General features: G+C 46.8%; 42 protein-coding genes, 1 tRNA gene and 2 pseudogenes (2 of these 45 only partly in view). 11 read left to right on the top strand and 34 right to left on the bottom strand.

From position 1 onward, the window contains the following. From C7R93_RS21670 to C7R93_RS21615, 12 genes are all read right to left on the bottom strand, one after another. On the bottom strand, nucleotides 1-250 hold the beginning of the coding sequence (locus tag C7R93_RS21670) for a KDGP aldolase (RefSeq protein WP_106840758.1). Its footprint begins 473 nt before the window's first position; 250 of the gene's 723 nt are visible here — the first part of the coding sequence; its start codon is at nucleotides 248-250; its stop codon lies beyond the left edge, outside the window. A 5-nt stretch (nucleotides 251-255) separates the two neighbouring features. Then, complete coding sequence (locus C7R93_RS21665) at nucleotides 256-1371, bottom strand: DgaE family pyridoxal phosphate-dependent ammonia lyase (protein ID WP_106840757.1); 1116 nt, start codon at nucleotides 1369-1371, stop codon at nucleotides 256-258. Between the two features lie 40 nt (nucleotides 1372-1411). Beyond that, complete coding sequence (locus C7R93_RS21660) at nucleotides 1412-2062, bottom strand: DUF4310 family protein (RefSeq protein ID WP_106840756.1); 651 nt, start codon at nucleotides 2060-2062, stop codon at nucleotides 1412-1414. Continuing rightward, on the bottom strand, nucleotides 2062-2850 hold the full coding sequence (locus C7R93_RS21655) for a DUF4311 domain-containing protein (protein ID WP_106840755.1): 789 nt from the start codon (nucleotides 2848-2850) through the stop codon (nucleotides 2062-2064). The genes C7R93_RS21660 and C7R93_RS21655 overlap by 1 nt, the downstream gene beginning before the upstream one ends. Nucleotides 2851-2871: 21 nt before the next feature. Further along, nucleotides 2872-3210 carry a DUF4312 family protein gene (locus tag C7R93_RS21650; RefSeq protein WP_106840754.1) on the bottom strand — a complete coding sequence of 113 codons (339 nt, stop codon included), beginning with the start codon at nucleotides 3208-3210 and terminating at the stop codon, nucleotides 2872-2874. A 3-nt stretch (nucleotides 3211-3213) separates the two neighbouring features. After that, complete coding sequence (locus tag C7R93_RS21645; protein WP_069844824.1) at nucleotides 3214-3576, bottom strand: SFCGS family glycine-rich protein; 363 nt, start codon at nucleotides 3574-3576, stop codon at nucleotides 3214-3216. A gap of 32 nt (nucleotides 3577-3608) precedes the next feature. Further along, complete coding sequence (locus tag C7R93_RS21640; protein WP_106840753.1) at nucleotides 3609-3980, bottom strand: hypothetical protein; 372 nt, start codon at nucleotides 3978-3980, stop codon at nucleotides 3609-3611. Further along, nucleotides 3971-5116 carry an amidohydrolase/deacetylase family metallohydrolase gene (locus C7R93_RS21635; protein WP_106840752.1) on the bottom strand — a complete coding sequence of 382 codons (1146 nt, stop codon included), beginning with the start codon at nucleotides 5114-5116 and terminating at the stop codon, nucleotides 3971-3973. The genes C7R93_RS21640 and C7R93_RS21635 overlap by 10 nt, the downstream gene beginning before the upstream one ends. Beyond that, nucleotides 5046-7046, bottom strand: coding sequence for a BglG family transcription antiterminator (locus C7R93_RS21630; protein WP_106840751.1), 2001 nt, complete (start codon nucleotides 7044-7046; stop codon nucleotides 5046-5048). The genes C7R93_RS21635 and C7R93_RS21630 overlap by 71 nt, the downstream gene beginning before the upstream one ends. Nucleotides 7047-7307: 261 nt before the next feature. Beyond that, complete coding sequence (locus tag C7R93_RS21625; RefSeq protein WP_106840750.1) at nucleotides 7308-9137, bottom strand: UbiD family decarboxylase; 1830 nt, start codon at nucleotides 9135-9137, stop codon at nucleotides 7308-7310. Nucleotides 9138-9210: 73 nt separating this feature from the next. Continuing rightward, nucleotides 9211-9912, bottom strand: a complete 702-nt coding sequence (locus C7R93_RS21620) for a YjjG family noncanonical pyrimidine nucleotidase (RefSeq protein WP_106840749.1) — start codon at nucleotides 9910-9912, stop codon at nucleotides 9211-9213. A 181-nt stretch (nucleotides 9913-10093) separates the two neighbouring features. Next, nucleotides 10094-10738: a hypothetical protein gene (locus tag C7R93_RS21615; RefSeq protein WP_106840748.1), complete on the bottom strand. Its 645-nt coding sequence runs from the start codon at nucleotides 10736-10738 to the stop codon at nucleotides 10094-10096. A 116-nt stretch (nucleotides 10739-10854) separates the two neighbouring features. Here C7R93_RS21615 and C7R93_RS21610 point away from each other — a divergent pair, with 116 nt between their 5' ends. The 3 genes from C7R93_RS21610 (at nucleotide 10855) to C7R93_RS21600 (ending at nucleotide 12288) form a co-directional block, all read left to right on the top strand. Beyond that, nucleotides 10855-11382: an isochorismatase family protein gene (locus tag C7R93_RS21610; RefSeq protein WP_106840747.1), complete on the top strand. Its 528-nt coding sequence runs from the start codon at nucleotides 10855-10857 to the stop codon at nucleotides 11380-11382. A gap of 183 nt (nucleotides 11383-11565) precedes the next feature. Beyond that, nucleotides 11566-11811, top strand: a complete 246-nt coding sequence (locus C7R93_RS30095; RefSeq protein ID WP_158264045.1) for a VOC family protein — start codon at nucleotides 11566-11568, stop codon at nucleotides 11809-11811. 102 nt (nucleotides 11812-11913) lie between these two features. After that, complete coding sequence (locus tag C7R93_RS21600; protein ID WP_106840746.1) at nucleotides 11914-12288, top strand: DoxX family protein; 375 nt, start codon at nucleotides 11914-11916, stop codon at nucleotides 12286-12288. An 89-nt stretch (nucleotides 12289-12377) separates the two neighbouring features. Here C7R93_RS21600 and C7R93_RS21595 read toward each other — a convergent pair whose 3' ends face one another. Next, nucleotides 12378-12491 (bottom strand): hypothetical protein, encoded by a 114-nt coding sequence (locus C7R93_RS21595; protein WP_106840745.1) that lies wholly within the window; start codon nucleotides 12489-12491, stop codon nucleotides 12378-12380. Nucleotides 12492-12599: 108 nt separating this feature from the next. Then, nucleotides 12600-13076, bottom strand: coding sequence for a hypothetical protein (locus tag C7R93_RS21590; protein ID WP_106840744.1), 477 nt, complete (start codon nucleotides 13074-13076; stop codon nucleotides 12600-12602). Between the two features lie 277 nt (nucleotides 13077-13353). On the opposite strand from C7R93_RS21590, the gene C7R93_RS21585 reads away from it, so the two are divergent. Next, on the top strand, nucleotides 13354-14604 hold the full coding sequence (locus tag C7R93_RS21585) for a M48 family metallopeptidase (RefSeq protein WP_158264044.1): 1251 nt from the start codon (nucleotides 13354-13356) through the stop codon (nucleotides 14602-14604). Nucleotides 14605-15266: 662 nt separating this feature from the next. Here C7R93_RS21585 and C7R93_RS21575 read toward each other — a convergent pair. From C7R93_RS21575 to C7R93_RS21560, 3 genes are all read right to left on the bottom strand, one after another. Next, nucleotides 15267-16142, bottom strand: coding sequence for a hypothetical protein (locus C7R93_RS21575; RefSeq protein ID WP_106840741.1), 876 nt, complete (start codon nucleotides 16140-16142; stop codon nucleotides 15267-15269). 64 nt (nucleotides 16143-16206) lie between these two features. Further along, complete coding sequence (locus tag C7R93_RS21570; protein WP_106840740.1) at nucleotides 16207-16602, bottom strand: VOC family protein; 396 nt, start codon at nucleotides 16600-16602, stop codon at nucleotides 16207-16209. A 474-nt stretch (nucleotides 16603-17076) separates the two neighbouring features. Then, a complete protein-coding gene (locus tag C7R93_RS21560; protein ID WP_106840739.1) occupies nucleotides 17077-17751 on the bottom strand; it encodes a hypothetical protein in 675 nt (224 codons plus the stop codon). Between the two features lie 150 nt (nucleotides 17752-17901). Between C7R93_RS21560 and C7R93_RS31180 the strand changes: the two genes are divergently transcribed. From C7R93_RS31180 to C7R93_RS30965, 3 genes and pseudogenes are all read left to right on the top strand, one after another. Further along, complete coding sequence (locus C7R93_RS31180; protein ID WP_425266741.1) at nucleotides 17902-18120, top strand: Tn3 family transposase; 219 nt, start codon at nucleotides 17902-17904, stop codon at nucleotides 18118-18120. Then, nucleotides 18098-18475 (top strand): annotated as a pseudogene (locus tag C7R93_RS30970) (Tn3 family transposase). The gene C7R93_RS31180 and the pseudogene C7R93_RS30970 overlap by 23 nt, the downstream one beginning before the upstream one ends. Further along, nucleotides 18469-18576, top strand: coding sequence for a Tn3 family transposase (locus C7R93_RS30965; RefSeq protein WP_279629458.1), 108 nt, complete (start codon nucleotides 18469-18471; stop codon nucleotides 18574-18576). Before C7R93_RS30970 ends, C7R93_RS30965 begins: the two are co-directional and overlap by 7 nt. 113 nt (nucleotides 18577-18689) lie before the next feature. Here the strand turns inward: C7R93_RS30965 and C7R93_RS30750 are convergent, their stop codons facing one another. Next, entirely contained in the window at nucleotides 18690-19292 is a 603-nt protein-coding gene (locus C7R93_RS30750) for a hypothetical protein (protein WP_244191609.1), read from the bottom strand. Between the two features lie 698 nt (nucleotides 19293-19990). Between C7R93_RS30750 and C7R93_RS21545 the strand changes: the two genes are divergently transcribed. The 4 genes and pseudogenes from C7R93_RS21545 to C7R93_RS31060 form a co-directional block, all read left to right on the top strand. Further along, complete coding sequence (locus C7R93_RS21545; protein ID WP_106840738.1) at nucleotides 19991-20200, top strand: CDGSH iron-sulfur domain-containing protein; 210 nt, start codon at nucleotides 19991-19993, stop codon at nucleotides 20198-20200. Nucleotides 20201-20575: 375 nt separating this feature from the next. Beyond that, nucleotides 20576-21559: a zinc-dependent alcohol dehydrogenase family protein gene (locus C7R93_RS21540; RefSeq protein WP_106840737.1), complete on the top strand. Its 984-nt coding sequence runs from the start codon at nucleotides 20576-20578 to the stop codon at nucleotides 21557-21559. Between the two features lie 278 nt (nucleotides 21560-21837). Continuing rightward, on the top strand, nucleotides 21838-22230 hold the full coding sequence (locus C7R93_RS21530; protein WP_106840736.1) for a YkvA family protein: 393 nt from the start codon (nucleotides 21838-21840) through the stop codon (nucleotides 22228-22230). A gap of 206 nt (nucleotides 22231-22436) precedes the next feature. Continuing rightward, nucleotides 22437-22664 (top strand): annotated as a pseudogene (locus tag C7R93_RS31060) (DUF3885 domain-containing protein); the annotation flags it as partial. 55 nt (nucleotides 22665-22719) lie between these two features. Here the strand turns inward: C7R93_RS31060 and C7R93_RS21520 are convergent. The 16 genes from C7R93_RS21520 to edeN form a co-directional block, all read right to left on the bottom strand. After that, nucleotides 22720-23637, bottom strand: coding sequence for an aldo/keto reductase (locus C7R93_RS21520; RefSeq protein WP_106840735.1), 918 nt, complete (start codon nucleotides 23635-23637; stop codon nucleotides 22720-22722). A 527-nt stretch (nucleotides 23638-24164) separates the two neighbouring features. Then, nucleotides 24165-24238 (bottom strand) — tRNA-Gly (locus C7R93_RS21510). 161 nt (nucleotides 24239-24399) lie between these two features. Further along, nucleotides 24400-27459: a cyclic peptide edeine export ABC transporter EdeA gene (gene edeA, locus C7R93_RS21505; protein ID WP_208637841.1), complete on the bottom strand. Its 3060-nt coding sequence runs from the start codon at nucleotides 27457-27459 to the stop codon at nucleotides 24400-24402. A gap of 129 nt (nucleotides 27460-27588) precedes the next feature. Next, a complete protein-coding gene (locus C7R93_RS21500) occupies nucleotides 27589-28350 on the bottom strand; it encodes a ParB N-terminal domain-containing protein (protein ID WP_244191627.1) in 762 nt (253 codons plus the stop codon). A gap of 24 nt (nucleotides 28351-28374) precedes the next feature. Then, the gene (gene sbnB, locus C7R93_RS21495; RefSeq protein WP_106840732.1) at nucleotides 28375-29343 is read right to left on the bottom strand and encodes a 2,3-diaminopropionate biosynthesis protein SbnB; all 969 of its coding nucleotides are present in this window, start codon (nucleotides 29341-29343) and stop codon (nucleotides 28375-28377) included. A 46-nt stretch (nucleotides 29344-29389) separates the two neighbouring features. Then, entirely contained in the window at nucleotides 29390-30358 is a 969-nt protein-coding gene (gene sbnA / locus C7R93_RS21490; RefSeq protein ID WP_106840731.1) for a 2,3-diaminopropionate biosynthesis protein SbnA, read from the bottom strand. 66 nt (nucleotides 30359-30424) lie between these two features. Further along, nucleotides 30425-30661, bottom strand: coding sequence for a phosphopantetheine-binding protein (locus tag C7R93_RS21485; protein ID WP_106840730.1), 237 nt, complete (start codon nucleotides 30659-30661; stop codon nucleotides 30425-30427). A 29-nt stretch (nucleotides 30662-30690) separates the two neighbouring features. Further along, a complete protein-coding gene (locus C7R93_RS21480) occupies nucleotides 30691-31734 on the bottom strand; it encodes a BtrH N-terminal domain-containing protein (RefSeq protein WP_106840729.1) in 1044 nt (347 codons plus the stop codon). Between the two features lie 43 nt (nucleotides 31735-31777). Further along, the gene (locus C7R93_RS21475) at nucleotides 31778-35152 is read right to left on the bottom strand and encodes a beta-ketoacyl synthase N-terminal-like domain-containing protein (protein WP_106840728.1); all 3375 of its coding nucleotides are present in this window, start codon (nucleotides 35150-35152) and stop codon (nucleotides 31778-31780) included. 57 nt (nucleotides 35153-35209) lie between these two features. Then, nucleotides 35210-36478: an ACP S-malonyltransferase gene (gene fabD / locus C7R93_RS21470; RefSeq protein ID WP_106840727.1), complete on the bottom strand. Its 1269-nt coding sequence runs from the start codon at nucleotides 36476-36478 to the stop codon at nucleotides 35210-35212. 16 nt (nucleotides 36479-36494) lie between these two features. Beyond that, nucleotides 36495-45155, bottom strand: coding sequence for an edeine biosynthesis hybrid PKS-NRPS EdeI (gene edeI, locus C7R93_RS21465; protein ID WP_106840726.1), 8661 nt, complete (start codon nucleotides 45153-45155; stop codon nucleotides 36495-36497). A 1-nt stretch (nucleotide 45156) separates the two neighbouring features. After that, nucleotides 45157-47850 carry an edeine non-ribosomal peptide synthetase EdeJ gene (gene edeJ / locus C7R93_RS21460; protein ID WP_106840725.1) on the bottom strand — a complete coding sequence of 898 codons (2694 nt, stop codon included), beginning with the start codon at nucleotides 47848-47850 and terminating at the stop codon, nucleotides 45157-45159. A gap of 30 nt (nucleotides 47851-47880) precedes the next feature. Next, nucleotides 47881-51864 carry an edeine non-ribosomal peptide synthetase EdeK gene (edeK, locus tag C7R93_RS21455; RefSeq protein ID WP_106840724.1) on the bottom strand — a complete coding sequence of 1328 codons (3984 nt, stop codon included), beginning with the start codon at nucleotides 51862-51864 and terminating at the stop codon, nucleotides 47881-47883. Nucleotides 51865-51897: 33 nt separating this feature from the next. Then, entirely contained in the window at nucleotides 51898-55188 is a 3291-nt protein-coding gene (gene edeL / locus C7R93_RS21450; protein ID WP_106840723.1) for an edeine non-ribosomal peptide synthetase EdeL, read from the bottom strand. A gap of 17 nt (nucleotides 55189-55205) precedes the next feature. Then, entirely contained in the window at nucleotides 55206-56366 is a 1161-nt protein-coding gene (locus tag C7R93_RS21445) for a pyridoxal phosphate-dependent aminotransferase (RefSeq protein ID WP_106840722.1), read from the bottom strand. Nucleotides 56367-56381: 15 nt separating this feature from the next. Then, a protein-coding gene (gene edeN, locus C7R93_RS21440; RefSeq protein ID WP_106840839.1) for an edeine non-ribosomal peptide synthetase EdeN crosses the window boundary here: on the bottom strand, nucleotides 56382-57671 show its end. Its footprint extends 5229 nt past the window's final position; 1290 of the gene's 6519 nt are visible here — the last part of the coding sequence; its start codon lies beyond the right edge, outside the window; it ends in the stop codon at nucleotides 56382-56384.

Here is a 57671-nt window from a genome sequence, read left to right as displayed (position 1 = left end):
GATCCGGTTGTGTCTGCACCGCGACTTCTGCGACCTTCTTCCATTGAGTTGGATCACCTGCGCCCAGCCCTACTGACACTGGTACCCCTGCTTGCTGATATTGTCCAACTGTAGTTATTGCTGCTTCTACGGACGCAAATCCTTTGACCAAGATCCCGATCAAAGCACGGCCATCCGCTATGGAGCAGATTTGTTTCGCGTTCTCTACATCCCTTGCCAAAAGGTTCAAACGAATTTTCGGTGTGCCCACTTTTGTTATTCTCCTTCTCCCTGTTTTTGCAGCAGCTCCTTCATGCGCGCTGCAATGATGTGTTCCTGCCCTTCGTGAAATGGTCGTGGATCAAAGGCAATCACTCCCGTATTCACATAATGGTTGCGGGTAAAAATAGCTGGATTTCCTTGCTCCAGTTGGCGTGTAAGCTCACGCGCCGTCATTCCCGTCACTCGTTCGTCTAGCTGAACTTGCACCCGGTAGATCTCCCTGCCAGCCTCATCCTGTGCGATTGTTGCTCTCATACCGGGCAAGCTGTTCAGTTCTCCTGCCAGCCACTCCACTCGCCTGCGCTGCTCGGGAACATTTTGCTTTTCAGGGTCGTACTGTCCAAGCGCTGCAAGCAAACCGGCAATGGCTTCCTTTCCTACCTTCATGGCACGACCGACGCCTTTATACTGCGCGCGACATGCGGCAACCAGATCGGCACGACCTGTGATAAACCCAGACGTTGGTCCGCCGATTGCTTTTCCGCCACTGTAAATGACCAGATCGGCACCCATCGCCACGTAGCGCCGCAGATCCTCCTCCGCCGCTGCGTCTACTATGACCGGAAGTCCAAACTCCCGACCGAGTTGAATCATCGTGTCTAGCGACTGCATTCCTTTTTGAATCGCATGGTGAGATTTGACATAGAGCAGCGCTGCCGTCTGATCATCAATTGCTTCTCGCAAATGTTCTTCTTCTACGTGATTGGCATGCCCGATCTCTACGACTTTCCCACCACCCAGTGCAATCATCTGTTGAACAGACGCCCCGAAGTGCACCATGTGTCCTTTTTGTATGATGATCTTGTTATTCAACCCTTCGGAAAGAGGAAGCCGCTCGATCAAACTCAGATGGCAACCCGCTATGACTGCCGCTACACTAATGGCAATACCTGCAGCTGCTCCTGAGGTAGGGCAACCGTCTTCTGCTCCGGTCGCCTCTGCAATATGACGACCTGCTACGATCATCAGTTCACTGATTTCTACATAATCCATGGCGGCTTCTCCCATGGCCTGTGCGATAGAAGGATGGACGGCACTTGCACCCAGTGCCGTCATCTTACCGCTTGCATTAATAACTTGCTTCAACCCTAGCTGCTGATAGATTCCCATGGTTTGCCCATCCTTCCTGTGAAAACGCTTGGCGATTCCCTTATTGAGTCGGGATCGGGAAAATGGCGCCGAGGAGCATGGCCCCGATAATCGCACCGCCAGCAATCGGTTTGTTGTAATAGTAGAAAATCGCTGCTCCTGCTGTTGCGCCGAGTCCTACTGGAATCGAGGCCATAATCGCAGAAATGACAATCAATGGGCCTAAGTAACGACCTGCTGCGTTTCCGGCTCCCATCATGACATCCGCACCAAAGGTGGAATTCGATGCGTTGATCGTATACTTCCGAATCAAAATAATCACGGTACCAATGATGAGCCCCAAGAGCGCACCTGTCGTCAGCGCCAATGGAAAAGAAGTCAACGGAGCTGTAAAGCCTGCTCCCAACATCAATGCTGGAACACCAATCCCGATACCTGTTTGCAACGAGCCGCCAATATCGAGAATCCCAACCAGTGGTCCCTCCAATACGCGGGCGAACAAAAAGCTCGCTCCAAATGCAGCAGCCGCACCATATCCGCCACCCTTGATTCCCGCCTCGAGCATCGCAACGATAGCGATATCGTTAAATGCCCCGACATGATACACATAGTACAAATGAGTACCCGCAAAGATTCCTGAAGACAAGCACGCCACAAAGAGGGGAAATGCCCATTCTGAATACCAAAACCCTTTTGCCTGCAATTCACCCATTACTTTTTCACCACCGATCCGAATGTTTCGTGAAGCTCTATCAACCACTGTGGAATTTCTACAGACATGCTCTTCAAGAGCGCTACGTCAAAGCCACGGAAGAAACCACTGAATACAAACAAGAGAATGACTGCAATAAACATGGATTTCGTAATTTTGTTCCAACCACTGTCATCCAGGCCTTTTCCGATCAAAATACCCAAGACGATTCCAGGCACGGCATTCCCCATGACCAAGTGCGACATACCACCCAAGACCGTTCCCCACATCCCTGTCCGTTTGCCTGCATCCATTGCCGCCATCCAGAACACAATCGGCATGATCGGGTTGATCAACCAGTTCGCAGCCGGGACCAGTACCTTCGTCGCCACCAGCTGCATCGATTCAGGAATTGCTGTCGCGGTTGAGTTCAGTAGGGTGACCACAACAACACCGACAGCTGCTCCAGCAATGGCCATTTGCTTCGGATTGTGCAAGGTCTCTGCGACATTCTTGTTTCGCCAGAGCAACACGGCAGCAGCCCAGTTCGGGATGACGCGATGATCCACATCTTGTGTCAAAGCACCGGCACCGACAACAGACGCCCATGAGTTAAACAAAAAGCCTAGACCAAATGAAAAGTGGGAAATGGGATCGCCCGCACAAGCGTTCAGCTCTCCAAAAGTCCGAAATGCTCCCATCCCCTGGACATTGGGTGCGTGAAACATCCTCGCCGCCCCCGCACCAACACCGAAGCCGACCAATGCCCCGATGACGATCGACTTCAACACAATCATCAAAGTAACCATGAACCTACCCCCTGTTTGCTTCTATCGCTGACGAACCAACTGCCCCATACCCGCAGTCTGCTCGGTCTGCTGCTGAAACGAGATGTCTTCTACCTGCACCAACCCCAGTCTCACTTGAATATCTACCGTGATGTCATACCGCGTCCGTTTGCGTGGGAAGAACAATCCAAAAAATCGCTCATGCTTCACTGTTTCTGTCGCAGACACAATGGAAACTCCTACAGGTTCGATTCGCACGACCAAATCATTCGTCTGTCTCGCCACGACATGCTTGATTTGGGAAAAAATCTTGTTGAAGGCTCCCTCTTTCGTATCGGCACTGCCGGATAGTCTCAAGGTCTGCGTCGTCTCCGTGTACATGGATTACTTCCCTCCCAGCTTGATGTATTCTTCCACCATGCGTCTGCCCAGCTCTTCTATATCCATGAAGCCAAAACCAATCACTTTTTTGCCGCTACGCAAGGCGGTAATCCCAGCATCTACTGAGCGCAGCCCGTATTCGACGGGAAAACCATACTTGGTCTTAGCAGTCAGTGCCCCAGCCCCGCCACTTCCGCAAAAGGACAGCCCGAGATCTGCACTCTCACTGACCATGACATCTCCTACTTTCATATCAGCGCCAACACCTGGAATGACGATCGCAGTCCCGCCAGCAGCCTCGATTCCTTTTGCGATGTTCTGTCCTTTTCCAAGACGATCACCAATCACGATTTTTACCTTAGACATATACATTCCCTCCTTTTATTCGCAGCGATGTTTTAAGATGGCCCCATCTGCATGGCACGGATGGCTTCAAAATGGACAGCCAACAGAAACACTTCTGTATCATCTACCTGCCACGCACTCTTTTCTTCCGAGAGGACTTTGTGCGAGAGCGTAACCATATCCGGATGAATTTCGGCAAACAACTCCGCTTCAATCACGGGTAGCCTTTCACCGTTTGTCATCCGTCGTACAAATGCCAGCACATGAGCCCCAATGGCTAGCCAGCAATCTCGCGGTATGTGAATCTCCCTGAGGCGGAACTCCTCCTCAATTTTCCGGAGAATCTCCTTTGATTCAGAAATTTCAGATAAATATTCCGATTTTGTCTCAGCCAGTTCCTTGAGGATGTCATCAATCATTTGCATGTCAGTACCTTTCCCGAAGTAATCACTTGATAGGCGACTACTCTTTCCTTTGTTTCCAACGTTTCTTGTTCACTGTCCGTCAAGATCGTCGGCTCTTTTTTGATCTGCAAAATAGATACGTCCGCGCATGCCCCTACTTTCAACGTTCCGATCTCGTTTTCCAATCCGAGAATTCGTGCGGGTGCAAGCGTACTTGCCGCAATCACATCGTCGAGCGAGTAGCCCATGGCGAGAAACTTTGTAAGTGTGAGCGTCAAGCTATGCACGGGACCCTCGATGTTGCGTCGGTGAACATCCGTGCTAATGACATGTGGCGTAATGCCTTGGACCAGCGCATGTCGCAGTGTTTGAAAGCTGAAGCTCGCTTCGCCGTGTCCGATGTCGAGTAAGACACCCCGCTCCAATGCGTCTTGCGCCTCTGGAATCAACTCACCCCGTTCGTCGAACATCCCTCCTTTTTTTCCGTGAAACGCATGTGTCACGATGTCTCCCCGGTCTAAGAGAGGCAATATTTCCGTGAGTTTTGGTGGAGCGTTTCCGATGTGCACCATCATCGGTACGCCCGCTTCCCTCGCCGCTTCCTTGGCTACGAGCAAGGGATGGATCCCGTTTTGCTTGACGACAGAACTGCTCATGCGGGCTTTAATCCCTCGTACTATCGGCTGTTCTCTTATGAGCGCTGCCGCTTCTCTCGGGGTTAGCCGCGACATGTCTGCGAGCTCCCCGCCGCCCGTACACAAGCCGTCCCCTGAAATATTCAGAAATGCAAGAACACGAGTAGCAGAAGGATACACGGCTTCTTCGAGAAAAGCATCAAACGACCATAGCCCGACACTGCCAGCATCTACTACGGTTGTCACTCCTTGCTCGACGCCGACCCGATCCGCGGCTACGCCCAATAACGTCTTTGTCGGAAAAACGTGAGCGTGCAGATCGATCAGACCGGGCGTCACCAAATATCCCTCTGCATCGATCGTCTCCTTGCTTTCCAGATTCATCCTTTGATCATCGGTTGTCTTCCCTTTTTCATACAACCCAACGATTCGCCCTTCCCGAATGGCAAGATCATAGTGCCCGTTCAGGTTCTGGGAAGGATCGATGACCCGTCCGTTGCGTATGAGTAGATCCACTTTCACGCTCTACCGTCCCCTTTCCTGAAAAATAGCGCATAATGGCCGTCACTTCACTTGGCGGAACCAAGAGGTTTGCCTCAGCCATCAATTGGTTCAGCTGTTCACGCCATGTCTTCCATTCTTTCGATTCTGCCTCAGCAGATGATTCCCATTCCTCCTGATAAGGTGAGCCAAAAGCCAGTCGATTCACCATCAGCAGCAGATGCAGCGTAAGTCCGCTTGCCGTTTGTTCTGTTACGTACTCCCGAAAAGCAGTTACGATTTTTTGACTGATCTCATACCCTTTGCAGATGACATCCTGGGACAGTCTCTCCACCACTGGCAAATCTGACGGATTGAGATCAGTAGTCAACGTGGGGAACCAGGCTTGCTTACGTGAATTCACATCCTGCTGTCGATTTCCTCCCTCCACTTGCAAGGCTTCCAGACAGTTCTGAATCTGGTTGATATCCTGACGTGTTGGAAGAGGACTGACAATAACAACGGGCACCTCTGCTTTGATCGGCAGTACACTGATGATGACATCCACGCGACGACTCGCCAAATACTTCTCTACCTCTGTGCTGGAACACAGGCCTACGACCCTCAGTGAACGCAATTCACTTTCCAGGTACGTTTTCAAAAACCGAGAAGTTCCTCTGCCTGTTCCACAAACGACGAGCGCATCTGCCTTTTTCTGCTCCAGCCAGCGATCATAACCCGCTTGGAAATGGAGCACAAAGTAAGCAATGTCGGCATCGAGCCAATAGACCCCACGCTGCCAAAACACTTCTTCACAAGAGCGCTTGACTGCATCAAACATGCGTGCATAGGAACGGCGAATCTCCTCATTCAGTGGGTTTGCAAAAAGTACTCCCTGACGATAACGGTTCAAACTGTCATCCAAGTGAGCGAATAAAAGTCTGCCCAACTCCTGATCCTCGTACAATGGTGCCAGCATCCGCCTACTAACGGCTTCCGTCAGCTCCTTGGCTGCCTGGAAAACGTCCATAACAATCCTGCCTGCACGCGCCTCTCTTGGCACCTGTTCAGTCCCTAGCAGCGGAAGGCATGCATATGCAATCTCGTGTTCGGGGATATCGACGTTCAATCGCTGACATAATGCTCGAACTTCGGTTGAAAACAGCTCGTACCCACTCCAATGCCTCGCTTCTCCCATCTCGGCATCATCTGCAGTGACCAATTGCCCCCGCTGAACACGATGGACGACAATGCATAAGCGAATGAGTAAACTAATCAGCGCTCGGTCTGCCAGCGTCTCGGCAGCAGCATTCATCCATGCTTTGATGCTGTGAATGATCGCCCCTAGCTCTGTCCGGCTGATCAGCCATTTCTCTAATAACGGACCTGTTCTCGCTTCTTGTCCGTATTCTGGAATAATCCCCTGTACCATCCGATACATGTCGATTCCATCGAGCAGATCGTGAATCAAATTTTCGAGAGCATATCGCTTGTGTCGCTCACTCCCGTCTACACGCACACCGTACCTTTGCTTCGTGACGAGCTCAAGACGCCAGCCATCGAGCAGCTTTTCTGCGTCCTTGACATCGGCAACGACGGTATTGCGACTAACTCCCATGTGATCGGCCAAATCGTTCATCCGCTGATACCCTTCCGACAGCAGAAGAATGAACAAAAAATGCTTGACCCGATCCTTTTGCGGCAGGATGAGTGTTTTGCTGTCATCACTTTGCAAGTTTTCCTTCAAAGCATTTCGACGCTCTTGTACTTCCGTGATCCACAGCCCTTTATTCGGTTGAGAATGGAGGATGACATTTCGTTCCTTCAGCCATTGCCTGACGTTTTCCAGATCGTACTTGACGGTCCGTTCGCTTACCTGGAAATCACGCGCGACGTCCTTGATTTTCAGCGGATAGTAGCTGTCGAGTATCACCTTCAGTAATGCATGGGAACGTGTGGTTAAAAAGACCATTCCTTTCTCCTTTCCATAAAAAGCTGTGTCCTTGCTTGAGATTCATTATAGAAAACGCTTTCTCAGTGGTAAAGAACGATTCCTTTCCCCATCAATCGTGCAATTTTTGCAATTATCAGTTCGATTCGACAGAAATGAAAAAGATGATCCTGGATAAAACTAGGAGCCATCCTCTCTTCCTATCTCCATCCAAATAGTACCAACCATTCCATAAAAAAAGTCCGCAACGAAAGGTTACGGACCTCTACTTATTGGAGATGCTTACAGGATTCCACCCAGGCTTGCACCTTTGACAAACAGTCGTTCGATATTTTTCTCGACAGTTGGATCTGGTACCAATGGCGGTGCTTGATGTGGCTTGGTACGCGCATCAATGATCAGATTATCGCAACCCCAATGCTTGTTCTCGTAGTAGCTGTTCACGCCGTAAATGTCATGGGATGGATTGCTTCGAGTGAAGGTTGCCCACAGGAAGTTTTGTAGCGACGCACTCATGAATGTACTGTCATCGCATAGGATGATCATCGGGCAAGACGGGATCGGCCCTCTCGCTTGAATCGAGTCACACAGATTCTGTAATTGCTGCTGGGCGTTTGCATAATCGGTAAATGCAGGCCCTTGGATCGACACCACACCCGGCATGATCAAGCGTGCATTCTCAAACTCTCGCAAATCCTTCAGTTCATCCGGCACCTCTTTGCACAGCTCTCTTTTTTGATCGCCGTAAGCTGCGAGGACAACCTTGCTACCACTGTTTAAACCCGTTCCGGAATAATCCAGCGTATCAATGGTCGTGTTCGTATAAAAATGAACATCGCGATGCAGGTCGATTCTCTCCAAAATATAGGTGATAAAATCAACTTCATCATGCGTCGTCAACGGTCGATTTTCTTCTGCCGTAATGAACAAATACTTGGCCAAGCTCAATTGGCCCGTCCCTAAAATGCGGTTGGCAATGGTGAGCATCTCCGTCGGCTGTTTGACCTGCTGATAAGGCGTATATCGCTCGCTTCCAATAGCAAATAGCAACGGATGGACACCAGCAGCATCTACTGCATGGACTTCTTTTACACCCGGGATTTCTTGTTTGATCGCATCGCCCGTTAACTCGTGAATCAGCTGACCGAACGACGTATCTTCTTGTGGAGGACGGCCCACAACCGTGAATGGCCAGATGGCATTCGGCTTGGCATACACTTTCTTTACCTTCATCACAGGGAATGGATGGACCAGACTGTAATAGCCGAGATGGTCGCCGAATGGTCCTTCTGGTTTCGTATCTCCAGGGTAAATATCTCCTGTGATCACAAAATCCGCATCATTGCTTATGCAGTAGCCATCGATATAGCTGTAGTGAAAACGACGCCCTGAAAGCAAGCCAGCAAAAGTAATCTCGCTCAAGCCTTCTGGCAGCGGCATTACAGCTGATAAGGTATGTGCAGGCGGCCCACCTACAAAGCAGCTTACTTTCAGCGGCATTCCCTTTTTGGTCGCTTTGTCTTGATGGACACCGATTCCACGATGGATTTGATAGTGCAAGCCAATTTCTTTGTTTACTTCATACTCATTACCAGTCAACTGCACACGATACATACCCAAATTAGAATTCATAATTCCAGGCTTGTCCGGATCTTCCGAATAGATTTGGGGTAGCGTGACAAAAGCTCCGCCATCCATCGGCCAGCTTTGGATGAGTGGAAGGTCTGTTATGCTGATTTCCTGTGCAGTTACCGGCATGCTCGTCGATTTTTTTGCAGGCAATGCTTTTAGAGCTGCAAAGCCGTTCTCGATATTTTTAAATGGCTGCTTTAGCGCTTTCATCGGATCATTGCGCATGGCGATTATATTTTCTGCGGCTTGCCAGGTGCTTCTGAAAATAAACTTGCTTCGCTCGATCGTGCCAAAAAGATTGGATACCGCACGAAATTTTGAGCCTTTTACATTTTCAAACAGCAATGCTGGCCCGCCCGCTTCGTACACCTTCAAGTGAATCGCGGCCATTTCCAGATAGGGATCTACTTCTTCGCGAATACGGACCAAATGTCCGTGCCTTTCCAAGTCAAGAATGCACTCTTCTAAATTCTGATACATATCTATAGGGCTCCAATCACTAGATTCTAGATATTCCTGTAGATTAATACCTTCTAATCATACAGGAAAGATCCTATAAATTCACGTTACCCTTCCGCACAATTTCTTGAAGCTCGCTCAGGTCTCTGATTTCGTGCGTTGGCTGAATGCTCGTCTGATTTTCCTTGCCCAAAGGGTTGAACCAGCACGTATCGATCCCATAATGGGCTCCCCCTTGTATATCGGAGGTCAACGAATCTCCCACCATCAATACGTTTGCCTTTTCTGTTAGTTGCAGTTTGGAAAACGCGTATTCAAAAATTTCCCGATCTGGCTTCTTGTAGCCTACTTCTTCGGAAATAATCACGTGCTCAAAAGAGTTACAAAGCGGTGAAGCGGCAATTCTTGCCGTTTGGACAGAGGTGAATCCATTCGTAATGATCACCAAGCGGCAATCTTCCAGACTGTTGCACAATTCAACTGCTCCAGCTACCAGATGCACTTCTTTGCCCAAGGATTCGAGATAGGCGCTGCCGAACGCCTCTGCATCGACGTCTAGTTGAACGGCTTTGAAAAGTCTTCGAAATCTCTCTACGCCCAGTTCTGCTAGAGTGATCCTCCCCTTTTCTAAATCCTCCCACAATCCTTTACTGATCTCTTTGTAAGTCGCTCCATAATCAGGCGATCCCGTATCAAGTCCAAACTGGGAAAACGTCTTTTGTAGCGCATTTTCTTCCGTCGTTTTGAAGTCGAAAAGTGTATCATCTACATCGAATAATATGACCTGATAGCGCATGATAACCTCCAGAAATCTTTACTGATCAAGAATTCGTACAAACTAACACCTTTCTATCATATCAAAAACAGAAGGCCAACCTGCATACAAAAAGCCTCGAACTGTATCATTCGAGGCCGTGAAAGTTCCATTCCATCCTATTTCTATTCGACATTTTACTACCACTGTATTCAGGTAGACATTAATTCGCGCTTTTTCCTACATAACTCCCTGCAATGATGATCGAATTCGTGTATCCACCACTTACATTATCGAAACCTGAGAGCAAGGTTGGGACCCCAACAAATTCAACCGTATCATCTTCATAGACATCTAATGCACCTAGGTAAACAATTTGGTAGCTATCTTCCGCGTCATTGACGACATGCAAGACGGAAATCGTTCCGATTTCCGGTATTTCTTCCTCTTCGATGCTCAACACCGTTCCTTTATCTTGAATCATCGCGGCATGATACTTGGAAATATTTTTATTGATATGTTTCGGTTGCACATTTGGATCGACGAATTGCAGGGCTTCCTTCACTTTATCCCCAGTTGCCGGAAACAGATGAGCATGCTTTGTCAAAAACGCTTTGGATTCCGGTGGAAATTCTTCTCCCTCTTCAAATCCATTCACTTCATGTAAGGCGAGTGCAGCCATCGAAAGGTACGTAGCGACTTTGGTGTTTTCTGATTCCGCAGCTACCTCTGAACCTTCGCTCGTGGAAGAAGTGCCTTGCGTGGCTAAGTTGGAAAACACGGATGAGGTACTTGAATTCGTTGAACCACATCCCGTAACGAGAATAAAGGCAACAAGTATGAATGCGTAAGAAAATGAAGCTCTCATCTAACTCAACCTTCCTATTATTTCCTCCACTAGATTATCTCATGGTATTTACCTTGCAGGAAGTACACTCATTCCTTCCGAATTATTTACCTACATGGTAGAAGGAAGGTGAAGCAATGAACGCACTCTTAGTGATTGATGTGCAAAACGGAATTGTGAGTTGTGGGGATTACAAAGAGGAACTTTTTTTGATGGAGCAGGTGATCAAAGATTTCAAGGAGAGCAATCGTCCTGTCATTTTTATCAGACATATTGATGATGCAGAAGAAAGTCCACTGAATAGAAGCTCTATCGGTTCTGAAATACACCCTACATTAAAAGACTATTCCGACTACTTGATCGAGAAGCAAACCCCTAGTTCATTCTTCCAAACGGAACTCACACAAACCTTAGAAAAATTAGGGGTCGATCATCTTTTTTTGATTGGTTTTGAGACTGAATTTTGTTGTATGTTTACAGCGATCGCTGCCTATGATCGTGGATATAAAGTGACGTTTATTAAGGACGCGACTAGAACAACAAATACAGCCGATACATATGGCATGCAAGGATTAGATATTCAGCAATTCGTAGGAAAAGTGCTCGGTTGGTCAAGCGTGATTGAAGTAGTAGACTACGAGCAGTACGTTGAAAAATACAAGTGATGTGAGCAGGTCGTATTGCTCGCCATCGATTTCCCAGTGTGTGGATTGGGTGGCGAGTTTTTTATTCGTACCATTTTACTTTTGATTACGCACTGCTCCCCATTCGCACATCATACAAGATCGTCCGCAAGCTTTCCACTTTCCACCGATTACTTCTATTGTAGCTTCAACGGGTACGTTATATTGTTTCGTTTGAATATCGCATTCCTCCAAACCTTTTTCCTGATTGGATTGGTTACTTTTTGGGGCAGCTTCAAAATTACCCATCTATCGACTGTCTATAAAGTCGGGATTGAGATTTTGGAGTTTCCCAACCATCAGAAGCCCGAAAACAATTTTGCGTATTGGAAAACGGGCATCTTCCACCTTGCCGTCCAGGACCCAAATATTGAGGAACTCTCTCAAAAAGTTGCTACAGGGGCTTATTAAGAAGATCATTTGCAGAACGTTCAATCTATACTATATGACAAAAGATGTCATAATGGGCGGTTTATACTGAATCCATCAACGTAATGATTGGAGGATTTCAGTATGATAGGCCTGCGTAGCTTCGCAAAATGGGTAATGTTAATAGGGTTGTGCTTGATGTTCCTTTCAGCTGGTATGAGTAAGCTGATTGGAGATCCAGAGGCAACACTCGCTTTTCAAGCATTCGGGTTTCCCCATTGGTTCCAAGTGATAATCGGTTTAGGAGAAGTGCTCGGCGGACTGGGTCTACTTTTGAAAAAGTATGTGCGTTACGCCGCATATTCGCTCGCAGTCATTATGCTTGGTGCAACAATCACTCTTCTTTTACACGGTGATACGACTACTGTAGCGGTTCCGTTTGTCTTTCTCCTTGTTTTCTTGCTAATCGGTCGCCAGAGTGGTAGAAAAAAACAGCCGAATGATGCTACGTCGATTTAATCCTTCTACCCACTAAAAAGGCCGCCAGTTCACACCCGTAACCAGGTGAGGATCTGACGGCCTCCCTCTTTTTCTTCAAGCTCGTTCGTTTACAAATGCTTTTTTATAAAGTGTAGGAGGGTCTGACCTTGTGCGGTAAGAATCGCTCCCTTACCTTGGCATTCTAGGCAGGATTGCTCTAAGTCATCCATCGAAATCGTCATGAGACAAAACCCTTTCCCTGATAAAAATAATCGTACCTTGTCCTGATTTTAACTGTTCAAGGATAATAAAGTGTTAGACTGGCTTAGTTTATTGAAGGCTCGAACCCGTTAGTTTAACGGTTTGGTTGAACTTAGTAGTTGATTTCGTTGGTCTAATCGCTTTAATACGTCATTGACTACTTCTTTTGAAAAGTTTTTCACAATTACCTGATTCTCTATTAAGATAACATTATCGTCCATGTTCCGCTCAATGTAATCCAGCAATCCAGCCTTAGTGCAAAGGGAACACCATCTCTTGTCACCTTCACTAAAGGTGACTGTGACCTCAATATGTTCTAAAGATTCTTCACTTGAATCTTGAATCGTATCGTCAAATGTCCAGTTAAATAATACTGGTACACTACTCCCGTCAGGTACGAAATAATACTTTTTAAACCATCTTGCTCGGTTATCGTCACCAACAACCCTTATCTGTTCTTTTGCTTCGTCCTCAGCTAAAACTTCGTAATGCTTACCACGTGTCAGAGCGTCAAAATAAAGACCCACATCATTGCAAATTACTATCGTTCTTTTGTTGTCTGCCACCTTCGTTCACTCACCTGTTTCCCAATGACAATATATCAATATATAAAAATCATTATACATTAATCTTGTGCTAAACTGCCCGTTAGCGTAATGACTCAAGTTAGTCTAAAGCATTATTTTCTTAGTCTACAACTATATTTTCACAGTTTAATACTTTATTTTCAGTGAACACTAAATACCTTATTTCCAAACTGTCTTATCAGGAACAGTTACTCATGGTAGAATGCTGTCAGACAGCGCCTTGTGTACGAAACAGGCGCAGAGGGGGAATGATTCAGTGAAGCCTTGTCCTTCTTGTGGAGCACAAATAGAGGCAAACGAAGGATATCCGTTTTGGTGTGAACACTGTGACTGGAATCTAGCCGTCCCATCGAAAGAACGCCAAGGTAACGCTTGGAAGCGCCTTGAGAGGAAAATGCGTGATACATACGGCCAAGCCTTGTTCAAAGAGCTAAAGGGCCGCACCGAGCTCGTAACCAAACAGGGGGTGAGCGAGAGAGTGGCATCCGCGTACTCACTCGTCGTTATCGGATGTTCCGTTGCAGGCTTTCTCTTTTCTTTGTACGGACTTGTCGCCTGGTATCGCAGCCCCTTTATCCTCATAAGCTGTCTGCTAATCCTCCTGTTCGCATGGTTGTCGCGGCCTCGACCCCATCCGTTTCCGAAAATGGCCATTCTTTTGAATGCTGATGAACACCCAACCACCATGAAGATATTTGAAACTATGGCGCAAAAGATGGGGGTCGAAAAAAGTATACAGTTCGCGCTCTCTCCTTACTATGAAGCGTATACCACTGAATATGGATGGCGCAGAGGGAGGGTGGTTGTCATCGGTTATCCACTATTGTTTGCGTGCACACCGGGAGAGTTGACCGCACTGCTTGCCCATGAGCTGGCTCATTGCCGTAACAATGACATTAGGCGGAGCGCTCTGGTATCGCATGCACAGCGTATTCTCCTGAATTGGTGCGATTTGCTTGACCCAATCCAATACGAGGATGATGAATACCATTTTTCATTCATCGCCACGTTCAGCAGAGGGATCATGCGGCTTCTACTTTGGATTCCCTATCGTTTGCTGGCTGTTCTCATTCATCTTTATTGGAATCAGAGTCAACGTGCTGAATATGAGGCGGATCGTATGGCGGCTCAGCTTGCAGGCAGTCAGCATCTCATTTCCCTGTTGCAGATCATTCACATGAACGATGTGGTGGAGCCACTGATCGCGAGACATTCCTTGCAGAAGCAAAGTATGACACTGGGTCAGCACTTGCATGAGACTTTTTCTAAGCTGCCTGGAAAGGAAAAAATGCGCATAGTGCGCATCCTGGAAAGAAGTCAACAAAGCATGGACACGACACACCCTGCGACTCATATGCGGATCGCCATGCTGCTGCATAAAGATGCTCCTCCTGCTTATCAGATATCGGATTGGGAATACAACCGGATATGCCAGGAAATGACCGACCACCTACAGGAAAAAATGGAGCATCGAATCTTAGATGACTATCGCGCCAAGCTCGCTTAATTATCTTTCTTCACTCGTTGGGGCAGGACTCACTCGTGCAAACAGCCTTTTCATGCAAAACCGGCCCCGTCTAATGAGGTTCAAGGTGGTGGGCGAAGTGCTGAAGGAGGTCACCAGAAGAACGCCACTAAACGCCAATGTCTATGCGTTTAATTTGACGGACATAAGGCTCCTCTATTATTATTTCTGTCCAAATTGATTCTCCTTATGGTTGTAATGTGATTGTTGGTTGTTCGGGTGCAAAACGCTGAACGGACGAAAAGGCCTTGCCTGTGAGCTCTTCTCTCTCAGGTGGGGCCTTTCAAATTCTGTTTCAAAATTCAAGCCAATATTCGAGGGTGAAGGCACTTGTATGCCCATCCCCGTTAGATATACTTCCTTCATCCCCTGTAGTTCACCTGCTTCCGCTCGTGGTATTGATCCAATACATTTTGGTATCTATTGCCCTTGTTCGAAGATAATAAAGTTTTAGACCGGAACTGTTGATCTGGCGTAATCTTGAAGAAGAATTATTCGTTGCTCGTTAGAAATAAGTATTAGACTGACCCTACCAATCAAAACAGCGGTAGCCATGGACCAGAAAATAAAGTCCTAGACTCCCGCTATATTATTGAACTATCAAAACCCGTTAGTTGAATGGATACTTGACCCACTCTGTAACACTATGTTCCAGTATGCACCCCAACCTTGCTCGAAATTTTTACTATATCATTACGATCACGACCTGAAACAGCCCAAATTTCTTCTTGCTTTAAAAAATAAAGGGTCAACAAACCATTGCACTTAACCCATATTGCAGGACGGTTCTGATACTCGGTTATTTCGAAAGTGGGAGATTCTTCACCAGTTACGATATGGGCTATCTTAGGGGCATAAGGCAGAGAAAGCCAGCAGGTGATAAAATCGCCCATATTATCTATTACCCAGCGCCAGCCGTATGAATTTTCCAAGATAGTACGGTTTTCTTCATCAAAGCCGCAGTGAACACCTTCTAAATTCGGGCTATGGACAAGATGACGGTTAAGTCTAACCAGGTTAATCTGAAATCCTTCAACAGCTGCTGAAACAATATTTTCTTTTTCTATTGAAGCAAAGCCACGAAGACCATGAAACGCAAGTAAATCAGCGAGAGTTGCTATACCCCACTTTTTCCGCTCTTCATCTGTTGTGACTGGATCAACACATGGTAAACGATAAGTGCCACCAAAAGGAATTAACTGATTACCATATTTTGCTGGCCTACCTTGCCAGACAAGCCATCTATCCAGAGCTACAGCAGCGAGCCATCTTGCTTCGAAATATCCGAGCTCACTTGCTTTCTTAGCTAATTCATGCGCTTGAAACCAATCATTTAATGAGTCACCGTGCTGGAAGATTAACGCAGCGTGAAAATAATCAATCCCTTCGGTCACCCCTCCTTCGGAAAGAATTCCTCTTACCCGATTCCTCCTTAAAATATCTCTTTCTACACGATTAACTGGGGTATTCTTTAAGTCTCTTTGATCTTCTTCGAGCAAACGTCTCAACTCGATATTCATCAGAAAACTTCTCCTTATTTATTTAAACTAATGAACCCGTTAGTTCAATGCTTTAAATCTGTTCCTATGGCAATTGTTTCGCGATCTCCCAAGCATGTCCTGCCGGATCGATGAATGTAGCCGTTCGCACTCCCCACGGCCGGTCGATCGGACCGTTCAGTAGAGCAACCCCACGTTTTTTCAATTCTTCACATACCTCATCCACGTCATCGACCCAAATGGTGAGTAGGAAACGGAATCCGGAATCACGTGTTGCGACTGTTCCCGGTTTCATCAATTCGTGTGACTCGGAAATATCCAAAAGGTTCACGCTCATATTCCCGAAGTTAAACACCGACGAGACCTCGTCTTCATATACGGCTTGAAATCCGAATACTTCCTGATAGAACGCCTTCACCTTCTGAAAATCCTCAACAAACAGCGTAATGACATCCACATTCATAGATCCCAAACTCTTCATATGAACACCCTGCTTTCTGCTTATCATTAATTCAATCATAGCAAATATGAAAATTGATATTTCTTATGAATTGCTTCCTTTTCATTAAACTGCCCGTTAGCTTAATCTAAACTCCATTCTTCTACTTTGTGTTGTCATTCCAATTGACTTATAAAAATCGATTGCATTTTGATTCTTCTCCGCCCCCCAAAATTTATCAACACCACTAGGGACAAAAGAAGTAAGGTGGAGATCCCCCTCTACCTAACGAACTCATCAGCAAACTTTAGATAACCTAGATAGGATACTCGAACAACAAAAACTAATGGTTGTAACATAAAAAGTGACCAAATGAATGGTCACTTTTTACTTTTGGATGGTTTTATTTATTATCTCGTAGGCTAACGATGGATTAAAAGCCAATAGCTTTAAGTTAACTTCTTTATTAGTTGACGATGAAGAATAATGGAGTGCAAAGACATGAAGAACTTGAATTTAGTAGCGCTTTGTGATTAATATGCTGGATGTAATGTCGTTAAATCCGTGGGGAACCAAATCGCGAATCTGGGTGCCCTGTTGATAAGCATTACCACTAAAACTCAAACTTCTTCCAGTAAAGTCTGCATGTTCGAATATCGTTATATCATATGGTCCGACGATACGAATGGATGAAATCTTGTCATTAAGTGGGATAGTGCTCGCGCTTGAGTTTAACTTGATCCAATCGCCGCTCATTCCGTAGTTATCGTACAAGTAAACTCCATGCATACTTTCAGGTTTAAGAGGTCCAAGAATCGTTACAGAAGAAGTTTCATCGTTCCCAATATATTCATCACTCAAGTCAGGATCATCGAAGTAATAAGTAGTGCTACGCCCATTATAAGCTAAGTGTTCATAAACAGTTACTGCGTATATTTGATGGTCTCCAGCATTTACAAACTTGATCGAGGAAGCACTGTCATTGAAGTATTTTTCATCAAGTCTAAGGATAACACCTGGAGTTAGACCCAGACAATGACCTTGATAGTTTGCATCTTCGCATAAATAAGCAACTGTTGGACCTGAACCAGTGATTGGACCTTGCCCATCCGCGGATACTGCTGACCCTAATGCAATGAATGCCAACACGAACGTTGTTAAAGCACTTATTAACCTGACTACACCTTTCATTTTCAATCCCTCCTATTAGCTAATGTTTAATACAGATATATGCTATTATAATTACCAAAATATGGCAATGTAATATTTGTTAATTTTTTGTCTATTTATAAAACTGTCTATTTACTAGAAAAGTCCCCTTTTTCCCAAGCTATGTAGTCTATTCTTCCCCATACTGATCTTCCAGAACTCCTACTTGAAGTAAGCAGAGCGGGTAGTGGTGTCACATACTACAACTTTACCAGTGATCAGTTTACAAAGTTTCATAGAATCGTTATACCTGGCACACTCAAAGACTCTCTCTATCTTTTATCAGGAATTTTGGAACCAGCAAACTGTCTTGCAGCCAAGAGAAGTTATGACGGATACTGCTGGGTATAGTGATATTATTTTCGGGTTATTCGGGTTACTTGGCTATCAATTCAGCCCTCGCATTGCAGATATTGGAGGCTCTCGATTTTGGAGGATTGATCCAGATGCAGCTTACGGAGAATGAAACAAACTTGCAAAACATAGAATCCGAAAAGATATTAGTAATCGTTATTGGAATGATATGTTGAGAGTGGCAGGTTCTATAAAACTCGGTACAGTCAATCCGACGCAACTGATTCAAGCCAAACAACGCGGAGGAAAGCCGACCATGTTAGGTCGTACCATCGCGAATTTGGACGGATCTATAAGACACAGCACTTCCTTACTTATCTTGATGATGAAGGATATTGACGCAGAATTTTAACACAGTTAAACAAAGGAGAGTCACGTCATAGTCTTGCTAGAGCAATTTATTATGAAAAAAAGGAGAGCTTTATTAGAACGCCCATTGCTCCCCCTAGATGAAACTTCTTAATTGAGTTAATAAAATTGGTGAGGTTACTACAAACAAACCTCACCAATTTCTTTGCCTTTTTTTTTTCTATTACTACACAAACCCCAACAATGGCTATTTGTTCCTACAATTCATCTTCAGTGTCAGCGCCCTTCGCTATTTCACGGGATATAAACTGCATGAACTTCGTAAAGTAGCGTTCGGATGCTTCCCAGCGTATGGAGTTTAAATAAGAAATGTTCTCGCGCCCGTACTGGTTAGGAGGCTGATAATGCCGGGAAACAAATTTTTCATTACCTAACGTATAGAAATAGAATGATCCATCGGGAGTCTGAATTTCAATTCGGGCATCCAGATTGTCCCCATCCTCGTCCGTATGTGCCTGCCGAAAACGATAATACTTGGAGCCATCCCAGAACCCGTCGTTTTCCTCTCCTGCCGGATCCAATGCCTGAATCGTGGGGTGCTGCAAAATTCGCTCCATGTAGCGCCTGTCAACGCCCGGCAAATACAGCTCAGCTACATTGGCGCAGGTTAGCAGCATGATCCAGTAGTAGGTAATATCCGACAACTGCTCCTGTGGCTTATCGGTAATGTCTTCCCATACCGCTCCTTCATGCTCCGTTTTTCTTTGCAGACTAACGGCATGGTCTTCTTCAAGATAAATAAAATAGTGGTTATGGTCATCCTTAATGTAAATGCCAGGGTTCAGTTTGCCCTTCTCCACATCAACCTAACAATGGTTTCTCCGTGGTTGTAGGAGCCGCACAAAATTTCTTCGACTAACAGATTTCCCTCGATGTAGATTTCCTGACCGCCCACCGCCATGTTTTTAGCAGTCAGATCCCCCATCACCATAAGCCCTATGCGCCATCTGTATCTGCATTGTAGAGGTTGTCCACCGTAAGCTTCCTGTCAATGAAAATAAGCGTTGTCTCCTGCTACTGCGGAAACGGCTTCTCCCAATCTAGATCGAGGGAAGACAATGTTAGATTTCCGTTATAATAAGCCGCAATATGATTTTCGGTAAAATCTTGATGGAATCGTGACCACCAGGATTCCTCGGGAAACTTATCTTTTAGTTCACTAAAGATACGAACTGAAATGAGTTGCTCATCGTTTCACTCCTTCGGCTTCCAAGTTCTCTCTATATTGTAAAAATAAATAGATAATTTCTCCATCTTAGATTCATTGCAAATATAATGAAATGGATTTAGATATGCAATAACACTGTTTTAACATTAAAAAACAAGATTAATTCCGTTGCCGTCACTTATGATTAGCTAACACGAATTCGTCATGTTCTACCAGCTCGTTCACTTTCGCGACGGTGGGCTCTTCCCATTTAGACAAGTAATTATTGACCACATACCCTTCTGCTCGAAAGCATAGTAGGTAAAGATAGTAAAAAAGGAGGGATGACATGTGGATCAAGAAAAAGTAACCATCAAGATTAACGACAATGGATCAATTCGTGTTACCGGTGCGGTTGACTTGCTGGACGGAGCAGGTGACAAGTATGAAGTCGGTGCATCTTTTTCACTCTGTCGATGCGGGCAATCCGAGAAGAAACCGTTCTGTGATGGCACGCATAAAAAAGTAGGATTTGAAAGTGCACCACGAGCAAAATCATGATTCGAAAGAGCGCAGATGCGCTCTTTTTCACTTATCAATCGCATTTTATGTAAATTTGTTTCCTCATTAAAATGTTGGTATAATTTTGAAGAATGTAACATTTAGAAGCGGTCTTATTTTTCTGGATTATCCAGAATATCTAAAACTCTGCAAGCGAAAGTGGGTGGGTTATCGTTCTAGCGATAGGTACTTTTGAGAGGAAGAAAAAGCATAAGATCGCGTATCTGTTCTTTTTTGTAGCTGCGTTCCAAGTTCTCGTTTTGATTGACGGGGTTTATTTTTTATACGTAAGATAAAGACATTCCGATTCCATATACACAGTCGTAGAACCATCCTTCTTTCGGTTATGGCTGACAAAGCAAGGAGTGCACAACCATGTATGCACAAGTTGTACGTTATGAACAATTTGGCGAACCCCATGAAGTATTGAAGATTGAACAGCGGCTGATTGAACCTCTGAAGCAAGATGAAATATTGGTGAAAATGAATGCACGTCCGATTAATCCTTCTGATCTTATCCCGATTCGCGGTGCGTACAAGCATCGCATCAACCTTCCCGCAATTCCTGGGTATGAGGGCGTTGGTACCGTTATTGATACAGGTCATTTTGCTCCCTCCTCTCTTATCGGGAAACGTGTTCTGCCTTTACGCGGTGAGGGCACCTGGCAAGAATATGTAAAAACGCCAGCCGAGCTAGCCATTGAGGTTCCCGATTCGATCCAAGATGATACCGCCAGTCGGTTGTACATCAACCCTATAACTGCGTGGGTCATCTGCAATGAGACACTTCAACTGTCTCCCCATCAGGTTTTGTTAGTCAATGCAGCCAACTCAGCGATTGGCCGCTTGTTTATTCAGTTATCCGCTCTTTTTGGTTTTAGGGTGATTGCCATCGTCCGAAATGCAAGATATACCGAGAAGCTGATGCAGCTTGGAGCATGGCATGTCATCGACAGTTCACGTGTGTCTATCTATGATGCCATCATGAGTGTAACGAACGGACACGGTGCTCATGCGTCTATTGATTCAATTGGCGGTCCAGACGGTTTAGAGCTGGCTAAGTCTACACGTGCCGGCGGGATTTTCTTGTCTTTAGGCCTTTTATCGGGAGTTCAAGTAGATTGGTCGATCATCTCGAAAGAGCTTGGTGTTCTCCCTCAATTGTTTTTATTGCGCCACTGGAATCAACGCGTATCTGTGTCTACCTGGCACAAAACGTTTGAGAAAGTCATCGAGCTCGTTCAGAATGGGAAGCTCATTTTAGCAGAGCCTGGAGAGAAATTTGCTTTGCATGATGTTATAGAGGCAGTGCAATTTGCGGAAAGCCGCCATCGTACGGGGAAAATCATCTTGGTGTAATCGCTTGGGAGCTTTTCTACGAGCAAAATAAATCATAAGCTCACCATGCAGCACCTCATGGACTATTTAGATCAAAACGCTCCCAAGAGTGGCTATGTTAGCCTAATCGCAGATGTTCCTGCGGATAAACTATACGAACAATTCGGGTTTGCGTATACCGCTCCTCGTTCTGTAGGAATGTATAAGTGGTTTAAATGATCGTATCTACATAAAGAAACCGAAGCCAAAAATGAGCGTTTTCTCACCCTTTTTGGCTTCGGCGAAACATAGGAGGTCCTATGGCCAAACATGAAAAGAGGTTTCTCAAAAATTATGAATCAAAAGCATCTGAATATCTGAACGATAAAGAAAAAGCATCTAATCTCTTAAAGAAAGCAATGAAAAAAGCAGATAAAAAAACACTCGGAGATGCTTGGGAGAATTTACAGTTACTTTTTGGTATTTTCGGTGATTGGACGAGCGGAAAATACCGAGCAATCCCTGTTAAATCCATATTAATGATTATTGGCGGGATATTGTACTTTGTTGCGCCCATAGACGCAATCACAGATTTTATTCCTGTTGCTGGTTTACTAGATGACGCAGCAATTATTGGATTGGTGTTTCGACAAGTGAGCAGCGACCTTACTCTATACAAAGAGTGGAAGCAAAAAGGATTTTTACAGGAATAGAAAAAAACATTCAAAAGATGGTAGGAGAGCTTTTGTTCTCTCCTATTTTATTTTCTCCGAATCATTTTAGTAGAGCGAGGTGCTTTGATGGCGGTACACGAGTATTTACAGCATACATTTTCCAATGCTAATGCTTAGACCACCTTTATTTTATAGCTGGGATATTTGAATCCGTTTTGAGCTGGATGTGAACTCTGATCACCGTAACGCATCGATTCGCTTTGAAGTGTAAAACATCCGACCTTGCATTTGTTCCGATGATACAAGCAATCTGCCGTCAGGATATGGGATTAAAGCCGCGTATTTTTCATCGGATCTACTTTATCAATACCAGCAAGCATACAATATTTCACATCTATGACGATCGAGGCTGTGATTTATTAGCCACTACTCCAGAAGCAATCAGAGGTATTTATGACAGCTATGATCAGTGAATATTAGACTATGACCGAGCAAAGATCTATCAGGTATTTGCGTAAGTGGAATCAGTTACGGCAACACATTTCCGGCAGCGCGATAGATGTCATACCACTCTTCTCGCGTCAAGCGAATATGTGCTGCTTTCACGCAGTCTTTCATACGGTCGATATTCGTCGTGCCAATGACAGGTTGCATGTTCGCCGGGTGCCGTAATATCCAAGCGATGGCGATTGTCGTGTTAGTTACTTCATATTTAGCTGCAATTTCATCGATTTTCTTGTTCAACTCGGGAAACTTCTCGTTCCCAAGGAAAGATCCTTCGAAAAATCCATGCTGGAAGGGCGACCAAGGCTGAATCGTAATATCATGCAGCCTACAGAAGTCGAGTACGCTGCCATCGCGGTTCACAGCAGATGTGTTCTCCATATTGACATTGAAGCCTTGTGAGATCATCGTCGCGTTCATAATGCTGAGCTGCAACTGGTTAGCAACGATTGGTTGCTTCAGATATTTGTTTAACAGCTGGATCTGCATCGGATTTTGATTGGAGACGCCAAAGTGACGCACTTTACCCGCGCTTTTCAGGAGATCAAATGCTTCCGCTACTTCTTCCGGCTCGACAAGAGTGTCTGGGCGATGCAAAAGCAATACGTCCAAATATTCAGTTTTTAATCGTTTTAGAATGCCATCCACTGCATTCACAATATGCTCTTTGGAAAAGTCGAACATGCCGGGCCGGATGCCACATTTCGATTGCAAAAGGATACCCTCGCGAACGCTAGGGCTCATCTGAATCGCTTCTGTAAATACTTCCTCACATCTGCCTTTTCCATAAATATCAGCATGGTCGAAGAAGTTCGCCCCTTGTTCAAGCGCCGTCTGTACGAAGCGCTCCGCTTGCTGCTTGTCTAGTGACCCAATCCTCATGCAGCCGATCGCGATGACTGGTACTTCTAACTTGCTCGTGCCGAGTAGTATGGTTCTCATTTCGATCCCCCAATTCTATTACTGGATTGTACGATGACACCTGAATGTCATTTTTTTCATTTTGTCATGGATGAAGAAGCGTTTCAATACCGTGGCTCTTCCCTGTACACCAATGATTCTTCTATTTTCGGTAGTAATATTTTGCCCATTCGTTGATGATTTGTTTTTTCGTCTTCGCCTTCACTCTAGGAAAATCGCTTGTCTCCCAATCTCGAATCGCATCTCGATATGACTTGTAAAACCAGAAATCATTGATATTCCATGAGCAAAAAATTTTCCGATACATGCATCCAGTATGAATTCCAGACCTGTATCTTCTTACAGCCTTACTTGATAACCGTTTTGCGAACTTTTTGGGAAGTTAATGACCGTAGTTCATCTCCTTCATTGCATACCCTCCTTCGGGTTTATCACATGAAAATACTCACGAACGACTTAAAAGTTTCGTTTCCAAGTGCGTTTTTGTGCAATTATTGCCGCAAAAAAAGAAAAGCCTTTGTTATCAAAGACTTTTCTGCCATTTCGTATGGAGCGGGTGATGGGAATCGAACCCACGCCGCAGGCTTGGGAAGCCGGAGTTCTGCCATTGAACTACACCCGCAATATGTGATCGCAATCCATTCCAACTGCTTCCAATTATATAGCTGTCTGAATTATTTGTCTAGCACCTCCAATCGAATGGAACCCTGTCAACTATGCAAGAAAAGACCGCCGGGAACAATCCCGATTCGGTCTTCTCTGACTTCTCTGATTGGTTTGACATCAGGCATGCGCGAACGTTTGCTGCGAAATAATTCGCCCACTCTCCATTTTCACTACCTGGTCAGCAAGGTGAAAATAGCGATCGTCGTGTGTGATCGCAATTACACATTTGCCCTGTCTTTTCATTTCTGGCAGCAATGATTCGTAAAAGAATTGACGATACTCTGGATCTTGGTCCGCTGCCCACTCGTCAAAGAGGAAAATGGGCCGGTCTCTTACCAGACTGAGCATTAAGGCAAGACGCTTACGCTGACCCGTAGACAGCTTCGTCGTGCTAAACGTCCCCGTTTGATCCACCTCTACTTTATCAGCAATGCGAAGCACCTCTAAATATTGGCTCACTTCTTTTTGCTTTGCTTGGTAATCGATTCCGTACATCTTCTCAAACAAGTAGAAATCACTAAAGATAGCAGAGAAGAATTCGCAGCGTTGATCAGCATTCACTTTTTGTCCGTTCATGAAAAACTCGCCCTCATCCTGCTCGTACAATCCGGTAATCAGTTTGGCAAACGTTGACTTCCCGCTTCCGTTACCGCCAACAATAAAGACGGTCTCTCCTTTTCGGCAGGAAAAGTCCAGGGGCCCCACGGAAAACTCTTCACCTTCATTGTTTTTGTATCGGAACTGCACTTGTTCAGTTGAAAACGTTTCAAAGTCTTGCGTTTTCCACTCTGCCAAACTTTCCACTTCTCTTCTTGTTTCCACTGATAACGAATCAAGCAGCGCATTCAGTCGTTGCCAACTGATCTTGATGCGAATCAGCTCCGGTACTGCATTCAGGATACCGTGAACGGGCCCTGTCATATACAGAAAGACAAACACATAACTAACCAGCATCTCTTTTTGAAGAGAAGGGAAGAGAATCGGGAATAAAAAAGCAACCGTACCGATCACCACGACGAAAAGCAATTCCCCTATCAAATACACGTTCACAAATTTAAATTGGCCGGCTGATTTCTTTTCTCGATAGTCAGCGCAGCTTCTTTCCATGTGCTCTTCGAATTCTTTTCTTTGCGCCTGGGTGAGATATAGCTCCTTGAAGCCACCGATCATATCGGTAATATAGGAGAAAAACACATTTTGGATGTCTCTCGTTTCCTCCCATACTTTGTTTGCAAAGCGTCCTGCCAGCGTGTAAAGGCCCACAGCGACAAAGATAACAGCCAAACAAAACAAAAATCCGTATAGATCCAGTGAGCCCAGATAAATGAAGCAAAACACGAGCGTAACCGCACTGGTTAGTGCCACGACGACACTATTGGCGAACGTACTGATCGTTTCTGTATCGTTATTCAAACCCGCATATATCTGACCGTTATCGATTGTCTCGTACTTTTGATAAGGTGTCCTGAAAATTTTGCGGATCAGTTCCATTCTTTTTTCGTAAACCACTTCATTCGTGATCACAATCAGTCGACTACGCATCATTTTTTCCCCAACGATATACAGCAAAATACCCAGGAGAAAATACAAGAAAATGGATGCATGAAACTTGTTGGTAGAAGTGAGCGCAAGATTAATCATAAAAATAATCAGCGCATTTCCAAACCCGCTGATCAGTCCCTGGATGACAATAGACGTCATGGATGTTTCTTTTGATTTCGGAAACAAACGGAGCAGCGTGATATAGACATTAAATAGAGCTAGGCTTGCCACCAATGCGTACATGGCGTAAAAAATGGTGATCGGAAGCCAGACCTCGATGAAATGCCACGGTAGCCCCATAAAAAAAACATCCGGCAAATAGTACAAGGCAGCTGTCAATACACTTCCCATGAGAACAAAAGCAATGAAGGATGCAAAACAGATGCGCCCCGCATTCGAGGCAAGTTTTCGTTCGCCTCGAAAGAATTGCACCAAAATCTGCAAGATTGCCCCACCAAGTATCACCACAAGGATACCAAGGATCACGAGAGAAATGCTTGCCAGACGATCTGCTTTAAGATTGGTGTCAGACACGACTTTTGGAACTTCTTTTCCTTGAACGAGATTGACCGCCCCTTCTGCGATAACGAATGCGTTCAACGAGTTTGTATTGGTCAAAACGACGGCTCCCAGCTTTTCCTCTGGACGAAACACCACGTACGATGAGAATGCAGGGTTGTTGCCACCGTGCGAAATTTCCCCACCACCATCCTGATAAATCATCCAGCCTGACGCATACGAGGAACCGTCTGCAGCAGGAGCTACCGAACGGTCAGGAAGATGTGAGGCACGCACCAACTCTGTGTGAAACGCTGAAGTCTCCACCCCTAGCTGAATCTGAAGCCATCGCTCCATATCGTTCAGGTTGGATACGACATAACCAGCTGGCGTGTTTCCACGATAATCCGGTGCATCGTACACTTTTTGGGAAAAGAAGCTGACTTTGTGCCCGCTTGCCAAATCCCACTCGGGTGCTTGTGCCTTCAAAAAGGTATGGGTTAGTCCCAATTTGGCAATGATTTGTTGCTGCACATACTGCTCATATGATTCTCCGGTGACTTTTTCAATAATATAGCCAAGAATGTCATAGTTAAATGTGGCATATTCATACTCGGTTCCCGGCTTACGAACCAGTTCTGTATGATTGAGCGCTCGAACTGTTTCTTCGATTGCCTGCTCGCTAGAAGAAATAGGTATGGAGCCAATGCTTTTAAACGGAAAACCACTGGTATGGTACAGTAAATGCTTGATCAGGATCGTCTCCGGTTGTCCTTTATATGTAACGGTAAACCATGGTATAAAGCTCTGAACAGGATCATCCAGAGAAAGACGTTTTTGCTCGACCAGCTGGTGAATGGCTAGCGCCGTAAAAGCTTTGGAGTTCGATCCGATTTCAAACAACGAGTCAGAAGTTATACGTTCTTGCTTCTGGATGTCGGAATATCCAAACGATTGCTTGTAAACGGTTTTCCCCTCTTTGACGACAACAACTGCTGCACCCGGGATTTTTTCCGATTCCATTGTATCTTTGACCAGTTGTTCAATTGCCGTTGCGATTTCGGTATCTTTTTGACCGTTATTCTCGGCGTAAACGGGCATGCTCCCTTGTAGTCCGAGAACCAGACACATTAGCAAAAATGCTAGTTTTCGTTTCGACTCATCTATGATTTTTTGCAGAATGATCCTCTCCTTTTTGGCACTGCTACTGTGAGGTAGACCGCATTTGATAGAAACCGTGGCGAATCAGACTCGCCACGGTTTCTATTACGCATCGCACATATACACGGGTTTCGAGTAGAGGCGCAGGGTTTCTCTCCATTTTTTAACCAATCTCTCCCACTGTTCTAACTCGATTTGTTCCTGCTTCAATAGGCTAATCGGAATGCACAAGTTTAGTAGACGCCCGTCTATTTCAAAACGGGTCACACCCGCAGGCAAAACATGCCCTTCCGATACAATACGCTCCAAGTCCGCCAGACTGATTAGCGGGAAACGTATCAAAGCGGTTCCTACTTCCGGCCATTCAATCATTCCTGTAGGCAGGCGTTGTACGGTGTGGCTATAGTTGTAACTGTCGACTAGCTGACGCCAAAGCGTCATTCGCCACTCATCATCCTGCCGGTTTTCATTTGGATACAGATAGAAACGTTCCTTGTTCCCTATCTTCATTTCTGCCACAGGCGTTTCTCGTAAACGCTCTGTTTCCCACCGAAACTCCGAATTCTGCTCCACTGATTGCAACCACGCAGCGACAGGTACAATATGATCCCACATGTCTAAGTGAAAATCCGCATGATCGACAACTTGAATGGGGATGTGCTTGCATCCGAGCGCTTGAAGAGCAAACGTCCGATGTGCACCATCAATGATCAAATACTGATCGTTTTGCATAAGAATCGCTAGCGGAGGATGTCGTAATATCCCTTCCTCATCAATGATCTGTCTGGTCTTATGAAGTCGTTTGTTTTCATGGGACTCGTGCAAACAAATACGAGATGACTCTACCAGTTTTAGATTTGCCAGCACATCGTACAAAATGGTAACCTCCAGTTAGTCTTGCAAGTGAGTCCCGCTCCCCTGCGAGAGTGCTTGTTTGTAGTAATAAGCAGCAATGGCGATATCAAAGATTGCCATCCCCATCGGATTGAACATGATGGGCTCATCTTGCGGAAATTCTTTCATCTGATCCAGGCAGACGATATCTGTAATCGATTTGGTATCTTCTTTTTGCAATCCTCTCTCTAGATGCATGATCTCGATGTCCGTGTTCTCGCGGCAGACCTCGGTCCAGTCGTCTACGATAATGGAGCGGGTATAGTCCAAAATCTTTGGAGTAAAATCACGTAACGACACATTTAACAATAAGGAATTGCGTTTCGGCTGCTTATCAATAAAACCATGTGGTGATACCGTGCACGTAATGAACACATCTGCCTCGCAGTATGCTTCTTCCCACGTTTGCGCGATAACCGTTTTCTCTTTTATTTCAGCCGGAATATGCTCCTGCTGGATACCCGCAATGTCATAGAGAACCACCTTGTCGATCTTCTCTCCTAACAAGGCCGTTACCATTTGCAGATGAAGTCTGCCAATCGGACCAAACCCGATAATTCCGACCGTTACATTTTGCAGGGGACGTACTTGTTCGTAATGCTTGAGGAGAAGACCGGAAACAGAAGCAGTTCGAATGCCGCTGACCAGGGCCGTATTAATCGTTGCCACAGGCTTACCCGTTCTGGCTTCGTTCAGGATGGTAATCGAATGCGCGCGTTGGATACCCTCTTGGAGGTTTTTCGGGAAACTGGCAATCCACTTGATTCCCGCCATGTAGATATCTCCACCGACAAATGCAGGCATGGCAATAATGCGGTTTGACATGTCATGATATCGCAAGTAAGGTTTAATCGGCTGTGCATAATCTTCTTTATGTAAGGAATGCACAGCATGTTCAATGACATCAATCGTTTCCTTCCAATTCTTGCCGATCTTCTCAATATCACTCGTGTTTAGATATAACATCATGCAGCCCACCCTGCTTATCGTAGTTAATTTTATTGGTCACCACTTAATTGCCAACGAAAGAATGCTTTTGCTGGCTCAGCCACTTCACCCATTCCTGGTTGTATACGGTATTTACGTATGGCATACCACCGTCAGGACATAAAAAGACTACATTTGGCTTTCCTACGCACTCTCGATTTTTGAAGTAGCTTTCAATAGCCCTGTAGGAAGTACCCGAAGAACCTCCCGCAAAAATACCATGCTCCGCATACAACTGATAGCAAGCCTTGACTGTGTCTTCTTCCGACACATGAACGACCTCATCAATGATCGCATCTTTGAGTATGTCAGGCCGCATGCTCGATCCGATTCCCGGGATATATCGTTTTTGCGGCTCTTGTCCAAAAATAACCGATCCTTCTGTATCGACAGCAATAATTTTGATAGCCGGAAACCGCTCTTTTAATCGCTTCGAAATTCCCGTAATCGTACCGCCAGAACTAACGCCGATAAAAGCATAGTCCAAATCTTCGAAGCTGTTGGCAATCTCTGCTCCTAGTCCGAAGTAATGGGCACGAGCGCTATCTGGATTTCCATATTGATTGGTCCAAAACGAATTCTTCGTCTCGTTCAGTAGACGATTGACCGTTTGGATGCGCGTTAGGAGAAAGCCTCCTGTCTCGTCGCGGTCCGATACTTTTACTACTTCATGGGAAATTACCCTGAGCAAATTCTCATATACAGGATTAATGTTTGGGTCAATAACTGGAATAAATTTAATGCCGATTCTCTTGCACAAAGTCGCCAAAGAGATCGCAAAGTTTCCCGAAGAAGACTCAATTACGGTGGTTTCCTGCGTGATCTCTCCTCTTTTGATCGCCTCCTGTAAAATGTAAAAGGCCGGCCGCACTTTTACACTTCCCATGAGGTTGTTGTACTCCAGCTTGCAAAACAGATTGACGTGCTCATGCTCAAGTTTGATTAAAGGCGTATTGCCAATCATGTGACTTATGGACATCATTTTATTTAGCATGTTGAGCCCTCACTCCCGATTTTTCCCGTCTTCGTCTGATCGACCGTATGCATCCTGGACCTTCGATCAGGCAGATTTTGCATCCATTTTTTGCTGGATGTATCCTGCCAACGTTTTCATATCTTGAAAGTTTTCCAAATGGAGCATGTCATCATCGAATTCAATGCCAAATTCTCTTTCAACCTTTACGACCGACTTGATAAAGGTCAAGGAATCAATGTACTCCGTAAGTTCTCCGCTTTCGTTCACGTACTCAGAAAACAACCGAAGGAGCGTCTCATATACTTCGTTTTCCTTTTCCATAGGAGTCCCTCCAAGTGGTAGATGCTTGCTTACACAACAACGCCAACCCGTTCCAGTAATTCTCTTGTTTTGACGACCGCCTCAAATTCCTGCGTTTTTATGCTGCTGATTTTTTGCAGAACGCGATGAACCATGTCACTGCGATTACTGTCAAAAGCCTTAAGAATCATATTGGTCGTAATTTTCCATTGATGTCCGATACTGTGATACGCCTCGGCAAGGTCTGCAAAATTTTCGTACTTCTCACTGATCGCATGCAGGACATTGGCATACATCGCTCGTGTTTGTGCCATGCTGATCAAGCTGTGGTTAAGGATATCGAGATGATCGTCTGTAATCTCCACTCCGCTAGCGAGAAAAGCCTCTACGTCTTTGAGAAAAGGATCAAGGGATTTCAGCCCTACCTCGACGTTGACATCGTCGGGTACATCCAAGTCCTGCTTGATTTGACTTATTTCCAAACGACCCTCGAGTACGCTCAGATTGCTCCTGACCGCTTCCAGCAACTGATCGGGCGTCGGGTGAAGGGACTCTGAAAGGACCAATTCAAATGATCGATTGTGGAGCGGATACCATTCACCTGTACCTGCATCCCGATAGGAAGAGTTACTGGCCTGTAAAAATTGCTCGATTGGCAGCAGACCTTTGTAGCGATAGTAATCATCGACGATCAGAAGCTGGTTACCTTCTCTTCCTGTGACAATGATGCTATGCATTTCAGGCAGGTCCTGATAATAAGGGTTGTACGGGAGTTCTGCCATATTGCAGAGGACGATTGTCGGTACCTCCCGCTCTAATCGTTCTTGAATATGTGCCAAAAACAGGTCGTCTTCTGGTTCAGCCCGTCCTTCTACGCGAACATTGTGAATCCAGTGCAGTTCTGCAACTGTTCTCATGTATTGTCCGTTCAAATCTCCATAGGGAGCATTCTCCGTCTTTAGATAGATGGCACCGCACTGCTTCCATGCTGTTTCCAAGGCGGAAAAGTTCAGGTATTTCAGAACCGTGTAGATAGAAGCGCCGATGCAATCCAGGTTCGGATGCTTGCTAGGTTGAATCTCGTTGAGAGACATGAGGACTCTCCTTCCTATCTATCGTATTGGTAAACACATGCGACTATCGGATATCCGAATCACGTTCTCTCAAGGCAAATACTTGTTGCAGAAATTGACTAGTGAGAGACCTTAACTTATCGACAGCCGCTTCCATGTCGGATCGCTTCAACATTTTTTCTTTGTATAAGCTAAGTGCATAGCGATTCACCACGTTATTCGATGTCTGCACAATGTCCTCCGCCAGCTCGCGTACAGACTGATCCGCCTGTGGAATGTACCCGTCCAATAACGTTTCCATCCACAGTTCTTTCCCGCCTAATTGAACGTATAGCTCGTTTAGATTGGCTTGATCAAAATAGGTGTCTGGCTGCTCGGTAAGTGACAGCAATAGCGTAAGCTCACGACCTACTTCCTGTTTACTCTCGATCGCTTTTAATAAACGCAGCAGCTCCTGCTCCGCGCTGTAACGTAAGCTTGCTTCGTCATCTGTAACGCGATCGAGCACCATGATCAGCCGAGAATGCGGCTCTATATTTGCATAGATCTCCTCAAGTGTTTGATACGTTGTGGAAAATTTATCGTACTGGATTCGTTGAGCTTGACCTCGCGTCAAATGGTTGTGATTGATGATCGTATATACCTGCTTGTCATGGTCATAGCCAGTGATGACGGTGAGATGATCGGTATGTTCCTTCTGGTATTGCGGCGTGTAAAAGGTATAGTACTCGTCAAACGCGACCATTACTGGCTTACCTTGATCCAATTGCCGAATGATCGACTCATGTAATTCATCTAGACGAGCGACAGGCACGAGATTGACCCGATAGCCAAATTTGTAAAGCATCTCCTCATCCGACAAATATCCCATAACCTCAGCATGCTCCCGATACGAATAGGGGTACCCCTCTGTATCAAGCTGATAGCCGCGCTTCAACCCGAGAAAAAGCTTAAAATACGGAATCAGATGGGCATCCTGCTCCTCCATTAATAAAGCGAGACCCCGATCATAACAATTCCATTGACGCCAGGATAAATGACTGACATCGGCATACGTGCTGCGTTTAATTTGCGTGCCATGCGCTGGTTTCGTGTTTCGTTGGTGAACAATTTGGGCAGCAGTAGCAGTAACTGCTGCCTCTGCTATCGCAACCTGCTCTACTTCATGCCGAGCCGAATCCAGAAAGGCAGCAAACTCGGAAATGGTCAAATGGGTAAGCAGGTCTTTTACTTCTACTTCTCGGTTCACCCGCTTAGAGATCTCGCTGATCACTCTAATCGCGATGATCGAGTCCCCACCCAGTTCGTAAAAACTGTCATAGACATCTATTTCTTCAAGCCCCAGAACATATCCCCAAATGTGAGCAAGCTCTTGCTCTAAAACGGTGTAGGTATCGTGTTTTCTCCCACGTACCACCACGTTTGGCAGCTTCGCGTCCGCAGATTTTTGCGGTGCATCATTGTCTTTTTCTCTTCTGGCATCCTCGCCACGCGAATGAAGCGAAGCGATATCCAGCCAGCAGCGCTTGCGCTCAAACGGATAAACAGGGAGGTGAACGCGGCGTGGCTTTTTAAATGTATATAAGGAACTCCAGCGCACGTCAGCCCCGCTTACATACAATTCTCCAAGCTCTTTTAGATCAGATAACTCTTTGTTTTGCGCCAACAAAAGTTTTTGCAAAAGAGCACTGGTCGCCTTATTCATCGCTTGCTGTTCTGCCTCTGTCAGTATCCCTGGCTCTCTATCTGCCTTTTCGTGGGAGATAACCTTGTGCCAGCCAAAGAAAATATCTGGTTCAGAAAGTGTTGTCCAATCGCTCGCGCACAACTTGTTGATTTTAGCGGAGAAATCATCCATGTCCCTACAAATAAGGAGCAAGCGGTAGCCGTAGTGACTACGCCCGGTATTCGCCGTAAAACTGAGACTTTCCAATGTCGGCAGTTCCTCCACAGGCTTGCGGGTCCAATTCTGAAAGCGGAGCAACAGGTTGGACAAGCTCTCCTTGCTTTTAGCGGATAAAGCGATAGCCTGAAACCCTTCGTCTTGCTTGGGAGGCTGTATGAATCCCGGTGCCTCCTCGACTACGAGGTGCACATTGGTTCCACTCATCCCAAAGGAGCTGATTCCAGCCCGTCGCACGCTTTGCTCTGGTTCCCATTCTGTCAATTTGTCATGGATGTAAATGGGAGATTGTTCAAAAGGAATCATCCGATTAGCGCGCTGAAAGTGTAAGTGTGGTGGTATCTGCTTTTGTTTAAGAGACAGGATCACCTTGAAAAGACCAGCCATGCCCGCTACGTGATCCGTGTGACCGATGTTCGTCTTTACAGAGCCGATCCCACAAAATTGGCGCCGATTTGTGTATGGGCGAAAGGCTCTCTCCAGTCCGTCCATCTCCATAGGATCACCAAGCTTTGTACCTATGCTGTGCACCTCAATGTAGGAAAGGGTTTCGGGGTCAATCTGCGCGTCTTTCCACGCCTGCTGAATAACTTCGGCTTGTGCCAACGAATTCGGGGCCGTAAGCCCGAAAGAATGACCGTCTTGATTGGCGGCACTTCCCTTGATCACGGCATAAATCGAATCCCCGTCTGCAAGCGCCTTTGTCAACGGTTTGAGCAAAACGGCGCCAACCCCTTCACCGACACCCGTACCGTCTGAATCATTGTCAAAAGGGCGCGTACGCCCAGATTGTGATAAAATCCCCAAATCATTGCTTCCATCTTGTAAAGACAGCAAGATGAGCTTGACACCGCCTGCCAGCGCCATCTCACACTCTCCTCGACGAATCGCTTGGCATGCCAGATGAACAGCCATCAGTGACGAGGAGCAGGAAGTATCCACAAGCATGCTCGGACCTTTGAGATCAAGCATGTAGGAGATGCGAGAAGCGATCACCGATTTCATATTGCCAATGATTGAGGTGGACAATGCCTCTGGTTCCAGCTCCCGAATCATTCGTCTATACTCTTCACCAAAATCGCTACTAAACCCCAGATATACACCAGTACGACTGCCTGCGAGCATTGTCCCACCATATCCGGCGTCCTCAATCGCCTCCCAGCATGTCAGCAGGAATAGGCGCTGATTCGGATCCATCTGGCTGGCTTCCTTAGGAGAAAGACCGAAGAATTGCGGGTCGAACTTATCAATTTCATTCAGGTAAGCAGCTTCTCGAAATTGGATTTGCTCCATCGTCAACCCTTTGGCGAGTAACAATGGAATCAAATCGTTCTGGCGCTCTTTGGGAAGCTCTCGCACACAATCTTGACCTGCTTGCAATAGACGCCAAAAATCTGCCGGGTTTTCTGCGCTTCCGAATCGGCAAGCAGCACCAATCACCGCAATATCGTGTTGATTGGGTTTGCTTTCTATTGAATGAGCATCCGTCTGCTGTTTATTCAATTTGACTCGGTTCAGTCCTAATGGCTTGCTCACTGCGTTCTTCCTCCTTGGGTCCTTGGGTCCTTGGGTCCTCTGCTCACCTGAATCGACTTAGCTAGCTTGCCATTCGTTGCCGATCTCAGGAAATCGCTGTTGCAAGTCCGATTTGCTGGTAAGCTGTTCAAAGCGCATGGCTTGTTCCGTGTCAGGAGCCTTTTTGGTTTGCAAGATCAAACGAAGCAAAGAAAAAGCTTCCTGTACATCCCCATAGCCACCCTCTTTTTCTCCTTCTTCCAGCTGTTGTCTCAGTCGTTGAAGAGCTTGGTAGGGAGCGATCACCCCTTGCTGGTAATTTTCTTCATCGAGACCGCGGTTTTTGGTGCAAACAGCAACCGCAATGCAAGAATCGACAAGTTGGGCAATTGCTGTATGATTACGCGCCTTGGCATCCCGAAGCTCTTGATGATAACGATTGATCTCCCCCTGCTTGTCAAAGGCAAAGGCACGAAGGGGATATCCTTTGGCCAAATTGGTCAGCACACTTTTCGGACCGAGCTCAATTACGGTGTTTACTCCTTGTTTTACCAAATAATCCATCGTAGATTGCCAACGCACAGGGCTGGTTGTCTGCGCCGTGAGCAAATCGACAAGTTGATCAGCATGGACATAAGGTTCTGCTGTCACATTGGAAATCACTGGCCATTTGGGATCGCAGTACGTATATCGCTTCAGTTCCTCATTTAAACGTTCTGCGGCTTGCACCATTAGTGGCGAATGGAAAGGCGCGCTCACTTTGAGACTAACAACGGAAGTCGAGCCATGCTGCTTGCACGCTTCTTCTACTTGCCGCACCGCATGTGCATGACCGGAGATGACGATCTGATCAGCGGAGTTATGGTTAGCGACCACAACGATCGCATCGCCTCGAGAATGTTCCCGACAAAGCTCCTCGACAAGTTGATCATTCAAACCGAAAATTGCTGACATGGCTCCAACACCCTGCGGCGTGGCCGCCTGCATGAACTGACCTCGCCGATAGACAAGGCGAACGGCATCTGCAAACTGGATGGCACCGGCACAAGTCAGGGCTGTAAATTCGCCCAGACTGTGACCGGCCACCCACGCCGGTTCAATGCCGATTTCCTGAGAATAAACGCGGAAGGCTGCGACGCTTGCCGTCAAGATTGCTGGCTGTGCGTGCTCTGTTTTGGTCAGTTCTTGTACATCCCCTGCAAAACAAAGTGTTTGCAGGTTAAATCCAAGCGCATCACTTGCTTCTTCAAAGGTGCGAGCGGCAACGGGATGGGCCTCACATAATGATTGGCCCATTCCGACATATTGCGAACCTTGTCCCGGGAATAAGAGTGCGAGTTTGTCCATTTTTGATCACCCTTCTCTATGTCATATATTCATTCACTAGCATCTTGAGCAATTGCTGGTAATCCTGAGTCATCTCAGTAACTTTTTCTGCTCGGAGGCAATCAGGGTCGAATGCACACACGATATCAATCACGTCTATTCCTTCCTTTATCCAGAACGTAAGCTCATGTTCATGGTGTGTGAACGATGCATCTGTAAACTCAGTGACTCTGCCGAAGAATGGAATAATGGTTCCGTCGTTGCGATCCGTCCGCAATTTTTGTAGCCACAACGAGGCCTCCCCAGTCATTTTCTCGATGAACTGTCGTTTCTGCTGTACCTGCTTGAATAGATCGAAGAAGGTGTTGACCTCTGACATGTTCACCCGGAATGGATAAGCATTCGTCTGCATCTCCTTGGCGACAGCCACTTCCATATAAAGATCCTGTTGTCCAGTCAACTCAGCCATGAGGTATAAATACATCGAAAGCAAAACGTCTCTTACCTCAACAGCTTCCATTTGACTGACCTGCTGCACGTTTTCAAACAGATCATCCGTAAGTGAAAATTGGATCCAGTTTGTGTCCGCATTCACTTCTTTACTAGCCCAATACTGAGATGGCAACTCTATCAGCGAGACACGATCCAGCTCCTTCAACCAATAGGTGGTCGAATCGGTTTCCTCTTGTTCATCTGCTAGCTCTAAAGCGGTATTCCGCAAAAAGTTGGTTAGGCTGGACAGCGTAGGATGGGCAAATAAATCGGCAATTCGAACCCGTCCAGGATACAGCTGTTCAAGCTTGGCATGAACTTGCACCAGTAATAGCGAAGTACCGCCTATGTGGAAGAAGTTATCCTGCATACCGACCATTTCACGCTTAAGCACTTCCCGCCAGATGTCAGCCACCTGTTCTTCCAGTCTCGTAGCCGGGGCTTGATATTCGGTGGGGTTGTCATTGAGCGCATCAGGCTCTGGCAATGATTTGCGATCCAGTTTTCCGTTAGGTGTCAGCGGCCACATACTCATATGCGTATAGAAATGTGGAATCATGTAATCGGGTAAGCTTTTGCTCAGCATAGCTCGCAATTCTTCGCTGTCCAACGTTCGCGTTCCCATATAGTACGCAGCCAGGTAAGGATTGCTGGCGGTATCTCGCACACTGACCACCGCTTCTGTAATTTCCGGATGCTGACAAAGAGCGCTTTCGATCTCCCCCAATTCAATCCGATAACCACGTACTTTGCACTGAAAGTCGGATCGTCCCACGTATTCGATACGCCCATCCGGCAGCCATCTCGCGAGATCACCTGTTTTGTACATACGTTGACCAGGAATAAACGGATGAGGGATATAGCGCTCAGCCGTCAGTGCTGGCTGTCCGAAGTAGCCTCTCGTTACCCCATCCCCTGCAATGTAAAGATCGCCAGTGATCTTCATCGGCTGCAGTTGCAGATGCTCATCGAGGATGTACACTTGTGTATTGGGCAACGGTGCGCCAATCGTTATCGCCTCTGCGTCGGTCAAGTCCTGCACCGTAGACCAAATCGTTGTTTCAGTCGGACCGTACAGATTGTAAAGTCTCGCCTTGGTCTGTGTGCGAATCCGTTGGAACAAAGACGCTGAAAGGGCTTCTCCTCCAATCAGGATTGCTTTCAGGCAGTCAAGTGCGTGCAAGTTGCTCTTCTCTTCCAGCATGAGCTGTAGACGGGATGGCGTCAGTTGAAGGAAATTGATTTCTTCTTGCAAAATCAACTCCTTGAGCACCTGCGGGTCAGCTTGCTGCTGTTCGGTTGCAATGACCACTGTCATCCCTTTCGTCAGCGGAACAATCGTTTCGAGCAGAAAAATATCAAATGAAATCGTCGTCACAGCCAGCATTTTGTCTGCGCTGGCAAAATCGATGTGTTTCCCGATCCCCGCGCAAAAGCTCATCAAATTGCCGTGTTCAACCATAACGCCTTTAGGCTTGCCTGTAGAACCCGATGTGTAAATGACATAGGCGAGATCCCCAGGTGCAGCCTGTGCCGGAAGATTGGAGTCGTCTTGCATCACAATCTGAGAATCGTTTACGTCCACTCTGACGACACTTCCCCACTGCTTCTCGGCCAGAGAATCGTGGGTTAAGACGAGGCGAGTTATACTATTTTCCAAAACATAAGAGATACGCTCTTCTGGATATTGCGGATCAATCGGAACAAACGCAGCGCCTGCTTTCAAGATCGCCAGCAATCCAACCATCATTTCCACAGATCGATTTGTCAAAAGGCCCACGCAAGTATCAGCAGTGACGCCGTGTTGCTTGATTAAACGGGCTACTTGGTTTGATCGCTTATTTATTTCCGCGTAGGTGACTTTCTCGTCTCCGCATGTCACAGCTAACGCGTTCGGCTGTATTGCGGCTACTTCTTCAAAAAGCTGGACGACTGTTTTTTCACGAGAGTATTCCAAACTCGTGTCATTCCATTGCTCCATCAGCAGCAAGCGTTCTTCTGCTGCCAACATGGACATCTTGCCGATCAACTGTTTAGGATCTTCCACCATCTGCTCCAGAATTTTCTGGAAGTGTGTGGACATCGACGCGATCGTCTCTTTGCTGAACAGCTTGTTGCTGTATTCGATATCGACAATCAGGCGCTGTTCTCGCTCAATGATGTCAAAGGTCAGATCAAACTGGGTAGAGCGTTGTTCAAATGGATAAGGAGAGAGCGTCAGCCCATTTGCACTCATGCTTCCCTTCGCGTCGCCGGTGTTTTGCAAAATAAACATCACATCAAATAGTGGGTTGCGCGCCGTATCTTTTGGCAGAGTCAGACGATCCACCAGCATTTCGAACGGATAGTCGGCATGCGAGAGCGCAGCCAGTGCCCGTTCTTTTACTTCCTGAAGGAAGTCTGCCACGGTTCGATCGCTTCGCGGGAAGTTTCTCATCGCCAGCGTATTCAGAAAGACGCCAACGATGTTTTCCAAGTCTGCATGATGACGGCCAGCCACCGGCGATCCAATGATAATGTCTTCTTCGCCAGCGTATTTCGACAACATAATGGTGAGCGCTCCCAGTAGCGTCATGTACAAGGTTGCCCCGTTGTTTTTTGCCTGTGCCAGTATCTTCTCTGTCATCTCTTGGGGAATCTCAAAGGTCAGGACATCTCCCTCAAAGCTCTGAACGGACGGTCGAGGGTGATCCGTAGGCAGATTAAGCACAGGAAGTTCTCCACCCAGCTCTTTTAGCCAGAATTTCTCCTGAGCCGCCAATACCCCATTGCCGAGCTGCTCTGTTTGCCACACGCTGTAGTCTTTATATTGAATCCGCAGCTCGGGCAACTCGAGTCCCTGATACAATTGGAAGAACTCGCGGATCAAAATGTTGATGGACACACCATCGGAAATAATGTGATGCATGTCGAACAGCAATAAATGCTTGTTTTCATCCATGCGAATCAGCATACCGCGAACTAGTGGCGCTTTTGACAAGTCGAATGCTCGGATGAATTGCTCGACTGCTCTCTTGGCCTCGTTCTCGTCAATTTCACAATACGCCAACGTAAAATCTACGTTCGGGTGAACGGTTTGCATCAACTCTCCATCCACGATGGAAAATGAAGTGCGCAGCGACTCATGACGCTGTACCAGCGTGACAAATGCCTGTTCGAAAGCCTCTCTGTCCAGCTCTCCTTCGAGCAGCATGACGGTAGGGATGTTGTAGGCAACTGCCCCTTCCTGCATTTGTTCCAGTACATAGATTCTCTGCTGAGACGAAGTGGCAGGATAAGCTTCCCGATGCTCGGCTACAGGAATCGCTGACACAGCTGTTTCTTCATTCGGAGCCATCAACACAGCCAATTGACGGATCGTTGGTGTCTGAAACAGGTCGGTGATCGTGATCTCTTTTTGCAGCTGCTTGGAGACACGGGAAACGATACCGATTGCCATAAGCGAATCGCCACCCAGTCTGAAAAAGTCGTCGTCGATGCTTAATTCGGTGTAACCCAGCACATCGGACCAAATCTGCCCTAAGGCTTGCTCCAACGAAGTGTAGCGATCGCCTTCCTCCCTGCCAGACAAAGCAACACGGTTTTGCATGGTGACAACAGAGGGTGCTTCCGGTTCTTTACGGGTCTGTCCGCTTGCAAAGATCGACTCACCGAGCTTTACTTTCAAAGACGGTGCCCATTCTTTCAGCACTTGCAAATCAAATTGTCCAATGATCAGATGCTCAGTGTGGCAAGACAATGATGCATGAAAGGCTTGAATCGCCCCATCCATCGGCATGTATCCGATAAAACCAGGACCGGTTATGCCTTCAAACGCGTACCAGTTCAGAGCAATCGTCGGTTTTCCTGTTCGGTTGCGAGCTGCACTATAGGCATCCAAGAAGCAGTTGGACGAGACATAGTCACTTCCAGTCGCTCCACCCCAAATCGAAGCGAGTGATGAGAAGATCACAAAGAAATCCAGATGCTCCGGTTCAGCTATCTGATCGAGTATGACTGTGCCAGCCATCTTCGCTTTCAAGCCATTTTGAAAATTAGAAAACGTCTTCGTCTGAATCGTCTCGAAGGTGATATGCGCCGCGGATTGGATAATGCCGTTGATCGGTCCGTAACGGGCGCGGACTTGCTCTGAAATATCCTCCATCTGCTGACGGTCGGACACATCAGCTGCATAGCAGACTACCTGTGCTCCCATTTCCTCTAGCTCAAGCAGGTCTCTCAGCTTTCGTGCCTCGGTAGCACTGCAGTCTGGATGCTGTAAACGCGCTTGCCACTCGTGGTTAGGTGGTAGTGGAGAACGATTTATCAGCACGAGGGTCACATTGTTCTGAGCGGCCAGATGCTTACTGAATGCCAATCCGAGTTTTCCTGTACCTCCGGCGATCAAATAAACGCCATTTTCACGTATCTCTACGGGCCGTTTCGGAATCTTATCGATATCGCAGCGATTCATCTCTGGCACAATGCGATTTCCTCTATAGGCAACCAATGTGTCATCCCGATTGGAGCGAACTTCCGCTAGAAGCTGATCAGCCAACTGCGATGCAGACAGCCCCTCTGTCGCGAGATCCAGACTAAAGCATTGCAGTTTGGGATTTTCCTGCGAGATAACCTTGGCAAGACCAAACAAGGGAGCTTTTTCAGGAAAAACAGGTCCGTTATCATCTACTGCTTGTGCATAGTTCGAAACAATCCGTAAATCAAGCACCTGCTTCAGATCGAGCTCAAGCAACGCTTGTGTCAAATGAAACAGACTGTAGACTCCCAGATGTTGCGCTGACTCAATAGCATCAAGCTGCCCTAGACCCATTTGCTGCTGGGCGCCCGCAGTCAGGCTCCATAAGTGAATAATGCCAGTCAGCTTATCCTTTTTGTCTCCTAGTCTCTCGAACACACGCCGCAGATCTGCCGGCTCACTCGGATCTAGAATGAACTCGTGGGAGGAGAGGGAAGTAAATGCCTCGCCGCTGCGAAGTTTGAACACTTCATGTCCGTCTGCAGACATCGCGTCAGCAAGGGTTTCTCCCACACCGCCTTCATCTTGAAACACCAACCATACCCCTGGACGCTGCGTCTGATGATTGGTTGTCAATTCTTTTGTTTGCCAATTGATCTGGTAGATCCACTCTCGATATTCTTGTGGCGCATACGCTGAATGTCCGATCAATAACGCTAAATCAGGCAGCGCTGTTGACGATGGATAAATGGCAACCGATTGATAGTTCGTATCCCGAAGCGCCTTTTCCCAGCGTGAGGGATCCATCAGTCTGGATTGCTGCCGCAGCTCGGAGTCCTCATGCTGCCACCAGTCAGCAGCAAGCCCCCCGATCACATTTGCTGTTGAACGATCTTTCGTAAGCTCGATCGCAAACAGCAATCCTTGCTCTGCAAGCAACCGATGCAAGATCGATAATGTCGCCCGAACATCCTTCGTCCTGTGAATAGCGTTATTGGCGATAATCACATCGTATGTGTGTAAATCGAATCCTTGTTCGGCTGGATCCTGTTCCATGTTGAACAGGCGGCACTCCACAAACGGATACACTTCTTTGAACTCTTTTTCTGCCTCTGCAAGAGACGATTGGGCACGATCCGTAAACAGATAGGTGACCTCTTGCTTCTCAATTTTTGGCAGCATGAGGCGAGTAAGACTTCTGGAACCGCCTCCGATCTCCAAAACTCGAACGGGACGACTAAACGAATTGACGTACTGGGCAATGGTTTCCACTGCCATAAGTCCAGACGGGCTTCCAAACGTAGTACGATCCGCATATGTCTTGAAAAAGTCCGAAGTGTCATCCAACAAAAGTACAGGCGTAGAAATCATCTGACCTGCCATGATTTTTGAATAATAGGCAAAACACGCTTTCAATTGGATGAACGTATCGCGTTCATTCGGATAGCGATCAAGACAATCCAGATAAAACGTTTCCGCATCAAGACCCTCTGCTTGAGCAGCAAGTCCATATGTTCCTGCAACTTGTTCAACAAGGGCCGTTTGCACGACGAGCCCTAGCATGAGTTGGAAGAGATGTTCATTCCTTCCATCACACGTTACAGCTTCGCGCAATTCTTCCACCGTGTACGTTTGACTCTGCTTGTGGAAAACGCCCAGTTGCTTGAAGCATTCAAGCGATGACAAGCCAGAATAAAAAGTTTCATCCTCTTCCAGACCTGTTTGCTTTTGGACATTCATCTGATTCAGTAAATTTTCCCCAAAAGTAAAGAAGGTGGTAGCAATTTTATGAACATCAGCAGATTCGTTCTCATGTGCCGCCTCAGATGCTACAGCAGCGGACCGCTCAACTGTGTCGTTTGCAGGCTGATCCGATTGCACCCAGTGACGGGTCTTGGCAAAGGAATAGGTTGGCAAAGGTACCTTTTTCCATTTGACAGGACGGTAGTATTCAAGCCAATTGATCGGCACCCCTCGCACATACTGTTTTGCCATTTCTACTGGGTCAGTGCTGTCTATTTGCATGCTGATCGGCAATGAACTTTCACCACGGGAATTCAGTACCCCGTAGAACACCTGGTTCCCCTCAACGAGTGGAGCACCATCCGCCGTCCGTTCTCCCTCGCACAGGAGATGGATCTTCTGCAAAAAGTCCTCTTTACTGTTGATAACGAAGGCAAGACGATACTGATAGTGACCACGTCCCATATTGGCAGTCGCGCACATATCAAAAAGGGATTGCTCAGCAGGCCCTGACAAAAATGCTTTGTACTTCGCAAGCAAGTCCCATAGCGACTCATTTGTCTTGGCAGATAACGTAAATAGATAATCACCAGATTGTTCTGGAACCTTTGTCTCCTCGCGCTTAGGAGACTCTTCCAATATGACGTGGGCGTTTGTCCCGCTCAGGCCGAATGCACTAACGCCGGCTCTTCTTACAGGTTGGTCCGCCTCTACATCCCAAGCCTTTAGCACATCATTTATATAAACAGGCGAATCGATAAAAGGAATTAAGGTATTCGGCCGTTTCACATGCAGAGTCGGCGGAATCTGGCGATGCTTCATCATCAGAACCGTCTTAATGATACCAGCCACACCTGATGCTGCTATCGTGTGTCCGATATTGCTTTTGACCGAACCTATTGCGCAAAATTGCTTGCGTTTTGAAACTTTCTGGAACGCATGCATGATCCCCTCAATCTCAACAGGGTCGCCTAGTCTTGTCCCCGTCCCATGTGCCTCAATATAGGAGATGCTCTCCGGATTGATTCGCGCACGCTCCCAGGTTGTTCGCAACAGAGCAGACTGGGAAATCGCATTGGGCGCTGTAATACTGGTAGAACGGCCATCACAATTGACCGCGGTGCTTTTAATTACTGCATGGATATAATCGTTGTCCTTGACTGCTTGATCGTATGACTTCAAAAGAACTGCGCCAAGACCTTCTCCCCATACGGTTCCATCAGCAAAGTCATCAAATGCTTTGGTTTTGCGCTCTACAGAGACGATGCCAAAGTCAGTATCTTGTTGGATCGGAAACAGTGAAAGGTTAACTCCACCTACGAGAGCCATTCGACAATCGTTATTTCCAATCGCCTGACATGCTTGATGCAGAGCGACCAAGGAGGAAGAGCAAGATGTATTAATCAGTTGACTCGGACCTGACAGATTCAGCAAATAGGAAATTCGTGAAGCGATAATTGCTGCAACGTTGCCAGCCAGCGAAGACGAATCAATGTTTTTCAACACACGCTGGTATTGTGATTCATTGTCACAATATCCGAGAAATACGCCTGTAGGAGAACCGTTGATCATCTTCTCGCTATACCCGGCATGTTCAAATGTTTCCCATGCCAACTCGAGAAACATCCGCTGATAAGGATCCATGGTTCGAGCCTCTGCAGGTGATATCTCGAAAAACGCATGATCAAATAAATCCACGTGATCGAGATAACCCATCCGCTCATAATTGAATTCAGTGTCATTAAAAAATTCTCTCGCTACCCGCTCGACATCTGGACGTCTAGCAGCAGGGATATCACCGATTGAATCGTGCCCCTGTTTTAGATTGTTCCAGTATTCTTCGAGGCTGCTGGCTCCGGGAAAACGACAAGCCATACCGATGATCGCGATATCTTGGCGTGCATTTACGTTAGTAGATGACAGTTCTTTCAGCAAAGGAAGTGCTTCTTTCTCTTGCAGTCGATGAGCTGCCACTTGCTCCAAGATGTATTTTTTTAGCAAACTCATCCTAATTCCCCTTCCTTTTGTCGATCAGTTCGGCACCCTTGTCTACGGAGAGAACTCCCTCCTTGACCTCCCTCAGCAATTCCAGAAGGGATTCATCATCATCGCTTTGATCTTCCATAGATGCAAACTGGTCCTGTTTTCTTTGTTCGAGAAAATCCACAAACATGGCAATCGTATAGTAAGAGAACAAATGTGCGACGCTTATGTCGGCATCAACTTTTTTGACAATTTCCGCATGCATTTTGAGCAACAGCAGGGAATTCCCTCCCAGCTGGAAAAAGCTGTCGTGTACCCCTACTTTTTCGATCCCCAAGATCTCTTTCCAAATGGTAACCAGCTGTTCTTCCTTCTCGTTTCGGGGGGCTACATATTCAGCATCGGACGCCAGTTGTTCATCCACTTCTGGCAGTAACTTGCGATTGATCTTGCCCCCTGCTGTCAAAGGCATTTTTTCAATGCTGACAAAAAAGGATGGGATCATGTGATCGGGAAGCCGTTCGCCGAGATAACCACGTAAATCGCTAGCGGTCAATTCCGCCGCATTTGATACATAGTAAGCGCACAAACGAGCTTTCTCTTGTTGAAATAGCACAGCACACTCTTTTACTTGCGGATGGGACAATAGCACCTCATCAATCTCGCCCAGCTCAATTCGGTGTCCGCGTACTTTTACTTGATGATCGATGCGACCACAGAACTTGATATTGCCATTCGGTAGATAACGCCCAAGATCGCCTGTCCGGTACATCTTTTGATAACCAATTTCCGGATAAGGGTTATCAACAAAGCTGGCTGCTGTTTTCTCAGGATCGTGCAAGTATCCATGCCCCAAGCACAAGCCTGTTATAAAAATCTCCCCTTGATGTCCAGCAGGAACAAGTTTGCGACTGGAATCCAATAGCAGAATTTTCGTATTGGCTATCGGCTTTCCAATCGGTATCGGTCCCTGATGGGTATGGTCGATTTCAAAGTAGATGACACCAATAGACGTCTCCGTCGGACCGTACAGATTCGTGATACGAATGTGGGGAAACCGCTGAAGAAACAGATGCACGGTGTGAGCCGTAATTTCTTCTCCCCCCAAGATCAAGTGGCGAATCGAAGAAAGTGAATCGTGTATCTCCGTCCGTGTTTCCATTTGATCCACCAGCAGGTTGAAGACCGACGGCACAAAGTCCGTAATCGTAATCTGATAGGTTGAAATGGCGTGCAACACTTGATCGAGCGTCATCTCGAATTCAGGAATCGGCAATACGGTACGGCCACCATGCAGCAACGGCCAGAAGAGTTGCCAGACCGAACTGTCGTAGTGATGGGGAGTCGTCTGGAAAATAGCGTCCTGTTCCGTACAACCGTAATGTTCATCCATCCAGCGGAACCGATTGAAAATACCGATATGAGGAACGACAGCTCCTTTTGGTTTGCCAGTGGAACCAGATGTATAGATCACATAAATCGGGTCGTTAATATCTACCTGGACATTCAAGTCTCCTTCTTCCCCGATTTCATCCACATCGACGATGACAGCACGTGTCACTTGCACAAATGACGGTTCCGGACGTATTTCTGGTCCAATCAGCGTCACCGGACAATCCAATTCATCCAGTAGCTGCTTTTTCCGTTCGTTCGGACTTTGAACGTCTAGCGGGACAAATGCTGCACCTGTTTTCATCACCGCTAGCAGGGAAATGACCAAATTCAAGCTACGATTCATCAAGACCGGAACATGGCTTCCTCTTCCAATGCCGCGGTCCTTCAACATACGCGCAAGAAAATTGGCTTTGCCATTAAGTTGAGCGTAGGTAAGAGTTTTGTTGCCAAACACAGCTGCTGTTAGATGCGGAGTACTCACTGCCTGTTCCTCAATCAATTGATGAATCGGCTTTGGAGCAGAATGAAGAACATCCGTATGATTGCGGGTATACAACAAATCAGTCCGCTCTGCTTCAGTCAACATATCGATTGTCTTAACCAACCGTTTGGGATCGGTGACCACTTCACGAAGAATTTGTTGATAATGGCTGATCATCCGTTCGATGACTGCCCCTTGGAATTGCTCGCCCGCATACCGCACGCGTCCTGTAATTCCATCTTCGGTTTGCTTGAAGGCAAATAGCACTTGTAGTGACAGATCTTCTAAAGCAGCAATATCTTGCATGTTTTCTAGTACGAAGGCAGTATCTAGCAGTGTCTTCAAATCCGTGTCGGATAGATCAATCCATTGCATCATTTGCGAAAACGGATAATTCTGATGCTCAATTGCTTCTTTGACCAATTGCTTACCCTCTTTCGCCACTTCTGCAAAAGTTGCTTCTTGATGCATCCGTACACGCAGCGGCAGGACCCGATTCCAAGCATTAGGGGGAAGCGGATTCTGAAAGACGGGCGTGAGAATGATCATGTCGTCTGTCTGCTTATACCGATTCAGCATGATTTGAAACGTCGACAAAAGGAACAGGTAGAGCTTCATCGGATGATGATCGCAATGGGCCGCAACGGCAGCGTTCAAATCATCGGGAAATACAAAAGCTATTTCTTTTGTCACCGCCTCTCCCTCATCGCCTTCCTTGTCCGTCCCTTCGGTGGGAAGGAGGGAGAGTGTCCACTCCCCCTGTAACTTCTCGTGCCAGTACTGCTCCTCCCGGCTAAATTTCCGACTGGTTAGCAGAATGTTTTGCGAAATAGTAGTCTCCATATGCCTTCCCCCTCTTACTCACCGCTTGCTCTAAAATTCAAAATCCCAATCGACGCCCTGTGCTTGAATAAGGGCTACGTCACGGGTCAATTCAAAGTCTTGCAGGAGGCGCTGGGGATCTTCCATCACCTGCTGCAACAAGCTATTGAAGTCACTCACAAACTGCTCCATCGTTTCTTTTTGGAACAGGTCACTGCGGTAATCCAGCTTACATGTAAGTCTGTCGAAAACAGGGTAAGCCGCCAGATGAAGGTCAAGTTTCGCCGTGTTATTTTGCAGTGGATAGTTTTTGACGATCATGTCCTCAAGCTCCAGTTCCCCTTCCGGATTGTCCATGTTTTGCAGGACGAAGATCGTATCAAAAAGGGGCTGGCGACCTGTATTTGGCTCAAGGCCAAGTGTCTGGACAAACAAATCAATCGGGTAATCCGCTTGTTCAAAAGAGGCTAGCGTATGCTCGCGGACCTCCGCAAGAAACTCGCGATAGGTTTTCTCGCCTTTTGGATAATTGCGTAGGGGAATCGTGTTGATAAACATCCCGATTACTTCATCAAACTCTGCAAATTTACGCCCAGCTACCGGAGTTCCAACAACGATATCCTCTTGACCGCTGTATTTGGCAAGCAACATGTTGTAAACCGACAACAGCACCATGTAGAGTGTCGCATGTTCCTGCGCTGCCAGCTCCTGCAACCGCTGCCTCTCCTCTGCCGATATCTCGAACTCAATCGTTGCACCAGGAAACGTAAGAGATTCTGGCCTTTCGTAATCAGTCGGAATCGAAAGAAGTGGAGCCGGGCTGGTAAACAAGTCTGCCCAATAGTCAACTTGAAGCTCACCTGAATCCAGTGCAGATTCCTGCCAAACAGCAAATTCTTTTTGCTGAACATCCAATGCAGGAAGTGTCACGCCTGCATAGAGACGAACAAAGTCCTCCACGAGAATATCCATGGATACACCGTCTGAAACGATATGGTGCATGTCGAACAACAAGAGATGCTTTTCCGGTGCAATCCTGATTAGCCCTGCACGCAGCAAGGGTGCCTGACGCAAGTCGAATGGCCGCACAAACGTTGCCAGGCTGGCATCCAACTGTTCCCCACTTGCTTCGCTCTCTTCCAAATGAAAGACCAATGAATCATGTACAATTTGAACCACTTGCCCGTCGATATAATCAAACGTGGTGCGAAGAGATTCATGGCGTTCAATCAATCCTTGAAAAGCCTGTTCTACCTTCTCTCGGCTCAAATCACCCTCAATGAAACGGGCAGCCGTAATGTGAAGACTTGTGTCAGCCGGATTCAACTGCTGAAGGATAAAGAATTTACGCTGGGCAGGAGTAACTGGATAGGACGATCTGGCTTCGACTGAGAATCGTGTTTTCATAATCGTCTTGTCTGCTTCATCAATCACCTTGCCGAGCTCCTGAATAGTTGGGTGATTAAACATGGTTCGCAGTGGAATCTGTACGCCAAACTGCTGTGCAACCTGCGCAGCCACCGCGTTGATTTTTAAGGAATGCCCCCCTAGAGCAAAGAAATTGTCCCGGGCACTGATTGTTTTTGGATCGAGCTGTAACACTTGAGCCCAGATGTGGGTGAGAACTTTTTCCGTCTCGGTTGTTGCTGAAACAAAACTAGATGTGTCGACCCGATCCTGTATGCCAGGCTTCGGTAAAGCACCTCTGTCCACTTTTCCGTTAGGGGTGAGCGGCAATACATTTTGTTTTACATAGTGCATCGGCACCATGTATTCCGGAAGCACAGTAAACAGATAATCACGCACATCTCTGGCGGAAAAATCCTCCACTGGAACGATATAGGCACATAAGTACTTTGCGCCTGTGTCCTCTGAGAGCGCCAAGACCACTACATCCTTGACCGCAGGATGTCTGCGCATAACCTGTTCAATCTCACTCAATTCAATTCGGTACCCCCGAATCTTGACTTGATTGTCCATTCTCCCGAAGTACTCAATATATCCGTCCTCCGTGATCCGGCCTACATCACCTGTTCGGTAGAGGACTTGATAGTCCGCGTCTTCTACCCAGCTGGCATACGGATTTGCTATAAAGACTTTTTGCGTCCGTTCCTCATCTTTGTAGTAGCCGTACCCAACTCCCGGACCGGCTACACAAATTTCTCCTTTAACTCCTCGCGGGCAGATACACTGATGTTGATCGAGTATGTAAATATGAGTGTTCTGAATCGGCATGCCAATAGGAACCACTATCTGCTGATCGCTGGGCATTTCACGGATAATATGGTGGGTAATATCATCCGATGCTTCCGTTGGCCCGTACATATTCACCAATGGAATTTCCGAATAGCAGGCAAACCATCGCTGCACCAAAGGGGCAGGCAGCTCCTCTCCTGTAACTGCCATCCACCTTAGATCAGGGAAGCTGCGTTCGGAATCGGACCATTCTTGAACAAGGTCAAGCAGCACGGAGAGCAGCGATGGTACCACTTCCGCTACGGTGACGCAGTTGGAACGGAGTACGTTATGAAGGGCCTGGGTATCCATTACCGTCTCTGTATCGACCACCAGCACAGAGCCACCCACCAGCAAAACAGACAGATATTGCCAAACAGAAATATCGAAGCAAAGGGATGCCGTCTGTGCGACCAGATCATCCTCGCAAAGGGATAGGTCGTTGATTTTAGCGAAAATGTGGTTAATCATTCCACGATGGTGCACCATTACGCCTTTCGGTTGTCCAGTTGTGCCCGATGTGAAGATGATGTAAGCCAAGTCAGTTGCCGCACTCTCCCGCTCGATGTCCTCTCCCGAAAGTGACTCTACTGATTGATCGGATTGACCAAAGACATAGAGATACTTCAGCTCAGGTGAGGATGCTCGAATCGGCTCCAGTCCATCTAGCAAGTCAGGCTGAGTAATCAACCCAGCAATCTCGCTCTTTTGCACGATATACAGGATCCGATGCTGCGGATAGTCTGGATCAATCGGTACGTAGGCTCCTCCCGCTTTGAACACCGCAAGAATTGCAATAAGCGTATCCACGTTACGCTTCATATAGATACCGATTTTCGTGCCAGGTCTTAATCCTTGCTGCATAAAATGACGCGCGAGCTGATTGGATCGCTCGTTTAATTCCTGATAGGTTAAGGTTGTTTTTCCGTCTGTCACTGCTTTACGATTAGGAGTCTTTTTTACCTGCTCCTCAAAGAGGCGATCAAAGGTTTGATCACGCGGAAAATCAACCCGGTTGTCGTTGAATGAAAGAACTAAGTCCCGAACCTCTTCCTCAGATAAGCACTCGATTTCAGCGATCTTTTGATCCGGTTGGGCTACGATAACCCGATAGATACGGACCAAATGCTCCATCATCCGTTCCATCATGGGGAGTTGGTATCTTTGGCCTACGTAACGCACGAGTAATCCGAGCGAGTTTCCCTTTTTCGAAAAGAGGAGCTGTAACTCGCTCGAAACTTGTTCCAGGTCGTCCTGATCATGAAGTACGTCCAATAAGCAAGTCGCCTCAAAGAACGGCGTGCTGTCCCCCTGCTGCGGTACCTGCAGTTCCTCGATCAACCGCAAGATTGGGTAGTTCTGGTGTTCCACAGCAGCCTTTAAGGTCTGCCGCACTTCTTGCAGCAGCTCCTTGATGCTCCATTCCGGGAGTACCTGATGACGCAAGGGCAGTACCTTGTTCAAAAACTCACCCGGCTCTGATTGACGAAAGATAGCCGTTCCAACGCATATGTCTTGATGTCCCGTATATTTGGACAACAAGATGCAAAACCCACTCAGCAAAGCCATGAACAAACGCTGATCCGAGCCATTGCTCAAATGAATCAGCGCCTTGCTCAGCTCGTCCGGAAACGCGATGGTCAGCTCACGAAGCTCAGACTGACGCTGAAACGAGGCCCGAGAGTCTGTTGAAAGGTCGAGTGAATGAAACTCTCTCGAGAGATTCTGCATCCAATAGTCTTTTTCGTGATCAAACTGCCCACTGGCCAGCAAGATGTTTTGTGCAGTTATCGTTGTCAAGCCAATCCCTCTTTTCTGTCCGTCATGTATTTCTTAAAAAGCAAAGTCATCGTCGTCCACTTGTCCCTGTGCTACTTGTACTGTTCCATGACCGATCTGAAGTTGTCCGATGGTTCGGTTCGGGTTGGCTACCATTTGCTCCAAAAGAATGACAAAGTCTTGAGCCATCCTCTCGATTGTTTTTCTCTTATACAAATTCGTGTTATATTGCCAGTGCATGCATAAGTGATCCTCAGCCTTAACCACTTCCAGAGCCAGATCGAGCATGGCAGCTTTGCGCCTGAACTCGTAAGGAGCAAACTCGATTTGATCGAGACGGACTTTTTGCTGCTCCGCTGTATGATGCAGGGTCAGCATGGCGTCAAACAACGGGTTCCTTGCTGGATCGCGAGGCAATTGAATCTGGCTTACGAGTTGATCGAATGGATAGTCTCCATGCTCAAAACCGCTTAACACGTTTTGACGTACCTGCCCGATATACTCATGGACGGTCAATTCTTTCTTCGGCCAGTTTCGCAAGGCCAAGGTGTTAACAAACATCCCTACAACAGAGCCAAACTCCGCTCGTTGTCTGCCATCCATGTCGCAGCCGATGACGATGTCTTCCTGATTGCTGTATTTGGATAACAAAACAGAATAGACGGACATAAGAAGCATGTACAGCGTAGTAGAACTCTGACGTGTGAACGAGTCGAGTTTTTCTAGCCATTCTCCAGACAGCTCAGTCAGCAACTCATCTCCATCAAAGGTCATTGTTTGTGGGCGAGGATAATCGGTCGGGATTGCCAACGGTTGAGGCTGCCCGGAAAATACATCCAACCAGTAGGCTTCATGTTCGACCCAACCGCTCTCGGCAGCTTGTTCTCTTTGCCACCAAGCGAATTCCTTGGCCTGTACCGACAATTCCGGCAACACCTGTCCTTGGTAGAGGGTACAAAACTCCTCAAGCAATATGGACTTGGATATGCCATCTGAAATGACATGGTGCATGTCAAAAATCAACAGATGTTCCTCTGATGAGCGCTCAATGAAACCGATACGAAGTAAGGGAGCTTGCTTTAAATCGAATGGCCGGAAAAAACGTTCGAGGGTCTTTTCCACATCTTCCTCGTCTGCTTCCCATGTCTCGATCTGTACGGACAGGTCACTGTGTACTTTTTGTTTCACCTGACCTTCAATCAGATGAAACGAGGTACGCAACGCCTCATGTCGTGCGACGAGTTGATCCGCAACCACTTGAAGGCGCAGTGGATCAAGGGAACCGGTCATCTGCATAACTCCCGGTGTATGATAACTGGTGGCATCTTCTTCCAACTGCCACAACAGGTAAAGTCGCTCCTGTGCGGGCGTGACAGGGTAATATTCCTGATCACTGAGCAAGACAATCGGTTTTTGATCCATCTCTTGGAGGCTACCTGTGATCCGATTCGCCAAACCTCGAATCGTCGGTGCATCAAATAGGTCGCGCATAGAAAGCTTCACTTGAAAGTCACTTTCCATTCTGGATAAAAGCTGAATGGCCTTTAGCGAATGTCCTCCCTGTCCGACAAAGTGATCAAGGACACCGGGCGATGGAATCTGTAAAACATCGGCCCACAATTCGGCCAGTTTTTGTTCGACAGCATTTGCCGGTGGTACGTAATCACTACTGACACCCGGCTTTACAGCATGCAAAGCTTTACGGTCGATCTTTCCATGCGGGGTAAGCGGCATCTCGGACAGCTCCGTAAAGTAACTCGGGATCATATAACCGGGGAGCCACTCTAGCAGATGCGCGCGAAGCCCATCCGGATGAACGCCGTCTTTTTGCACCACATAGTAGCAAGCTAGTTCGGTCATACCCATCTGATCAGTCATAGCCAATACGGCTACCTGGTTCACAGCAGGATGCTGAAGGACGGCGCGTTCCACTTCTTTCAGTTCCACACGATAGCCGCGCACTTGTACCTGATCGTCCATCCGCCCTAGATATTCAAACACTCCCGTTTCGCTGAGCAATCCGACGTCTCCAGTACGGTAAAGGCGCTCTCCGGTAATGGGATGATCGGTAAAAGCTTTCTCGGTCAACTCAGGCTTGCCCAAATATCCGTCAGTGATGCCAATTCCTCCGATGCAAATCTCTCCCTTGACATCTGGGGGACAAATTTCCCCCGTCTGGCCAAGGATGAACATATGGGTATTGGCAATGGGAACACCAACAGGAATTCTGAGTGCTTCTTCAGCGGGCTGCTCTGTGCAAAGATAGACGGAAGCGTATATAGCTGATTCAGTCATACCGTAAATATTGGCGATACGCGCGATACGGAACAGACGATTCCATTCACGAACCAGATTAGCCGTCAGTGCTTCTCCGCCATTAAATACCCATTTCAAATTAGGCAATGGATCTGGTTCATTACGAGAATGCACATGAGCAAGAAACACATTCATCATCGCTGGAACGAACTGGGTGACTGTAATTCGTTGCTCCCGCAGCCAGTCATACAACGCTCCCGGATCTTTGCCGTCTTCCTCTTTCAAAATAGATAGCTTTGATCCAACCATCAGCGGCCAAAACAATTCCCACACCGAGTCCGTAAAAGAAATAGAGGTTTTTTGGGCAACAACATCTGTCTCGCTTAGTGGAAAAGTCTCCTCCAGCCAAAACAACGTATTCAAGACCTGTTTGTGCGTAATCATGACGCCCTTTGGTGCACCGGTCGAACCAGATGTGTAGATGACATAAGCAATATCATCCTCTGCACCTGCCGGAGCGATCGCCTCATCCTTTTGGCAGCGAATATCTGCCGCTGTATAGACCTTGTATACCTCGTGATGGAAGGAAGTCTCGTCCAAACAAATGATCGTTTCGATGCTATCAGGTAGATCCGGTATGATCTCATCCAGATAAATGGATTCTGTTACAAGCACCTTGCAGCGACTATCCTGCAAAAGGTACCGGATTCTAGCTCGGGGATAATGCGGATCAACCGGAACGTATCCCCCACCCGCTTGGAGGATGGCAAGAACTGCCGCTACCATACGGGAGCTCCTGTCTGCGAGAATTCCAACGAGATGCGAAGGAACTACACCCGCATCTTTCAAGATACGGGCTAGCTGATTTGCATCCGCGTGTAGTTCTGCGTATGTTCTTTCTCGATCCGCCTCTACCACAGCAACTCTATCAGGCGTTTTTTCCGCTTGCTCAAGAAACAGTTCAGCGATTGTCACTTTGTTGCGATACGGTTTGTCTGTCTGATTGACTCGGGTTAACAAGTTCGCTTCATCATCAGTGAGCAGGTTAAACTCGTTCAGATCCAGATCGAGCTGCATACGTCCATTCATTGCGACTCTTCCCCTTTTTATGTGGTGAAAAATTCCCGCAAACGGTTAATTCCCTCGTTATACTTGGCGGCAGAGTATGAGAGGCGCAGTGTGTTCGGGATACCAAAGTCAGAACCCGGTACAGTAGCCACATGTGTAGCCTCGAAAATTTGCGTAGCCAACTCCAGCGAGGTACTGATACCTTTTCTCTTCATGAATGCTTCGCAGTCAATTGTGAAGTAGAAGCTGCCTCTCGCTGGAAGAGCACGGACATCCGGTACATTTTGGAAAGCGTCAATCGTGTAGTCCCGACGACCTTTGTACAGTTGGACTAAATGATCAACCTCATGCTGGTAATCAAGCGCAGCCATTGCTCCGAACTGTACGACTGGGTCAGCTGTAAGCAGTGTGTGGTGCTGAATGACCGTCAGTGGCTGCACCAGCTCATCCGGTACGATCGCATATCCAACACGTCTGCTGTACATCCGATACGCTTTGGAAAATGCATCCGTTGTGATGAACGTAGACTTGGTATTTTTCAGCTGCATAACAGATTCGCACTCGTCATCGAAGTAGGTATTCGCATAAATTTCGTCATTGATAATAGCCGCACGTCCGTCTACGATGCCGTCGATCGTATACAATTCCTCTTTTGTAAGAATATTTCCCAATGGGTTGCCTGGCGTATTGATGACGACCACTTTCGTCTTGTCTGTAAAATTCTCTTTAAACGACTCCACATCAAGTCTCAATGTATCCATATCAATTTTGTAATAACGAACTTTCGCACCGACTAACAACGCGCAGAAATGGTAAAGCGAGTAGTACGGAAGTGGCAACAACACTTCATCGCCCTCTTTAAGCAAGAGGTAGAACAGGTTACGGAAGAGTGTGCTGGTACCGACACTGATCACGAAATTCTCCGGTTTGATTGACACATCGTATTTTGTTTTATAGTGGGTCGAGAGCTTATCTTTCAGCTCTGGCAGACCACCAGGATATACGAGCGAATATTTTTCAAAACTGTTCAATGCTTGTTGCATGGAATTGATGATTTCGGGATGCAGCGGCATTTCTGACTTCCCAAGAGTCATGCGGATCGCTTCTCCGCCATTTCTCTCAAGCTCATTGGCCATCTGGTCCAGTACAAACATCAAAAAGCGTTCGTCGTGAAAATTAATTGAGGATCTGATTTCCATATTCTCCTACCCCTTTTACTTTATTTTGGTTTTTTCTGCTAACATCTTTAGGATTTTCACATAGCGATCCGAAAGCGAATCAACATATGCCTTCTGAAGCTTAGATGGGTCATAGGCAAAAACAACATGAATACCTTCCGAAGTTTCTGCTACCTGAAGAACTAACGGACTTCCGGCTATTTCTGGCTCAACTGAGCGTTTGACTTCACGTTTCCAGACAGCTGACTGAGCTTTGAACGGTATCGTCTGATTGACAAAAAGAGTCGGCCATTCCATCTGCGTCGTCGCTTGCCAGTGCTCGGACGGATACAAAGCGAACGTTTGCATCTGGGCACATACCTGCTTCGTTTGATCCAATAATTGTGAAAACGAACTGATCGTCTGCATATCGATCGTGAGCGGTACGATGTTGTCAAAGTTGCCTAGCGTTTGTTCCAACACATCTTGCGTCCGATTCGTCATCACTACCCCAAGCGTCAAATTAGGTAATTGGGTGACTTGTCGAAGCAACAGCAGGTAGGAGGCAAGTAAGATGTCTTCCAGCTCTTGATTGGAATGAGTAGCTACATGCAGCAAATCGGAGTGACCTGTCGGGTCGATATACTGCTCGACTTGTCGCATTGCGACCCCTCCCGTACCAAATGGTTGAGCAGAATGTGGATTTACTGCATTCAACCACTCGTGACGCTGGGCCTCAAGATGTCCGTAATAAAGCATTTTTTTCTGCCAAACAGCGAATGCTTCGTAACGAGGCTGTTCTTCCGCAGCTGGTTCACGCCCTTCTGCAATCGCCTGATACAGAGCCTCCCATTCCTCCAGGAGAAGGCCGAGACCTCGCCAATCACTCAAGGAGCTGTGAAGACTTCCAATCAACCGATAGCGGTCTACAGCCAGCTTTATCAGTTCAAATCGAGCCAAACGTCCTGCTTTGTCCTCAAACGGCTTCTTCTGCTCGGCAGCCAAGCGTTCTCGCAGCCATATCCTTGCCTCTGCATCGCTTTTCTCCTGTAAATCACTTAACTCCAGCGGAATCGGTTCGGAAAAGCCTTGTGGAGACAGCTGAGGAAAGCGTCTCACGAGAACTTGCAATGCTTGCTGCATAAACGACAGTTCGATTTTGCTCTGAAGCTCAATGTCAAAACATCTGACAGCCACTATCCCATTTTCCTGTTCCTGCTTCAGCAAACGTTCCTGGACGAAGGAAAAGATGGGTGCTGATTCCGAATGAAACTCGCCTAGAATCGGCTTAGGTCTTTGTGCGGTTGATTTTCCGTTAGTTAAAAGAAGGTAGGGGGCATCTGTCAG

It is taken from the genome of Brevibacillus fortis (assembly GCF_003013395.1).
Classification (GTDB): Bacteria; Bacillota; Bacilli; order Brevibacillales; family Brevibacillaceae; genus Brevibacillus; species Brevibacillus fortis.
Note: the sequence above shows the minus strand (reverse complement) of the source record. Positions and strands in the feature narration are given on the sequence as shown.

Coding starts and splice junctions, on each gene's coding strand:
- C7R93_RS21445 (WP_106840722.1), bottom strand. CDS start 56,366: ATGGAAATCAGATCCTCAATTAATTTTCACGACGAACGCTTTTTGATG.
- C7R93_RS21645 (WP_069844824.1), bottom strand. CDS start 3,576: ATGTCTAAGGTAAAAATCGTGATTGGTGATCGTCTTGGAAAAGGACAG.
- C7R93_RS21620 (WP_106840749.1), bottom strand. CDS start 9,912: ATGCGCTATCAGGTCATATTATTCGATGTAGATGATACACTTTTCGAC.
- C7R93_RS21570 (WP_106840740.1), bottom strand. CDS start 16,602: ATGAAGAGTTTGGGATCTATGAATGTGGATGTCATTACGCTGTTTGTT.
- sbnB (WP_106840732.1), bottom strand. CDS start 29,343: ATGTTATATCTAAACACGAGTGATATTGAGAAGATCGGCAAGAATTGG.
- C7R93_RS21625 (WP_106840750.1), bottom strand. CDS start 9,137: ATGTATCAGAATTTAGAAGAGTGCATTCTTGACTTGGAAAGGCACGGA.
- C7R93_RS21560 (WP_106840739.1), bottom strand. CDS start 17,751: ATGAAAGGTGTAGTCAGGTTAATAAGTGCTTTAACAACGTTCGTGTTG.
- C7R93_RS21640 (WP_106840753.1), bottom strand. CDS start 3,980: ATGCAAATGATTGATGACATCCTCAAGGAACTGGCTGAGACAAAATCG.
- C7R93_RS21655 (WP_106840755.1), bottom strand. CDS start 2,850: ATGGTTACTTTGATGATTGTGTTGAAGTCGATCGTCATCGGGGCATTG.
- C7R93_RS21660 (WP_106840756.1), bottom strand. CDS start 2,062: ATGGGTGAATTGCAGGCAAAAGGGTTTTGGTATTCAGAATGGGCATTT.
- edeJ (WP_106840725.1), bottom strand. CDS start 47,850: ATGGAGACTACTATTTCGCAAAACATTCTGCTAACCAGTCGGAAATTT.
- C7R93_RS21530 (WP_106840736.1), top strand. CDS start 21,838: ATGGCCAAACATGAAAAGAGGTTTCTCAAAAATTATGAATCAAAAGCA.
- C7R93_RS21650 (WP_106840754.1), bottom strand. CDS start 3,210: ATGTACACGGAGACGACGCAGACCTTGAGACTATCCGGCAGTGCCGAT.
- C7R93_RS21540 (WP_106840737.1), top strand. CDS start 20,576: ATGTATGCACAAGTTGTACGTTATGAACAATTTGGCGAACCCCATGAA.
- C7R93_RS21595 (WP_106840745.1), bottom strand. CDS start 12,491: ATGACGATTTCGATGGATGACTTAGAGCAATCCTGCCTAGAATGCCAA.
- C7R93_RS21485 (WP_106840730.1), bottom strand. CDS start 30,661: ATGGAAAAGGAAAACGAAGTATATGAGACGCTCCTTCGGTTGTTTTCT.
- fabD (WP_106840727.1), bottom strand. CDS start 36,478: ATGGACAAACTCGCACTCTTATTCCCGGGACAAGGTTCGCAATATGTC.
- edeI (WP_106840726.1), bottom strand. CDS start 45,155: ATGAGTTTGCTAAAAAAATACATCTTGGAGCAAGTGGCAGCTCATCGA.
- C7R93_RS21615 (WP_106840748.1), bottom strand. CDS start 10,738: ATGAGAGCTTCATTTTCTTACGCATTCATACTTGTTGCCTTTATTCTC.
- C7R93_RS21480 (WP_106840729.1), bottom strand. CDS start 31,734: ATGTCTCTCAACGAGATTCAACCTAGCAAGCATCCGAACCTGGATTGC.
- C7R93_RS21610 (WP_106840747.1), top strand. CDS start 10,855: ATGAACGCACTCTTAGTGATTGATGTGCAAAACGGAATTGTGAGTTGT.
- C7R93_RS21575 (WP_106840741.1), bottom strand. CDS start 16,142: ATGAATATCGAGTTGAGACGTTTGCTCGAAGAAGATCAAAGAGACTTA.
- sbnA (WP_106840731.1), bottom strand. CDS start 30,358: ATGCTAAATAAAATGATGTCCATAAGTCACATGATTGGCAATACGCCT.
- C7R93_RS21630 (WP_106840751.1), bottom strand. CDS start 7,046: ATGGTCTTTTTAACCACACGTTCCCATGCATTACTGAAGGTGATACTC.
- C7R93_RS21600 (WP_106840746.1), top strand. CDS start 11,914: ATGATAGGCCTGCGTAGCTTCGCAAAATGGGTAATGTTAATAGGGTTG.
- C7R93_RS21520 (WP_106840735.1), bottom strand. CDS start 23,637: ATGAGAACCATACTACTCGGCACGAGCAAGTTAGAAGTACCAGTCATC.
- edeL (WP_106840723.1), bottom strand. CDS start 55,188: ATGAATGGACGTATGCAGCTCGATCTGGATCTGAACGAGTTTAACCTG.
- C7R93_RS21665 (WP_106840757.1), bottom strand. CDS start 1,371: ATGGGAATCTATCAGCAGCTAGGGTTGAAGCAAGTTATTAATGCAAGC.